Genomic DNA, 56,092 nt, shown 5'->3' with positions numbered 1-56,092 from the left:
GCCGCACGTTTCGTCACTGCGTGGAACACGCGTGACGAGGATGCGGCAGCCCTTGCGAAGGCGATTGCCGACTTATGAAGGTGCCGGCCGAGGCGGAAAGTCTGTTCACACCGCGCAATTTCGCCGCCTTTCTGCTTGTCAGCCTGATCTGGGGCGGGACCTGGCTGGTGATCCGGGACCAGATCGCCAGCGTCCCGGCAAGCTGGTCGATTTCCTATCGCTTCATGGTCGCCGCGCTTGGCATGTTCGCGCTCGCCGTGCTGCGCCGGGAGCCGCTGCATCTGGGGCGGGGCGGATTGCGCTGGGCGGTGCTGCTCGGCCTGTTCCAATTCACGCTCAATTTCGGCTTCGTCTACAATGCCGAAGGTTACATTACCTCGGGTCTGGTCGCGGTGATGTTCGCACTGCTCGTCGTGCCCAATGCAATCTTTGGGCGGATTTTCCTTGGCCAGCCGATCACCGGCGCCTTCGTGCTCGGCTCTGCGATCGCGGCGCTCGGCGTCGCTTTGCTTTTCGCGCATGAATGGCGTTCCTCGCCCGCGACTTTAGAGGACGTCCTGCTCGGTGCGGCGCTGACCGTCGGCGGCATACTGTCGGCCAGCGCGGCCAATATCACGCAGGCGATGGACGGCGCGAAGAAGCAGCCTTTCCTGGCGCTGCTGGCCTGGTCGATGACCGTGGGTGTGGCGATCAATACCGGCTATGCCCTGGCGATAGACGGACCCCCGCAATTCGATCCCCGGCCATCCTATACGCTTGGTATCCTCTATCTGGGGCTCGCCGGTTCGGTCATCACCTTTCCGCTCTATTACGGCCTCGTACGCAAGGTGGGGGCGGGGCAGGCAGCCTATAGCTCGGTCATCGTGCCGATCGTGGCAATGGTGCTCTCGACCCTGTTCGAAGGCTTCGAATGGGGGCCGCTGCCCGCTTCGGGTGCGGTCATCACGCTGGTCGGCATGGTCGTTGCCATGCGCGGCCGCGCAAGTGCCCCGCCACGGCGCGCTACGCCCGAGCCTTAAGCGCGGCGAGCCCTTCGCGATATGTGGGAAAGCTCGGCGCCCAGCCGAGGACGCGCTTTGCCTTGCCGTTCGCGACGCGGCGGTTCTCCGCATAGAAACCGCGCGCCATCGGCGAAAGGTTGGCTTCCTCGATGGACTGCAGCGGCGGCGGCGCGATGCCGAGCAGGCGGCAGGCCTCCTCGATCACGGCGTTCTGGCTGGTCGGGAGATCGTCGGATAGATTGTAGGGCCCCTGCGGCGCATCGGTCTCGATCGCTGCCACGACGCCCGCGACGATATCATCGACATGCACGCGGCTGAAGACCTGCCCCGGCAGATCGATCCGGTGCGCCTTGTCCGCCTCGACCCGCTCCAGCGCGCTGCGACCCGGGCCGTATATGCCGGGCAGGCGGAACACGCGCGCGCCCACGTCGAGCCAGCGCGCATCGCACTGCGCTCGGGCCGTGCGCCTGCCGCCTCCAATGGGCGATGATTCGTCGACCCACGCGCCTTGCGCGTCGCCATAGACACCGGTGGAAGAGAGGTAGCCGAGCCATTTGTGGCCAAGCGCGTCGCCGTATTCATCCAATACCGCATCGCTGCCGTCCGATGGCGGGACCGAGCTTAGCACGTGGCTCGCGTCGACCAGTGCTGCGCCCACCGCGCCCGCGTCGGAAAAGTCGAGATTGCCCGCGCTACCAGTCGCATCCACATGCCAGCCGCGATCACGCATCTCTTGCGCAAAACGCCCCGCCGTGTAGCCGAGACCGAAGATGAACAATCGGGCCATCGGAGCGTATTAGCCGGTGATCCCGCAATTGACAGGAAAACCATGGATATCGCGCGCACGCCTTCCAATCCCGACGGCAACCCGGAAATGGCCGATGCAGCAATGCAGCCCAAGGATCCGCCCGAAATCAGGCGCGAGGATTATAAGCCCTTTCCCTGGATCGTGTCGGAAACAAGGCTCGACTTCGAACTCGGGATCGATTGCACGCGCGTGCGCTCGACACTGACGGTTGCGCGCAATGCCAAGGCCGAGCCCTCGCCGACGATCCGTCTCAACGGTGACGGGATCGCGGCGATCGTGGTCACGGTCGATGGCGAGCCGTCGCAGAGCTGGGTCATGGACGGTGACGATCTGGTGCTGACACTGCCGGGCGAGGCGCACGAGATCGGCATCGAGACCGAAATCGACCCGAGCGCCAACTCGCAGCTCATGGGCCTCTATGCGTCGGGCGGCATGCTGTGCACGCAGTGCGAGGCCGAGGGCTTCCGCCGGATCACCTTCTTCCCCGACCGGCCGGATGTGCTGAGCACCTATACCGTGCGGATGAGCGGTCCCAGGGCGCAGTTTCCGGTGCTGCTGTGCAATGGTAACAAGACCGGCGAGGGCGGGGACGGCGATACGCATTGGGCCGAATGGCACGATCCCTGGCCCAAGCCGTCTTACCTCTTCGCGCTGGTGGCGGGCGACCTGGTCGCACGCAGCGACAGCTTTACCACCATGGGCGGGCGCGAGGTCGAACTCAACGTCTGGGTGCGCGAGGGCGACCTCGACCGCACCGAACACGCCATGGAAAGCCTCAAACGCTCGATGAAGTGGGACGAGGAGGTTTTCGGCCGCGAATACGATCTCGACCTGTTCAACATCGTCGCCGTCAGCGATTTCAACATGGGCGCGATGGAGAACAAGGGACTCAACGTCTTCAACACGAAGTATGTGCTCGCCGACCCCGAAACCGCCACCGATGGCGATTACGACGGTGTGGAAGGCGTTATCGGGCACGAGTATTTCCACAACTGGTCGGGCAATCGCATCACCTGCCGCGACTGGTTCCAGCTGAGCCTCAAGGAAGGCTTCACCGTGCTGCGCGACCAGCTGTTCAGCGCCGACATGGGCAGCGAGCCGGTCAAGCGGATCGAGGACGTGCGCGTGCTTCGCGGTATTCAGTTCCCCGAGGATTCGGGTCCGCTGGCGCATCCGATCCGCCCCGATTCCTATCGCGAGATCAGCAATTTCTATACTGCGACCGTCTACAACAAGGGCGCCGAAGTGATCCGCATGATGCGCACCATGGCGGGTGAGGAGGCCTTCCGGAAGGGCACCGATCTCTATTTCGAACGCCATGACGGCGAGGCGGCGACCTGCGAGGATTTCGTCAAGGCGATCGAAGACGGTGCGGGCCTCGACCTTGCCCAATTCCGGCGCTGGTATTCGCAGGCCGGAACGCCGAAGGTGGCCGTGGAACTCGATCACGAAGGCGACACCGCCAGGCTCGCACTTACGCAGACCGTCCCCCCTACACCCGGCCAGCCGGACAAGGCGCCCATGCCGATCCCGCTCAAGCTCGCGCTGATCGACCGCAAAAGCGGCACGCACTCCGGCGAACGATTGGTCGTATTGGACAAGGACACCGCCGAATTCACTTTCGATGGCTTTGCCGACAAGCCTGCCCTTTCGATCAATCGAACCTTCTCCGCGCCGGTCTCGATCGATCGCGAGGTCTCGCGCGAGGAGCTCGTGTTCCTCGCGGCGAAGGACGACGATCCCTTCGCCCGCTACGAGGCCATGCAGGAGCTGATGACCGGGCATCTGGTGGCCGCCGTCTCGGGCGATCTCGGCGACAATGATCGCCAGGCCGCGCGTTCCGATATCGCGCAGGCGATGCAATCCGTGATCGAGGACGACCAGCTCGACGATCTGATGCGCGGCGAACTCATGGCCATGCCGGGCCAGACCTATATCGCAGAGCGGATGCTGGTTGCCGATCCGGGCCTGATCCATGCGGAACGCGAGGCGTTGAAGGCCGATCTGGGCAAGCGCCTCTCGGAACAGTTTCACGCGCTATACGACCGGGCGGAGAAGGTGCCCTTCTCTCTCGATGCCGAGGCGAAGGGTGCCCGCAAGGTCAAGACGCTGGTGCTCGCCTACGCCGCCGCCGGCGATCCGGCCAAGGCGGCCGAGCTTGCCGCGCACCAGTATGAACGCGCGGACAATATGACCGACCGGCAGGGCGCGCTGATGGTGCTCGCGGGCCTCGACAGCGCCGAGCGCACCGGCAAGCTGATCGATTTCTACAATCGCTATCAGGGCAATGCTCTGGTGATCGACAAGTGGTTCGCGCTGCAGGCCAGCTCGCTCCATCCACAGGCGATCGAGCATGTGAAGGCGCTGCGCGACCATCCCGATTTCACGCTCAAAAACCCCAACCGCGTGCGCTCGCTCTACATGGCCTTTGCGGCCAATCCGGCCGCGTTCCATGCGGCCGATGGCGAGGGCTACCGGATGATTGCCGATCTGATCCTCGAGCTCGATCCGATCAATGCCCAAACCGCCGCGCGCTTCGTTCCGCCACTGGGTCGCTGGCGGCGGATCGAGGAAGGGCGCGCCAAGCTGATGCGCGAAGCGCTCGAACGCATTGCCCAGGCCCCCAAACTCTCGCGCGATACCTTCGAACAGGTCACGCGCTCGCTCGGGTAAGGTCGCGATGGAGGCTTCCCTTCAGGCGGACGTGCTGGATGGCGTGCCGCATGGTTTCTCGACCGCGGCGGGGCGCGAGGGCGGGGATATCCTGCCCGGCGCGCCCCGCGTGCGGTTGAAACAGGTGCATTCGAACAAAGCGCTCATCGCGACGGGGCCATGGCAGGACCCGCCCGAGGGCGATGCTCTGGTCACCGACCGGCGCGGCGTTGTGCTGACGATAGTCACCGCCGATTGCGCTCCGGTCCTGCTTGCCGATCCGATCGCTGCGGTGATCGGTTCAGCGCATGCAGGGTGGCGTGGAGCGCATGCCGGCATACTCGAGAATACGGTCGCGGCGATGATTTCGCTCGGTGCACGGCCCGAGCGTATCCGCGCAGCGATCGGGCCGACGATCGCGCAGGCGAGCTACGAGGTCGATGAGCTCTTTCGCAAGCAGTTCGACGTCGAGGACGCGCATTTCTTCGCGCCCGGGCGCGAAGGTCATTACCAGTTCGACCTGCCAGCCTATGTTGCGCAACGCCTGCGCGACGCAGGGGTCGAGCAGGTCCAGGATCTTGAAGAAGATACATATACGCGGCCCGACCGCTTCTTCTCCTATCGGCGGGCGACCCATCGCGGTGAGAATACGACGGGACGTCAGTCGAGCCTGATCGGACTTGCGGCCTGATCCGGGCGCCTCGACCGCGTGCTGATTGCATCGGAGTGCACAAGGCTTGCCAAAATGGCGGTTGGCAACCTGTCGCATAGCCGCTAGAGGCGCCTCCAAACCGGGCACACCGGGGGCTTTCGTGCAGCTTTCGTCGAACGCGCGCATCGGCTTTCCAGAATGTCCGGCCATGATTTGGCTCATCGTGCCGATATGCCCTTGCGGGTTGAGGCGCAGGTACAAGGCAGGCAAGGCAAAGCGCTGATGGCAGAGACCGCTGCAACCGCAACACCCGAAACGGCAGGCGAGACCGACGACGGTATCCGCCGCCGCGACTTCCTCGACATCGCTGCAGTCAGCGCCGCCGGTATCGGCGGCCTCGCGGTTCTCTATCCGCTGGTCAGCCAGATGGCTCCATCGGCAGACGTGCTTGCCGCCAGCACGACCGAAGTCGACGTCTCGGCGGTCGAGCCCGGACAGGCGATCAAGGCCGTGTTCCGCAAGCAGCCGCTGTTCATCCGCCGCCTGACGGCCGAAGAGATCGCTGCCGCCAATGCACGCCCGGTCAGCACGCTGCGCGATCCCGAAACGCTCGCCGACCGAACCAAGGAAGGCCGCGAGGACATGCTCGTTACCATGGGCGTCTGCACCCATCTCGGTTGCGTGCCGCTGGGCGCTGCCGAAGGCGAGGTAAAGGGCGAATTCGGCGGCTATTTCTGCCCCTGCCACGGCTCGCATTACGACACCGCCGGACGCATCATCAAGGGCCCGGCGCCGACCAATCTCGAAGTGCCGGAATACGAGTTCACCTCGGACACCGTCATCCGCGTCGGCTGAGCTTAGAGAGAAGAGACGATACGATGAGCTTTCCCTGGGCCAAGGAATACACCCCGACCACTCCGGTCATGAAGTTCCTCGACGAGAAACTGCCGCTGCCGCGCCTCGTCTACAACGCCATCGGTGCCGGCTATCCGGTGCCGCGCAACCTGTCCTACTTCTGGAATTTCGGCGTTCTCGCCGGATTCTTCCTGGTGTTGCAGATCATTACCGGCGTCGTGCTGGCGATGCATTACGCGGCCAACGCCCAGGTCGCGTTCGCTACGACCGAGCACATCATGCGCAACGTAAACTGGGGCTGGCTGATGCGCTACGCTCACGCCAACGGCGCGAGCTTCTTCTTCATCGTCGTCTATCTGCACATCTTCCGCGGCCTCTTCTACAGCTCGTACAAGGCCCCGCGCGAGATGATCTGGCTATTGGGCGTCGTTATCTTCCTGCTCATGATGGCCACCGCCTTCATGGGTTACGTCCTGCCCTGGGGGCAGATGAGCTTCTGGGGTGCCAAGGTCATCACCGGCCTGTTCGGTGCGATTCCGCTCGTGGGTGAGCCGATCCAGATCTGGCTGCTCGGCGGCTTCGCTCCCGACAACGCTGCGCTGAACCGCTTCTTCAGCCTGCACTTCCTGCTGCCCTTCGTGATTGCGGGCGTCGTGATCCTGCACATCTGGGCGCTGCACATTCCGGGGTCCTCGAACCCGACCGGTGTCGAAGTGAAGCAGGAAAGCGATACGCTGCCCTTCCACCCCTATTACACGGCGAAGGACGGCTTCGGCCTCGGCATCGCGCTGCTGTTCTTCTTCGCCATGGTGTTCTTCCTGCCCAACGCGCTGGGGCACCCGGACAATTATATCGAAGCGAACCCGCTTTCGACCCCGGCGCACATCGTTCCGGAATGGTATTTCTGGCCGTTCTACGCGATCCTGCGCGCCTTTACCGTCGACTTCCTGTTCATCCCTGCCAAGCTGCTCGGCGTGATCGCGATGTTCGGCTCCATCCTGATCTGGTTCTTCCTGCCCTGGCTCGACAAGTCGCCCGTGCGCAGCGGCCATTACCGCCCGCTGTTCCGCAAGTTCTTCTGGTTCGGCCTGATCCCGGCGATGATCGTTCTGTTCATCTGCGGCGGCGCGCCGGCGGAAGAGCCCTATGTGATGCTCAGCCAGATCGCGACGGCCTACTACTTCCTTCACTTCCTGGTGATCCTGCCGATCGTCGGCCAGGTGGAGAAGCCCGAACCGCTACCCTATTCGATTACCGAAGCCGTGCTTGGCGAAGACAAGCAGGCGGTGCTCGGCGAAAACGTAAAGCCGGCCGTCTAAGCGAGAACGAGACAGAAAATGACCAAACTTCTCAGCGTTCGCCTTGTCGCCATCCTGATCGGCCTCGGCTTCGCCCTTATCGCGCTCTATTCCTTTGTCATCGGCGCCTATGCCGCCGCGACCGAGGAACCGGCCGGGCATCTGCCCTACGAAAAGCCGCGTGACTTCGAGTTTTCCTTCGAAGGCCCGTTCGGCAAGTGGGACATCCAGCAGCTGCAGCGCGGCTTCAAGGTCTACGACGAAGTCTGCGCGGCCTGCCACAGCCTGAAATACGTCGCGTTCCGAAATCTCGAGCAGATCGGCTATGACGAAGGCCAGGTGAAAGCCTTCGCCGCGTCGAAGCAGGTTCCGGGTATCGATCCGAACACGGGCGAAGCGACAACGCGCCCGGGCCTCCCGACCGATTACTTCCCGTCGCCCTATCCCAACAATGTCGCGGCCGCAGCGGCGAACAACAACGCCATTCCGCCGGATCTTTCTCTGATGACCAAGGCGCGCGGCGATGGCGTGAACTACGTCGCCTCGCTGCTGGCAGGTTACCAGGAGCCGTCGGCCGAATTGCTCGCAGAGCATCCGGAAGCAGCACCGGGACCGGGCCTTTATCACAACCCGTATTTCCCCAACCTCAACCTCGCCATGGCCCCCCCGATTTCGATCGACGGTCAGGTTACCTATGACGACGGGACCGAAGCCACGATCGAACAGATGTCGATCGACGTAGCTGCCTTCCTGGCCTGGACTGCCGAACCGACCATGATCGAGCGCAAGCAGACGGGCTGGCCGGTCCTGATATTCGTGCTGTTCGCGACTGTCCTTGCCTATCTGTCCAAGAAGCAGATCTGGGCTGCGGCGAAACGCAAGAAAGACTGAACCGGTCTCGTGATTAGATGATACGCGCCCCTTGCATCCCCCGCGATGCAAGGGGCGTTTCGATTCGGAAGGGGGAGTGACGATGACGCCCGAGGAGCTCAAGGCGCTGGTCAGGACGATTCCCGACTTTCCCAAGACGGGTATCCAGTTTCGCGATATCACCACGCTGCTCGGCCACGGCCGGGGATTCGCCGCCTCGGTCGAGTGGCTGGCCGGCGAAGTCGAGGGCGCCGACGCGATTGCCGGAATGGAAGCGCGCGGTTTCATCTTCGGCGCGGCAGTGGCGGCTCGGCTCTGCCTTCCCTTTCTGCCGATCCGCAAGGAGGGCAAATTGCCCTGCACGGTCATCGGGGTCGATTACGAACTGGAATACGGTCTCGACCGGCTGGAGATGGACCCGGCAGCGGTTTCCGACGGCCAGAAGGTCGCCATCGTGGACGACCTGCTCGCCACGGGCGGCACGGCCCTGGCTGCGACCAAGTTGCTCCGCAAAGCGGGCGCCAGGGTAGACCGTGCGGCCTTCGCAATCGACCTGCCCGATCTCGGCGGCAACGAGAAACTGGCCGGGCAATCGGTCGAGGTTCGGGCGCTGATGGCGTTCGAGGGCGAGTGACGGCACCCCCCGGGGCTGGATATATTCGCAGTCTCGGGCATTTATAGGAGTCGCGTCCGGGGTGGCGCGCTGACTTGCGAGCGATCGCGCAGCCAGAGAGGGGCATGGAACAGACACTAGTCATCGCGATGGTCGGCATGCTGGGCATCGGCGCCCAGTGGCTGGCCTGGCGAACGGGCTGGCCGGCCATCGTGCTGATGCTGGCCGCGGGTTTCCTTGCCGGACCCGTACTCGGCCTGTTCGATCCCGAACACGCCTTCGGCGAATTGCTCGATCCGATGATTGCCATCGGCGTGGCGCTGATCCTTTTCGAAGGCGGTCTTAGCCTCGACTTTCGCGAATTGCGGCATGCGGGCGACGGAGTGTGGCGGCTCGTCTTGCTCGGCGGGCCCATCGCCTGGGTGCTGGGTGCCTTTGCGGCGCATTCGATCGGCGGGCTCGAATGGCCCGTGGCGATCCTGTTCGCAGGCATCCTGGTGGTGACGGGTCCTACCGTCGTCATGCCGCTGTTGCGCCAGTCATCCGTCAAGACGCGTCCGGCCGCGATCCTGAAGTGGGAAGCGATCGTCAACGACCCGATCGGTGCGCTGTTCGCGGTCGTTTCCTACGAATACTTCCGCAAAGTGGCCGAAGCACCGGGTTCGGGCTTGATCGAAGTGGTTCCGCCGCTGGTCATCGCCGCCATTGTCGCCGGCCTGATCGGCTATGTCGCGGCTGCCGCGATCGCATGGGCCTTTCCGCGCGGCGCCATTCCCGAATATCTCAAGGTCCCGGTGCTGCTGACCTCGGTGATCGTCGTCTTCGTGCTGTCGAACCAGATCGAGCACGAGGCCGGACTGGTGGCCGTCACCGTCATGGGCGTGGCGCTGGCCAATATGAACATCACCTCGCTCAGGAGCATCCACCCCTTCAAGCAGAACATTGCGGTTTTGCTCATCGCCGGCATCTTTATTCTGCTGTCGGCCAGCCTCGAATTCGAGGAACTCGCTTATCTCAACTGGAATTTCGGCCTGTTCCTGCTCGCGCTGCTCTTCCTCGTGCGACCAGCGACGATCCTTCTCAGCCTCCTCGGGAGTTCGGTGCCGTGGAACGAACGCCTGTTCCTCGCATGGATCGCGCCGCGCGGGATCGTGCTGGTGGCGATTTCGGGCCTGTTCGCGCTGCGGCTCGAGGATATCGGCTATGACGGCACGGCCCTGATCGGGCTGAGTTTCGCCGTGGTCGTCGTCACGATAGTCGCGCACGGTTTCACGATCGATCTCGTCGCGCGTTTGCTGAATCTCAAAGGCAGCAACCGCCCCGGCGTGCTCATCGTCGGCAGCACCCCCTGGACGATCTCGCTCGCGCTGATGATGAAAGAACTCAAGTCGCCGGTCATGGTGGTGGATTCGAGCTGGCAGCGGCTCGCGCTCGCGCGCCAGAAGGGACTGCCCTTCTATCATGGCGAGATCCTCAACGAAGCGACCGAACACAATCTCGATCTGACGCCCTATTCCGTCCTCGTCGCCGCGACCGAAAACGAGGCCTATAACGCACTAGTCTGCAATGAATTCGCCTATGAAATCGGGCGTGACACGGTCTTCCAGCTGGGCGATGCGGTCGACGACGACGATCGACACGCGCTGCCCAGCAGCATCCGCGGCCGTGCACTGTTCGATTCGGGCTTCGGCGTGGAAGACGTGAACGAGCGGCTCGCGCGCGGCTGGGTATTCCGCAAGACCAAGCTGTCGGAGGAATTCGACTTCGAAGCAGCGCAAGAGCGGCTTCCGGATGCGGCATCGATGTTGCTGCTCGTGCGCGAAAACGGCACGCTTCGCTTCTTCACGCATGCGGCCCGGCCCGAACCGAGGGCGGGAGATATCGTCGTCAGCTTCGCCCCGCCACAGGAACGCACCGCGCAGGACGCGGCGGCCAAGCGCGATCGCAAGCGCAATAAGACCTCGGAACAGGGGGCATGACATGACGCAACGCACAATTTTCACTCTCGCGCTCGCTGGCACCACGCTCTTGCTGGGCGCGTGCGAAGACACCCGCGGTCCGACACCGGCGGAGGACGCGCCCGGAGAAACACGGTCGATTTTCCGCCCCGAATTCCAGGTCGAGCCGATCGAGGAACTGACGGAGCTCGGCACACTTGAAACGCGGATTCTCTTTCCCGAGGGCACCGAGCTTACCGAAGAGGCGCTGGCCGAACTGGCGACGGTCCTGGCCTCTCCGCAGATCGAGGAGGCCGGGGCCATAATCCTGCGCGGTCATACCGACAGCGGTGGCAGCGATCAGGGAAATTTGCGGGCCTCGCAGGCGCGCGCGGAGGCGGTTCGCGACTGGCTCGTCGAGAACGGTGTCGCCGAAAATCGCATCCGGGTCATCGCTTTCGGCGAGCAGAATCCGGTCGCGCCCAATGCCCTGCCCGACGGATCGCCCAATGAGGAGGGCAGGGCCGCCAACCGCCGTGTAGAGATCGAAGTCCGCAGTGAGGCGAGGCCGGCACCGCCCGAACAGCCGACCCTTGCCGAAAGCTTGGCCTCGTCCGCGGAAGGGGGTTCGAAGGAAGATGAAGAACCCGACGAATAGCGTGTTGACGCCCGGGCGCCTTCGATGGCATTGGCGCAACTCCCGGGCGGGTATAGCATAGTGGTAATGCTCCAGCCTTCCAAGCTGGCTAGAGGGGTTCGATTCCCCTTACCCGCTCCAGACCTCCGGCGCGCCTGAATGCTTCCACGCGGCTGTGCCGCCGCGTTTTTTGTGATTCATTGGAGAGCTTTCGGGAAGTCGGGTCCACGGCGCTGCCTGCGCCATGCACCCGACCCTTGCGAACCGAAGGGCAGGTGCCGACCGGCACCGTTCGCGACGGTCCTCCGCAATAGGATAAGTTGCAGTTTGATGACAGTCCCCCATGCGGGGGACCGTGCCTTCCCTCAGCCGAGCGGCATGTTGTCGATCAGCCGCGTGCGACCGATCCGCGCGGCCACGAACAGGCGGCTGTCCTGTTCCGCAACGCCAACGGGAGCCAGATCGCCGCCACGCCTAAGTTCGGCATAATCCACGCTGTCGAAGCCGGTCTCCACCAGTTCGGAGGAGAGTTCGGCAAGGACCGGCCCTGCCGCCTCGCCGCCGCCCAGCCGCGCGATCGCCCGGCGCATTGCCTCGGGTAGCGCGGCCGCCACTGCGCGCTGGTCTGGCGAGAGATAGGCATTGCGGCTCGACATCGCGAGTCCATCGGCCTCGCGGACGATCGGCACGCCATGGATCGCATCGACATGCGGCCGGGTCAGGTCGAGATCGCGTGCCATGCGGCGAATGACCGCGAGTTGTTGCCAATCCTTCTCGCCGAAGAATGCCATGTCGGGCCGGACCTGGTTGAAGAGCTTGCACACCACGGTCGCGACACCATCGAAATGGCCCGGTCGGTCCGCCCCGCAAAGGCCCTCGCTGACCTTCGCGACCGAGATATTGGTGGCATACCCTTCGGGATAGACTTCGCTTGGGGGCGGCGCCCACAACAGCGTAACGCCCTCGGTTTCGAGCAAATCCGAATCGCGCGCCAACTGCCTGGGATAGGCATCGAGATCTTCGTTCGCGCCAAACTGGCGCGGGTTGACGAATATCGAGACGGCGACATGGCCGGCCGCCTCGCGCGCCGCGCGGACGAGGGTCAAATGCCCTTCATGCAGGGCCCCCATGGTCGGAACCAGTGCCAGCGATCCCTTGCTGCGGATGGCGGCGGTGACGCGGCGTAGCTCGTCCAGTGTCGTGATCGTCTTCAGCGCTTCCACTCCGCTCGCAAGAAAAGGCGGGGCGATCTGTGCCGCCCCGCCCGTGTTCATGCAAGGTGTCCGGTGTCAGCGCGCTTCGGGCGCCGCCGCGGCTGCATCGAGGGGCAGGCCGCCAAGCTGCGTCACGAGGTCGGTATAGGCATTGAGATAGGCGAGCACGATGATCTGGCCGATCGCCGTGTTCTCGTAGCTGCCGAAGCCACCGGCAGCTCCGCCCCCGCCGCCGAACAAGCCCCCGCCGGCGGCCCAGCCGAGATCCTTCTTGCGGAAGTATCCCTCGACCAGCGCCTCCTCGACCGTCGTGCGCGCATTGACGAGTGAGAGAACGACGTTCGCTTCGCCCTTCTTTACGCGGATGCCGCCAGCCAGCGCGCCTGCCGTGCGGCCGAACAATCCGCCGACCACTCCGCCCAGCACGCCGCCTCCGCCGCCCGAATTGCTGTTGGCGCTGACGATATCGGGCTGGAGGAAGTAATCGGCCGTGCGGACCTGTCCGAGACCGACGTTCTGCCCCTCCTGCAGCTCGCCCTGTTCCTGCAGCGCGCGCTCCATTGCCCGGCTGCGCATCGCGCGGCCCCGGCTGACCATGGTGAAGCAGCCCGAACGCTGCACGAAGACACGGATGATCTGCTCGGGGCTGCCGAGATTGAGTTCGCGCCACCATTTGTCGTCGGGTTCGACCACCGCGATCGTGCCGAGATTCTGCGTGCAGCGCGGAATCTCCATCGTCGCCCGATCCTGCGCCTTGCGTCCGGAGGACCGGCCCTGCGCCACAATCGGTTCGGCGGCCATGCCGGTCATGGATAGAATGGCGAGCGTGGTGAAGAGTGCTTTTTTCATGTCCTGGGATCCCCTCGAATGATCTGTTCGCGGCTGCCGGCTTGCTGCCGGTTCTCGCCGGTCGCACGCGACCCAGGTGGCGCGCAGGATACCAAATGATGCGTCTCGCGCTAGTATACATCCGCCATTGTGGGAAAAAGCGCATAGCTTCCCGCCGCGCTGCGTTGCCGCCGGGCGACGGGTTGGATAGGGACAGGGCATCATGAAACTCACTGCCGATTGCCGATGACGTCGCACCCCCACCGCATTGTTTTCGCCAATGAGAAAGGCGGCACCGGGAAGTCGACCACGGCCGTGCATGTCGCGGTTGCGTTGGCCCATCGCGGCGCCAGGGTCGTCGCGTTCGATCTCGATCACCGCCAGCAGACGATGTGCCGTTATTTCGAGAACCGCGCCGAAACCATGCGCCGGCGCGGGATCGAACTGCCCACGGCCCACTGCCACGTTGTCGAGGGCATGGACGAGCCCGCGATGGATGCCTTCCTCGCCGAAAACTCGGCAGTGGCGGATTTCGTCATCATCGACACGCCCGGACGCGACGATCCGCTGGCGCGCCATGCGGCGACAACCGCCGACACGCTCGTGACGCCAATGAACGACAGTTTCGTCGATTTCGACCTCATCGGCCAGGTCGAGGGCGAAAGCTTCAAAGTAAAGAAGCTATCCTTCTACGCCGAGTTGATCTGGGAAGCGCGGCTTAAGCGCAGCCGCACCTCGATCGAACAGAATCGCGCGCAGATGGACTGGGTCGTCGTGCGCAACCGCACCGGCTATACCGAAGCGCGCAATATGGCACGTATCGAACAGGCCTTGACCGAAATGGCCAAGCGGGTCGGTTTCCGGGTGGCGAAGGGCCTGTCGGAGCGCGTGATCTATCGCGAACTCTTTCCCTCGGGCCTTACCCTGCTCGACAAGGGACATCTGGGCGATCTCGGTACCAGCCACCTGGTCGCGCGGCAGGAATTGCGCGGGCTGGTCGCCAATCTGCGCCTGCCCGATCGGCTAGCCGAGCGGATCCCGGAGCCGGCGCAATGATCCGCCTGCTCGCCCTTGCCATCCTGCTTTGCGTGGCCTGCCGCTGGATTTTCGGCAAATGGCCGTGGGAATATCTGCGGGCGCAAAGCCCCGCGGATCGCTCGCTCGCTCGTGCCCGAGCCATCCTCGATGTCTCGCCGCGCGCCACGCCGGACGAAATCCGTGCGGCGCACCGTCGCATAGCTACAATAAATCACCCCGACAGAGGGGGTAGCGCTACCGCTTTGCAAGAGGCCAATGCCGCGCGCGATCTCTTGCTCGATCATCTATCCCGGACCCGAACGGAGCCTCCCGAATGAGCCACGATTTCCATCCCACCGTGCTGCGCGAATACGATATTCGCGGGATCATCGGAGAAACGCTCGGTCCCGACGACGCCCGGGCGATCGGACGCGGCTTCGGATCGATGCTTGCCGAGGCCGGCGGCACCAAGGTCGCGGTCGGCTACGATGGCCGCGTCAGCTCGCCGATGCTCGAACACGCGCTGGTGGAAGGTCTGACCGCGGCGGGCATGGATGTCGTGCGGATCGGCATGGGGCCGACGCCGATGCTCTATTATGCCGAGGCATCAGCCGAGGATGTGGATGGCGGCATTCAGATAACCGGCAGTCACAATCCCGCCAATTACAACGGCTTCAAGATGGTGTTTCAGGGCCGGCCGTTCTTCGGTGCGGACATTCAGGAGCTGGGACGCCGGGGTGCCACGGGTGAATGGGTCGACGGTGCCGGTGAGGTCGAAGAGCGCGAAGTTCTCGATGCGTATATCGACCGCATGCTCGGAGCGCTCGAGGGTATCGACACCGCGCAACTCGCAAACCTCAAGGTCGGATGGGATGCGGGCAACGGGGCTGCGGGCCCGGCGCTCGAGAAGCTGGCCGCGCGCCTGCCGGGCGAACACCATCTGCTGTATACGGAAGTCGACGGCAATTTTCCCAATCATCATCCCGACCCGACTGTCGAGGAGAATCTGGAAGATCTGCGTGCCCTCGTCGCCGAGAAGTCGCTCGATTTCGGAGTCGCCTTCGACGGCGATGGAGACCGCATCGGTGCGATCGATGGGGACGGCCGGGTCATCTGGGGCGATCAGTTGCTGATGATCTATGCCGAGGACCTGCTCTCACGGCGCCCGGGCGTAACGATCATCGCCGATGTGAAGGCCAGCCGCGCCTTGTTCGATCATGTGGCGACGCATGGGGGCGAGCCTTTGATGTGGAAGACGGGCCACTCGCTGATTAAGTCCAAAATGAAGGAAACCGGTTCGCCGCTCGCGGGCGAGATGAGCGGGCATGTGTTCTTCGCCGACGAATATTACGGCTACGACGATGCGCTTTACGCGGGCGTGCGGCTGATCGCCGCGGCGGCGCGGCTGGGCAAATCGGTGACCGAGCTGCGGGGCGCCATGCCACCGATGGTCAACACGCCCGAAATGCGCTTCCAGGTCGACGAGAGCCGCAAGTTCGCCGCCATCGGCGAAATCGCAGAGCGTATCGCGAACAGCGATGCGGTAGCGGACACGACCGACGGCGTGCGCGTCACCACCGACGATGGCTGGTGGCTGCTGCGCGCCTCGAACACGCAGGACGTCCTCGTCGCGCGGGCCGAAAGCGAAAGCCGGGAAGGGCTCAAGAAATTGGTCGCACAGATCGACGAGCAGCTCGCTGCCTCGGGCCTCGAGCGCGGTCCGCAGGCCGGTCACTGAACGGCACGACCAGAGGGGAGTAGGGCATGCGCCGAACACTGATCAGCACCATGGTGGCAGCGACCATGAGCATCGCCGGCCCTGCACTGGCGCAGGATGCGCCCAAGGATGCCAATGGAGAAGAATCCGCGGCGAAGCTGGATCGGTTTTCCGGGATGATGGCGGGCCTGTTCCAGACCGACCCCCTGACCGCCGAGCAGGAAGCCCGGCTCCCGGCGGCGACGGCGGTGGTCGGCACCATGATGCCCGAAGGCTTCTATGGCGAGATGATGGCCGACATGATGGACAAGATGATTCGTCCGATGATGTCGATGTTCACCGCCCCCGAATTCGTGCTGGGGAGCCGGCTCGACATCGAGCAGGAGGCAATCGAGGCGCTGGACGAAGGCGAACAGGCCGAGCTCATGGCAATGCTCGATCCGGCCTACGACCGGCGCGTGGATGCCATCGTCACTGTCCTGACCGCAAATATGGGCGACATGTACGCGGCGATGGAAGGCCCCATGCGCGACGGGTTGTCGAAGGCCTATGCAGTCCGTTTCGATGAAAGGCAGCTGGCCGACATCGCTGCCTTCTTCGCGACCCCCACGGGTAGCGTCTACGCCAGGGAATCGATGGCGCTGTTCGCCGATCCGCAGGTCATCCAGGCCAGTATGGAGGCGGTGCCCGCGATGATGGGCAGCTTCGGCGATTTCGAAAGCTCGATGGTGGAGGCGATGGCCACCTTGCCGGCGGAACGGGCCTATGCCGACTTGAGCCGGTCCGAACGCGCGCGGATGGCGCAGTTGCTGGGCGTGCAGCCGGCAGCGCTGGGGAAAATCGTCAAGCCGCCCAGCCCGATGGATGGATCGGGCGACGAAAGCGGGATGTAGGGCGGATTTGCGCATGCGAAGCAGCGGGACCCAAACCGGGGCTCCATCGCTGTCTCGATGATGCGTCCCGATATTCCTTCCGAAATCACCGACTGGTTCTCGGCACGCGGCTGGCGCGTGCGGCGCCATCAGGCGGACATGCTCGCCGCGAGCGATGCCGGGCGGCATGCGCTGCTGGTGGCCGATACCGGTGCCGGCAAAACGCTCGCGGGCTTCCTGCCGACACTTGCCGATTTCACATCCTCGCGACTGGCGGAGGGGGCGCCGCCCGAGGGGCTCCATACGCTCTATGTATCGCCTCTGAAGGCGCTGGCGCACGACGTGCAGCGCAACCTGCTGACCCCGATCGAGGAGCTGGGGCTGTCGATCCGGGTGGAGACGCGCAGCGGCGATACCCCGTCGGACCGCAAGAAACGCCAGCGCACGCGGCCGCCGCATGTTCTGCTGACCACGCCCGAAAGCCTCTCATTGCTGCTGTCCTATCCCGAGAGTTTCGAGCTGTTCCGCGGCCTCAAGCGCATCGTCATCGACGAGGTGCACGCTTTCGCCACCGGCAAGCGGGGCGACCTGCTGGCGCTGGCGCTGACCCGGCTGCAGGCAATCGCGCCGGACATGCAGCGCGCGGCGCTGTCGGCCACGCTCGCCAACCCGGAAGGCTTTCGCGAATGGCTGGCGCCCTGGGGCGAGATCGATGCGGTCGAGCTGGTCGCGGGCGAGGCGGGCGCCCCGGCCGAAGTCGAAATCCTGCTGCCCGACGAGGAGCGCGTGCCCTGGGGCGGCCATGCGGCGACCTGGGCGATCCCGCAGCTTTACGAGCAGATCAGGACCAATCGCACCACGCTGATCTTCACCAACACCCGCTTTCTTGCGGAATATATCTTCCAAAACCTGTGGGACGTGAACGACGACAACCTGCCGATTGGCGTCCATCACGGGAGCTTGAGCAAGGAAGCGCGGCGCAAGGTCGAGGGCGCAATGGCGCGGGGCGAGCTGCGCGCGCTGGTGGCGACCGCCAGCCTAGACCTCGGTGTCGACTGGGGCGATATCGACCTGGTCGTGCAGATGGGGGCGCCCAAGGGGTCCTCGCGGCTACTGCAGCGTATCGGGCGCGCCAACCACCGGCTCGACCAGCCCAGCCGCGCCCTGCTGGTCCCGGGGAATCGATTCGAATTCCTCGAGGCGACCGCGGCACGCGACGCGGTCGACGAAGGCCAGCGCGACGGCGAGGAGTTCCGCCCGGGCGGGCTCGACGTGCTAGCGCAGCACGTGATGGCCTGCGCCTGCGCGGCTCCGTTTCAGGAGGCTGAGCTGCTCGCCGAGATTCGCGCCAGCCTCTCCTATTCCTGGGTCGACGAGGCAGTGTGGCAGCGCGTGCTCTCCTTCGTCGAAACCGGCGGCTATGCGCTCAAGGCCTATGACAAGTTCAAGCGCATCCTGCGTGACAGGGAAGGCGTGTGGCGGCTGACCCATCCCGAACAGGCGCAGCGCCACCGGATGAATGCCGGGATCATCATCGATTCCGAAATGCTCGACGTGCGGATCAATGCCGGACGCGGGCGCGGTGGGCGTTCGCTCGGCAAGGTCGAGGAACGCTTTGCCGCCTCGCTCAGTCCGGGCGATACCTTCGCCTTCGCCGGGATGAGTCTCGAGGTGGTCAAGCTGCAGGACATGGAAGTCGTGGTGAAGGCCGCCAAGGCCAGCGCCATGATCCCCAGCTATGGCGGTGCGCGAATGCCGCTGACCACGCATCTGGCCGAACGGGTGCGTGAAATGCTGGTCGATCGGGCCGGTTGGGCGCGCTTTCCCGACGATGTGCGCGAGTGGCTCGAGGTGCAGGACTGGCGCAGCCGGATGCCGGGGCCGGGTCAATTGCTGGTCGAGAGCTTTCCGCACGCCAAGCGCCAATACAGCGTCTATTATACCTTCGAGGGCTGGAATGCGAACCAGAGCCTGGGCATGCTGATCACCAGGCGGATGGAAGATCGCGGGCTGATGCCAGGCGGGTTCGTCGCCAACGACTACTCGCTGGCCGTCTGGGGTCTGAAACCGGTGACCGATCCCACCCCGCTCCTGTCACCCGATATATTGCAGGATGAGTTCATCGAGTGGGTGCAGAACTCTCATCTGTTGCGCCGGGCGTTTCGCGAGGTGGCGGTTATCGGCGGGCTGGTAGAACGCCAGCATCCCGGCAAGCGCAAGACCGGCAAGCAGGTCACCTTCTCGACCGACCTGATCTACGACGTGCTGCGCAAATACGAGCCCGACCACGTGCTGCTCGAAGCGGCCTGGGCCGATGCGAGGACGCGGCTGACCGACGTTGGGCGTCTCGGCGATTTGCTCGACCGGTCCGCGGAGCAATTGGTGCATGTCGAACTCGACCGAGTCAGCCCGTTGGCGGTGCCGGTCATGGTGACGATCGGCCGCGAAGCGACGCCCCAGGGATCGGTCGACGACGAACTCTTGCTCGAAGCGGAAAGCCTCGCGGGCACGGCGATGCGAGTCGATGGGGAGGCGGGCGAACCCTAGGCGAAAAGAAAGGGGCGGATCGCTCCGCCCCTTTCGTGTGTCGCTTGGTGGCCCGATCCGGCTTAACCGGCCTTGCCGAAAGTCCGGTAACGCTCGTTGCCGACGAAGCCGAACTTGGTAACGCCGCTGGCCTTGATCAGCTGCAGGACCTTGGCTGCAAGATCGTAGCTTGCCTGTGCTTCCGGTTCGAACTGGAGTTCGGGTTCCGGATTGATCGTCCGCGACTGCTCCAGCAGCGTGCGTAGCTGGCCCATGTCGACCGCATTGCCGTTCCACAGGATCTGGTCGTCGGTGGTCAGCACCAGCTTGTTCTTTTCCGGTTCCACAGTGATGTCCTGCGGAACATTGCTGGGGGCCGGCAGGTCGATATTGACCGCGTGGGTCGCGACCGGGATCGTGATGATGAACATGATGAGGAGAACGAGCAGGACGTCGATCAACGGCGTCATGTTCATTTCCATCATCGGCGAACCATCGTCCGTGCCGCCTGACATTGCCATAGTGGGTTACTCCCTAATCTGCGTTGCCGAACCGCGCGATCACGCGTTGGGATCGACCGGGTTCGAAATGAAGCCGACGGTCGGGTAGCCCGCCGCCTGGACGTTGTAGATCGCACCGGCCACGCAGGACCACGGTGCGTTCACGTCGCCGCGGATGTGTACCTGCGGGATCTTCTCCGGATCGTTCATGATGGCTTCCGGGCCCCCGGCACGCTGCACGATGGCATCGAGGCGTTCGAATGCCTGGTCGTAGAGCTCTTCGGAAGTGACCGGTGCGATATTGTTGAAATAGACCCGGCATTCGCCGTTGCGCGAGGCACCTTCGAAGCCCGGCTCATCGGCGCTTACGCCATTGTCGTCGGTGGTGCTGACGGTCAGGAGGAGGTTTTCGACCTTGTCCTTGGATTCGACCGATTCGAAGACCGGGACCTCCAGCTTTTCGATGGTCTGGATCGCGACCGGAACCGCGATGAGGAAGATGATCAGAAGCACCAGCATCACGTCCACGAGTGGCGTGGTGTTGATGTCCGACATGGGCGTCTCGCCGCTACCTCCTGTCGAAATCGCCATGGTTCAGTTCCTAACGTTCGAAATTCTTGGGATCGATGCGGGGGCGATACCAGACCGCCCCCGGTTTCGATCGATTACTTCTTGACCGTGGTGGTCGCGGCGGCCGGCTTGGCGGCCGGAGCGGTGCGGGCGGCCTTGCCGGCAGCCTGCGTCGACGTGGCGGTCATGTAGGTCGGCTTGACCGAACCGTTCGAGCTGATGTTCGCCAGCAGGTCGGTCGTGAACGCATGCATCAGTTCGGCAATGCGCTTGTTGCGGCTCTGCAGCCAGTTGTAGGCGAACACGGCCGGAACCGCGACCAGCAGACCGATGGCGGTCATGATGAGCGCCTCACCGACCGGGCCCGCGACCTTGTCGATCGAGGCCGAACCGGCGATGCCGATGTTGATCAGCGCGCGGTAGATACCGATAACCGTGCCGAGCAGGCCGACGAAGGGCGCGGTCGCGCCGACCGTGGCGAGAAACGGCAGGCCGCCGGCGAGCTTCGAATTGATCGTGTCTTCCGAACGCTGGAGCGAACCGTGCATCCAGTCGTGCGCTTCGAGCTTGTCGGTCATCTTCGAGTGCTGGTCTTCGGCGATCAGCGCATCGTCGACGAGCTGGCGCCATGCGCTGTTCTTTTCGAGCTTGGCGGCGCCGTCCTTGAGCGAACCGGCCTTCCAGAACTGGGTGCGCACGGCCTTGTACTGGGCCAGAACCTTGCGCTGTTCGAGCAGCTTGGTGAACAGGATGTAGAACGAACCGACCGACATGATCACCATCACGCCGAGAATGAACCAGGCGACGAAACCGCCCTGTTCCATGGCTTCCATGAAACCGAAGGAGTTCTGCGGGGCTGCATCCGTGGCAGCTGCAAGAAGTTCGAAGGTCATAACGAGTGGTCCTTTTGAGTATTCCGTTGTCCGCCTGCCGCAGCAGGCCCTGGATGGTTAATTGAGCTGGTAAACGATGGTGGTCGACCAGCTGTCAGAGATTTCATTGCCTGCGGCGTCCAGGGCAGGGTTGAACCGCGCATAGCGGGTCATCCCGTCACAGGCGGCGGAGTCGAGATCGCTCGACCCGCTCGACCGCGTCACACGGCACGAGGAAACGCGGCCATTGGGTCCGATCTGGACCGTCACACCGACATTGCCTTCGATACCCTCGCGTTCCGCGCGGCGGGGGTAATTGGCCTGAATACGACGCGACCAGCCACTAAGGCCCCTGGGCGTCGCACCCTGCGCCTTCGATGGCGGCGGCGGCGGAGCCGGAGGTGCGGGCGGCGGGATAACCAGCCGCGGCGGCGCAGGCGGCGGAATCGTCGTCTGCGTGCGGATCGGAGGCGGTGCCGGCGCGATATTGATCGGCGGCGGCGGCGCGACCGGCGGCGGCGGTGTGTCGGGCACCTGTTCCGGCGGCGGCGGCGGCGGCTCTTCTTCAGGCGGCGGGGGTTCCTCGATATCGATCGTCGTCACGCGCTCGACCACCTGCTGCACCGCGTTGTATGCGAGGCCGGTGATGAGAGCATAACCGAGAGCGATATGGATGAGGGCAACAATGATGATCGCGACGATGCGATTGCCGCTCATCTCTTGGTCAGCATAAGCCATTCGGTTGCATCACTCCATCGGTCGCCCCGGCAAACCCCGGGGCAGATTGACACCCATTTGCGACCCGCCCGATTGGCGTGACTGTGGGCATCGTTAACGCATTCGCGCCGCTCGGGCCCCTAAAAGGCTCAGCGGCGAAGGCGCACCAAAGTTCCCAATTAGAACCCGGACACCTCTCCCCAAGCAATATTGTATCGTCCACTCGGGTCCGGCCCGACCCTTTAGCTATGATGCCGTTTCACCGCAAATCCTTTATCGGTTAACCGCGAATTCAGTAGCTTGGCTGGAGGAACCTCGGATACCGACCACGGGTCGACCGATTCGCACCACCCGGCTCACCCTAGCGAAAAGATTCTCCAGCCATGCCGTTTCATCACCATCCCGGAAAGTTGCTCCTCCTCTGTGCCGCGCTGGCGGGCGCGCCGGTTTCCGGCCTGGCGCAGGAGCAGGACGGTGCGCCCGCACTGACCTACGCCGACATGGTCGACCTTGCCGATGGTACGCCGCTCGTACTGCGGGCGCAGATCCGCCGCCAGGCGACCGTCGAGCCGGAACGTTCGCCCGGTCTCGCGCCCGGTCATGTGCGGCTATATATCGAAGCGCGCACCACAGCCCTGATTGCCGGTACCGTGCCGGTCGGAGAAGATCTTCGCTATCTCGTCGACGTCCCGCTCGACGAGAAGGGAAAGGCGCCCAAGCTCAGGAAACAGGAAGTCATCCTGTTCGCGCGACCGGTGAGCGGGCGCCCCGATGAATTGCAGCTGGTCGATCCGCAAGCCCAGTTTCCCCATTCCGAGGCGCTCGAGGCCAGGTTGCGGCCCATCCTTTCCAGCCTCCTTGCGCGGGACGCGCCGCCGCGGGTCACGGGGATTCGCGACGCGCTGGCGGTCGAGGGCACGCTGGTCGGGGAATCGGAAACCCAGCTGTTCTTGGACACGGAGGACGACGGCCCGGTTTCGGTGACGATCGTCCGCCGCCCCGGACAGGCGCCGCGCTGGGGCGTATCCTGGACCGAGATCGTCGATCAGTCGGCGCGCGCGCCGCAACCCAACACACTGGAGTGGTACCGGCTCGCCTGTTCGCTGCCCGATAGCCTGCCGGGCAACGCGAACCTGTCGCGCGATCCTCGGGCGCGGGCGCTCGCGGCGGCCGACTATGCTCTGGTCCGCGACGCGCTTGGTCCCTGCACGCGCACGCGCGACTAACTAAAGGCCGCGCTTCACCCGGTTCAAGACAAACTGGTTCCAATCCTGGGGGGCGCTGCGCTAGGCGACCGCCATGGCTGAACCCCTCCGCATTGCCCTCGCCGGGCTCGGCACCGTCGGAACCGGCGTGATCGAGCTGCTCGAAACCAATCGTACCACCATCGAACGCCGCGCCGGTCGCGCGCTGGAAATCGTCGCGGTGAACGCGCGTGACCGGATGCGCGACCGCGGGGTCGATCTGTCGCCCTACGCCTGGGTCGACGACATGCAGGCGATGGCCGAGCGCAGCGATGTCGATGTCGTACTCGAACTGGTCGGCGGCTCCGACGGGCCCGCGCTCACACTCGCCCGCGCAGCACTCGATGCGGGCAAGGGTTTCGTCACCGCGAACAAGGCGATGATTGCGCATCACGGGCTGGCGCTGGCCGAACAGGCGGCGCTGCGCGGCGTGCCGCTCAAGTTCGAAGCCGCCGTCGCGGGTGGAATTCCCGTGGTGAAAGGCCTGCGCGAAGGCGCGGCGGCCAACCGGATCGAACGAATCTACGGCATTCTCAACGGCACCTGCAATTATATCCTTTCCGAAATGGAGCGCACCGGTGCCGATTTCGGCGATATGCTGAGCGCAGCACAGGACAAGGGCTACGCCGAAGCCGATCCGACCTTCGATATCGAAGGGGTCGACGCGGCGCACAAGCTCGCGATCCTCGCCGGGATCGGTTTCGGCGCGCGAGTCGATTTCGAACATGTCGCGGCCACGGGCATCGGCGAGGTTCGGGCCGCCGATATCACCCAGGCGGGTTCACTCGGCTATGTCATCCGGCTGGTCGGGATCGCCTCGCTCGACGAAAGCGGCGGCCATCCCACACTTTTGCAGCGCGTGCGTCCCTGCCTGGTGGCTCGCGGCCATCCGCTCGCGGCGGTTACCGGACCGACCAATGCCGTAGTGGCCGAGGGTAATTTTTCCGGTCGCCTGCTGTTTCAGGGCGCGGGAGCCGGCGCCGGTCCGACCGCCAGCGCCGTCGTCGCCGATCTGATCGACATAGCCCGCGGCGACAGCGGCGCGCCGTTCTCTGTGCCGGTGGAAGAACTCGAACAGTTCGCGCCTGCCGATCCCGGCAATCGCATCGGGCGCGATTATCTCCGTTTCACGGTCAACGACCGGCCGGGCGTGCTGGCCGAGATTACCGCCGCGATGCGCGATGCCGGGGTGTCGATCGAGAGCCTGATCCAGCGCGGACGCGACCACGACGGGGGCGAAGTGCTCGTGGCCATGGTCACCCACGAAGGGCCCGAACGCTGCGTGACCAAGGCGCTCGAACTCCTGGACGGGTCTTCTAGCCTGACGGCTCCGCCTCTGGTGATGCCGATTCTGAAGGACTGATGCTATCCGCGAGCCCGCCCCCAAGCGGAGGTGGAAGGCCCAGTTCGCTTTCGTTCGATCTCGAGGGAGCCGGGGCTGTGCCAGCTAGCGGCGCCAGGCCTCGCCCAACGCGGTCTGCATCCGATCCGGGCGGCGTATCCGGCAGCGCCTCGAAATCGACGATATAGGCTTCGGGCGGCGGACAAGGCGGGATGAAACAGCCGCGGGCGACGACCACGCCGGGATAGACCGGGGCAAGGTCCGGAGCGCGCGGATCGCCTTTGTTCATCGTCTCTTCTGCGTAGCGCTCGAGCGCCCGGTCGGAATCGTAACCGTACTCGCCCCCGTCACCTCGGCGGCGGCACACGATGATTTCGCCCGAGATGATCGCGGCTTCCTGTTCGGCGCTGCAATCCTCCAGCGGCCCCTCGTATTCGTCCTGCGGAACAAGGATGTCGATGCGTTCCGGTGGCTCTGCCGCCTCCTGTCCCGCGAGCTGCCCGGGAGAGGTGCTTGCGGACATGATTGCGAAAGCGACCCACCAGCGTCTCGACAATGCAAGGCTCCCTGTCTATCCGCGCCCCGCATACGAATTCACGCGTCGGCAATCTGTCGCGCCAAACTCACGTGAGGGACTGAACGCATTATGAACTCGCCCGCCGACAATCCGCTCGACCGCGTCCTGGTACTCGAAATGGTCCGCGTGACCGAGGCCGCGGCGGTCGCCGCATCCAAACTGATCGGCCGCGGCGACGAGAAGGCCGCCGATGCCGCGGCGGTCGAAGCCATGCGCAAGGCCTTCGACACGCTCTATATGGACGGCACCGTGGTGATCGGCGAGGGTGAGCGCGACGAGGCGCCGATGCTGTTTATCGGCGAAAAGGTCGGTGGTGCGCCGGGAAGGGGGCCCAAGATCGACATCGCGCTCGACCCGCTCGAAGGCACTACCATCACCGCCAAAGCGGGGCCCAATGCTCTGGCCGTACTCGCGGCGGCGGCCGAAGGCTGCCTGCTCAACGCACCCGACGTCTACATGGACAAGCTGGCGGTCGGCCCTGGATATCCGCAGGGCGTCATCGATCTGGCCAGGACCCCGACCGAAAACGTCAAGGCGGTGGCCGAGGCCAAGGGTGTCGAGCCTTCGGACATCATCGTCTGCGTGCTGGATCGCCCGCGCCACGCCGAGCTCATCGCCGAGCTCCGCAGCCTGGGCTGCGGCGTCGTGTTGATCGGCGACGGCGACGTCGCCGGCGTGATCGCGGTGACCGACGAGGACACCACCATCGACATGTATATGGGCCAGGGTGGCGCGCCCGAAGGCGTGCTTGCCGCAGCCGCGCTGCGCTGCGTCGGCGGGCAGTTCAACGGACGCCTTGTGTTCCGCAACGACGACGAAAAGGCGCGTGCTGCCAAGTGGGGTATCGAGGACCTCGACCGGATTTACACCCGCGACGACCTGGTCAAGGGCGACTGCATCTTCGCTGCGACGGGCGTAACCTCCGGTTCGCTGCTCGACGGGGTCAAATACCTGCGCGGAGGACGGATGACGACCGAAAGCGTGGTGATGCGGGCGAGCTCGGGCACGGTGCGCTGGATCAAGGGCGAGCACCAGACTTCGTGACGGTTCGGGCAGACGCGACCGGCAGGGCGCGCCGTATTCCTGCCCAAAAACGACTCCTCGTGTTGCAATCCCATGACGCTCGGCTAGGCGGGGCGCAGCTCATCTACTCCCGGGGATTCGCCGCATGAAGATCATGGCCGCCAATTCGAACCTGCCGCTCGCCCGCGCGATTGCAGGTTATCTCGAAATGCCCCTCGTCGACGCGCAGGTGCGCCGCTTCGCCGATGAGGAAATCTTCGTCGAGATCCACGAAAACGTGCGCGGCGAGGATGTCTTCGTGGTCCAGTCGACCAGCTATCCGGCGAACGACAACCTCATGGAGCTGCTGATCTGCATCGATGCCCTCAAACGTGCATCGGCGCGGCGGATCACCGCGGTTGTCCCCTATTTCGGCTATGCCCGACAGGACCGCAAGCCCGGCCCGCGCACGCCGATCTCGGCCAAGCTGGTGGCCAATCTGATTACCGAGGCGGGCGCCGACCGCGTGCTGGCGGTGGACCTGCACGCCGGGCAGATCCAGGGCTTTTTCGACATTCCGACCGACAACCTCTTCGCTGCACCGGTGATGGCGGCGGATATCCAGGCGCGTTACGGCGACCAAGACCTGATGGTCGTTTCGCCCGATGTCGGCGGCGTGGTGCGCGCGCGAGCACTCGCAAAGCGGCTCGACAACGCCCCGCTGGCGATCGTCGACAAGCGCCGCGACCGCCCCGGCGAGAGCGAGGTGATGAATATCATCGGTGAAGTGAAAGGCCGCCACTGCATCATGATCGACGACATCGTCGATTCGGGCGGAACGCTTTGCAATGCCGCGCAGGCCTTGCTCGACCAGGGGGCCGCTTCGGTCGCCGCTTACATCACGCACGGCGTGCTCTCGGGCGGCGCCGTGGCGCGGGTCGATGGGTCGGCGCTCAAGGAGCTGGTCATCACCGATTCGATCCGCCCGACCGACGATGCCAAGGATTCGGACAAGCTCCGCATTCTCACCATCGCCCCGCTCATCGGCGAGGCGGTGCGACGCATCGCCGACGAAAGCTCGGTCAGCTCGCTGTTCGATTGATCATGGCGACCGCGGCCGATCTCGCTCTTGCCAACCGCCTCGCCGACGCAGCAGGCGAAACCATCCGTCCGTTGTTCCGCGGCGAATGGTCGCAGGAACAGAAGGCCGATCGCAGCTTCGTGACCGAGGCCGACCGTGCTGCCGAGGCCGCGATGCGCGCGATTCTCGAGAGCGAACGCGCCGACGACGGTATCATCGGCGAGGAGTACGGCACCCGCAACGAAGGCGCGGGCCGGCAATGGGTGCTCGACCCGATCGACGGCACGACCAGCTTCATCGCGGGGCGGCCGATTTTCGGCACGTTGATTGCGCTCATGCAGGATGGCTGGCCGGTGCTCGGCGTCATCGACCAGCCTATCGCGCGCGAACGCTGGGTCGGGCGGATCGGCGAAGGCACGACCTTCAACGGCAAGCAGACGCACGCCGTCGCGTGCAGGGAGCTCTCCGAAGCGGTGCTCGGTACGACCACGCCGCACCAGTTCGAGGGCGACGATGTCGATGCCTTCATGGGCGTCGCCAAGGCGGTGGCCGAGCGCAAGATCATCTATGGCGGCGATTGCTACAATTACGGCCTCGTTGCTTCCGGCCACATCGACGTGGTGATCGAGGCGGGGCTCAAACTGCACGACTTCGCCGCGCTCGTTCCGGTCGTCGAAGGGGCCGGCGGAGTGATGAGCGACTGGCAGGGCAATCCGCTCGATGCCGACAGCGACGGACGCGTGATCGCGCTGGGCGACGCAGCTCGGCTCGAGGACGTACTCGAGGCGATGGGATGAGCGGACAGCTCGACGGTCGCATCGCGCTGGTCACAGGCGCGGCGCGCGGGCTGGGCTACGAGATCGCGCGGCGGTTGGCCGAGGATGGCGCGACCGTATGGCTCAACGGGCGCGACCGGGCAGCTCTCGAAGTCGCGGCAAGACGAATCGGCGGCGGGGCGCGCGTGCTGGCTTTCGATATCGCCGATGACGCTGCGACCGAAGCGGCCTTTGCGACGCTTACCGATGGCGGCCTCGATATCCTCGTCAACAATGTCGGCCAGCGCGACCGGCGTCCGCTCGTCCAATTGCGACGGGAGGACATGGCCGCCATGCTCGCCACCAATCTTGTCGCGCCCTTCGATCTCGCGCGCCGGGCGCTGCCGCTGATGCAGGCGCGAAAATATGGGCGGATCGTCAACATCACTTCGATCGCTGCCGATATCGCGCGCGGCGATGTGCTCTACACGGCGAGCAAAGGCGGATTGGCCGCGCTCACCCGCGCCCTCGCTGCCGAACTCGGCATCACCGGCATCACCGTGAATGCCGTGGCCCCGGGCTACTTCGCTACCGAGGCGAACGGCGAGATGACCGCCGATCCCGACATTGCCGAGCATCTCTCGCGGCGCACTTCGCTCGGCCGCTGGGGCGAGCCCGACGAAATCGCCGGCGCGGTCGCCTTCCTCGCCTCGCCCGAGGCGAGCTATATCACCGGCCACACTCTCGCAGTCGACGGCGGCTATCTGACCCACTTCTGACTTGCTTTTGTGCGCAGAATCGCTAAGTGCGCGGCCTTCACCGACACGTGAATCACCGCCGGTCTGGCCGTAAGGGCTGCCAGGGCTGGCGCGACGTGTCTCTCACAAGGAGATGAAAATGCCCAAGCTGAAGACCAAGAGCGGTGTGAAGAAACGCTTCAAGATCACCGCAACCGGCAAGGTCAAGCACGGTGTGGCCGGCAAGCGCCACCGCCTGATCAGCCACAATGCGAAGTATATTCGCCAGAACCGCGGCACCACCGTCCTGTCGGAAGCCGACAGCAAGACGGTGAAGAAGTGGGCGCCCTACGGCCTCGACTGAGCGCGAACTAAGGAGAATACGAAATGCCTCGCATCAAACGCGGCGTCACGACGCGCCAGAAGCACAAGCGTCTATTGGATCAGGCGAAGGGCTATCGCGGCCGTCGCAAGAACACGATCCGCATCGCCCGCCAGGCGGTCGAGAAGGCCGGCCAGTACGCCTACCGCGATCGCAAGATCAAGAAGCGCAACTTCCGCGCTCTGTGGATCCAGCGCATCAACGCGGCGGTCCGCGCCGAAGGCCTGACCTATTCGCAGTTCATGCACGGTACCAAGCTCGCCGGCATCGAACTCGACCGCAAGGTCATGGCCGATCTGGCAATGAACGAAGCCGCGGCTTTCAAAGCGATCATCGAGCAGGCCAAGAAGGCGCTTCCCGCCTAACTGCCCGACCCGTACCTCGCTAAGAAGGGCACTCCCTACGCGGAGTGCCCTTTTTCTTTCGGGGGCGCTTGTCGCCAACCCACAACTAGGTATAATCACCTAGCTAGTTGGGGGAGGCGACTGATCGGCCAGGATTTTATCGATGTGCGCTTCTTTGCGCCACCAGCCGATCTCGCACCCTGCTTCTCGACCATTTACCGGCTCGAAGTGGACCTGCCCGAAGGCGAGGTCCTGAAGGATTCACTCCAGCCCGAATGGTGCAATCTGCGGTTCTTCAGCGAGAATCCGCCTTCTGCCGAAATTCCCGATGGACCGCGGATCAGCGGGGCGCGGTTTCAGGCGACCGGCCCCAGCTCTTGTCCTACGCATTTCACGCTCGGGCGGACCCGTATGTGGGGCGCCGGGCTGTTTCCGCTCGGCTGGGCACGCTTTGTCGGTGTCGATGCCAGCGAACATACCAATACGGCCGTCGACGGAGAAAAGTCGCCCCTGTTCTCCCGTTTCGCTCCGCTATGCGACACGCTGTGTTCTCGCGACTATTCGGACGAAGCGCAATTCGCCCACTTGATCGATTTCTTCCGCCAATTGGCCGATCCTCCGCGCGACAGCCGTCGCATCCAGAAGATCCACGAAGTGATGGTCGATCCGCGCCTGCTGCAGGTTGACGATTTCGCGCGACGGTGCGGTCTGTCCAAGCGCACGCTCGAACGCGCCTGCGCGCGGCATTTCGGCTTCTCGCCGCGGCTCTTGCTGCGAAGACAGCGCCTCATGCGTAGCCTTGCCGCCTTCATGCTCGAGCCGCGGGCAAGCTGGTCGGAAGTGATCGACCGCCATTATCACGACCAGTCGCACTTCGTGCACGAGTTCCATGCCTTCATGCGTTGCACGCCAAGCGAATATGCGGCCCAGCCGCATCCCGTCCTGTCCGCCTTCATGGCCGAGCGCAAGCGGATCTGGGGGTCTCCCGCCCAGACGCTCGAACTTCCTTGATCCTCGTGACGGAAGCGACGAAATCTGCTAGCCGGGCCAAGAGGGACGTGATTCCAATGGGTTCGAACAGGCTTGAATTGCGCGCCTGCCATAGGGCGAAGCGATAGTGACCGTCGGGGGCGCAACTTCCGCAGTGGCTTTGCGCTTCTTCCTGCCGCCGGAGGAGCTGCGGCCTTTCGTCACGACTCTTTACCACCTTGAAATCTCGGGGGCCGAGGACGAGCCGGTGGAAGACTGGCTGCATCCCGAATGGGCGAACCTCCGGCTCATTCCCGATCGGACCGTCGAAGCGGGAATGGGGGGCAAGCCGCTCGAGCGGGTTCCGCGCGCCGTCATCGCGGGGCCGACCAGTATCACCACGCATTTCCGGGCGCACAAAGGCAGATCGTGGGGGATCGGAATCCTGCCGCTCGGCTGGGCCAGGATGACCGCCGCACGGGCCAGCGAGTACGCCGATCGTTACGCCGATGTCGAGGTGGACGCCGCTTTCGAAAGATTGCGGCCGCTGTGTGCCTGCGTTCCCGACGCAAACGACGATATCATCGCGGAACGCGATGCGATGCTACGCGAGCTGAAAATTCTGTTCGCTACGCCCGCCGCGCGCGAGGCGGAGATGCAGCGCGTCGGAGCTGCATTCACCGACCAACGCTATCACAGCGTGACCGAACTGGCGCAGTGCCTTGGCATGAGCACGCGCACGATGGAACGATTCTGCAACAGGATGTTCGGATTCGGACCGCAACTGCTGCTTCGCCGGCAGCGATTCGTTCGCAGCCTTGCCAAGTTCATGCTCGACCCGTCTCTGAAATGGATCGACACGCTCGATAGCCATTATCACGATCAGGCCCATTTCGTGCGGGATTTCAAACGCTTCATGGCCATGTCGCCAACGGACTATGCGCGGCTGCCGCACCCGGTCCTGATGGCCGCCGCGCATGCGCGTACGGCCATTGCGGGGGAGGCGATGCAGGTCCTGCACAAACCTGCTGCGCCGCCGACTGAATGACGGGCGCCCATGGCTTTCGCACCGGCCTGTCGCCCGTCGCGGCAAAGGGCCGGAAGACTTGGTAGGAAAGGGCGCATTGCAGAAATCTTCGCTGGAGGTAACCGACTACGAATCAGGTGGTTTGAAGCTGCGGCTCATCGGCCCGCCACCCGATCTCGCTCCCTATCTTTCGGCCTACTACCGAACCGAAATAGCCGACGGGGTAATCGTGGAAGATTGGCTGCCGCCTGAAGAGGGCAACCTCAGGACTGGGCGAGCGGAAGTCTACGAGGCTGCGATCGGGGACGATCCGGTCGTCCGAGTGGTCCCTTCGGTTATCTCGGGCCCGACCGACCGCGTTACCTATTTGCGCATTGGTGGCGGGAAATTCTGGGGCATCGGCCTCACGCCCGCCGGTTGGGTCCGCTTCATCGGCACACCCGCAAGCCAGATGACGAACCGCTTTGGCGACATCGGCGGCTCGGCCGAGCTTGAACCGCTCCAGACGATGCTCGATCAGCTACGCGAAGACGGCGACGATGTCGAACGTGCGGCGACACTCATCAATACGACCTTTCGCGCCTTGCTCGGCGAGCGGCCGGAAGTCGACAAAACAGTTCGCGCCGTCCACCTCGATTTCCTCTCGGAAGACGCGTCCTCGGTCGCCCCAATCGCCTCCGGGGCGGGAATGAACCCGCGCACTTTCGAACGCTTTTGCAAGCGCCACTTCGGATTTCCGCCGCGCACGCTGCTGAAGCGCCAGCGGTTTCTGCGCAGCCTTGGCCAATACATGCTCGATCCGTCCATGCGCTGGATCGGCTCGCTCGACACGCATTACTGGGACCAAGCCCATTTCATCCGCGATTTCCGTGCGACGATGGGCATGACGCCCAGCGAGTTTGCATCCCGGCCACATCCGATCATCACCGCTGCGGTCAGCGTCACGAATGCAAAAGCCGGCGTCACCATGCAGGCGCTGTATCACCCTGCACGAGCCGGCGATTCCGAAACTGGGCTTTAGCAATCGCGCTCTTGCCGCTAGGGGGCGCGGGCACCTTTCCCCGATTGTTCCAAGCCAGACAGAATGACCGACCTCGACCAACTCAAGACCGATGCGCTGACGCGGATCGAAAATGCGCCCGATGCCGCCGCCCTCGAAGCGTTGCGGATCGAATTCCTCGGTAAGCAGGGATCGATCTCGGGCCTGATGAAGACGCTTGGCAAGATGACGCCGGAAGAGCGGCAGGTACAGGGTCCGCTGCTCAACGGCCTGCGCAGCGAAACCGCCGATGCCATCGCTGCGCGAAAGGCAGTGCTCGAGAACGCCGAACTGGAGGCGCGGCTTGCAACCGAAAGCCTCGACCTCACCCTGCCGGCGCACGAATCGCCGAAGGGAAGTGTCCACCCGGTCAGCCAGGTGATGGACGAGCTGGCCGAAATCTTCGCCGACCTCGGCTTCTCGGTCGCGACCGGTCCCGAGATCGAGGACGACTGGCACAATTTCACTGCGCTCAACATGGCCGAAACGCACCCCGCGCGCGCCATGCACGACACGTTCTATTTCCCGGACGTCGACAGCGACGGGCGGCGCATGCTGCTCAGGACGCACACCTCGCCGGTGCAAATTCGTTCGATGGTCAAGCAGGGCGCACCGATCCGCATCATCGCGCCGGGCCGCGTCTATCGCAGCGACAGCGACGCCACGCACACGCCGATGTTCCATCAGGTCGAAGGCCTCGTCATCGACAAGGATATCCACCTCGGCCATCTCAAATGGACGCTCGAGACCTTCCTCAAGGCCTTCTTCGAGCGCGACGATATCGTGCTCCGCCTGCGCCCTTCCTACTTCCCCTTCACCGAGCCTTCGGTCGAGGTCGATGTCGGCTGGCAGGACGTGAAGGGACGCCGGGTTCTCGGCGGTGACGGCGATGCGCCCGGTCATGGCTGGATGGAATTGCTCGGCAGTGGCATGGTCAACGCCCGCGTGATCGAGTTTGCCGGGCTCGATCCCGAGGAATGGCAGGGGTTCGCCTTCGGCGTGGGTGTCGATCGCCTCGCCATGCTCAAATACGGGATGGACGATTTGCGCGCCTTCTTCGACGGCGACCAGCGCTGGCTCGACCACTACGGCTTCTCGCCCTTCGACCAGCCGACCCTTTCCGCAGGCGTGGGAGCGAAAGCATGAAGTTCTCGCTCGAATGGCTGAAATACTTCCTCGACACCGATGCAGGCGTGGCGGACATCGCTGCCGCGCTCAACCGGATCGGTCACGAGGTCGAAGGCATCGAGGATCCGGCGGACAGGCTGGCCGGTTTCCGCGTTGCCAAGGTGCTGACCGCCGACAAGCACCCCGATGCCGACAAACTGCAGGTACTGACCGTCGATACGGGCGAGGGCGACCCGCTGCAGGTGGTGTGCGGAGCGCCCAATGCCCGTGCGGGCATGAAGGGCGTGCTGGGCCTGCCTGGTGCGGTGGTCCCGGCCAATGGCATGGAACTGCGCAAGAGCGCGATCCGCGGTGTCGAATCGAACGGCATGATGTGCTCGGTGCGCGAGCTCGAACTGGGCGAGGAGCACGATGGCATCATCGAGCTGCCCGAGGACGCGCCGGTCGGCCAGACCTTCGCCGACTATCACGATGCCTCGCCGGTGTTCGATGTAGCGATCACGCCGAACCGCCCCGATTGCATGGGCGTTCAAGGCATCGCGCGCGACCTCGCGGCGGCGGGCCTCGGTACATTCAAGCCGGTCGAGGTGACCGCGATGGAGGGCGAGGGCGCCTGCCCTGTCGAAATCCGTACCGACGATCCGGAAGGCTGCCCCGCGTTCTACGGCCGGGTCATCCGCGGTGTCGACAACAACAAGCCTTCGCCCGAATGGATGCAGCGCCGCCTGATCGCGGCGGGTCAGCGACCGATTTCGGCGCTGGTCGATGCGACCAACTACCTCATGCTCGCCTTCGGGCGTCCGGCGCATGTCTATGACCTCGCCAAGCTGTCGGGTCCCGTAGTGGCGCGGCGCGCGAAAAACGGCGAGAGGGTCGAGGCGCTCAACGAGAAGACCTACGCGCTCGACGACACCATGACCGTGATCGCCGACGATAACGACGTACACGATATTGCCGGGATCATGGGTGGCGAGCATTCGGGTGCGACCGAAGCGACGACCGACGTGCTGCTCGAGATCGCCTATTTCGATCCCGAGCGGATCGGCGTGACGGGTCGCAAGCTCGGCCTCGCCTCGGACGCACGCACGCGCTTCGAGCGCGGCGTCGACCCGGCCTTCCTCGACGACGGCCTTGCGATCCTGACGTCGCTGATCCTCAAGACCTGCGGCGGCACGCCCACAAAGGTCGCGCGGGCGGGCGAGGCCCCGGCCGAGCCGAAGGTCATCGCCTTCGACCCGCACCTCACCTCGCACCTCGGCGGGATCGATGTGGCGCAGGACGAGCAGCGCGCGATCCTCGGATCGCTCGACTTCGTCGTCGCCGATGACTGGCAGGTGACCTGCCCGCCGCGCCGCCACGATATCGAAGGTCCGGCGGACCTGGTCGAAGAAGTCGTGCGCATCCACGGTCTCGACCATGTGACAAGCGTCGCACTTCCGCGCGCGGAAGGCGTTGCGAAGCCGACCGCCAGCCCGCTGCAGAAGCAGGAGCGCAAGCTTCGCCGTGCGGCGGCTGCGCGCGGTCTCAACGAGGCTGTGACCTGGTCATTCCTGCCGACCGCCGACGCCGAGCACTTTGCCGACGGCGCCGAGCTGTGGGTGCTGGACAACCCTATCAGCGAGGACATGAAGGCGATGCGCCCCTCGCTTATCCCGGGGCTGCTCGCTGCGGCCAAGCGCAACGCCGACCGCGGCGCGTATGGCAGCCGCCTGTTCGAGATCGGCCGACGCTACTTCCGCGGGAAAGGCGGCGCGAGCGACGAGAAACCGACGCTCGGCGTGGTGCTCGCGGGCAACAAGACTTCGCGCGGCTGGGCGGAGGGCAAGTCTGAGGGCTTCGATGCCTATGACGCCAAGGCCGAGGCCATGGCGCTGCTGGAGGCGGCTGGCGCACCGGTCGGCAATCTGATGGTGATGGGCGAGGCGGGCGACCAGTTCCACCCCGGCCAGTCGGCCACGCTGCGTTTGGGGCCCAAGAACGTGCTCGCCCGCTTCGGCGCACTGCATCCCAAGACGCTCAAGACCTTCGACATCGACGGTCCGGTAATGGCGGTCGAGATCTTCCTCGATTCGATCCCGGCGAAGAAGGGGGCTGGCTTCGCGCGTGCGCATTACGCGCCGCCCGCGCTTCAGTCGCTCACGCGCGATTTCGCCTTCCTCGTCCCGGCCGATCTTGCGGCGGGCGACCTCGTGAAGGCGGTGCGTGGCGCAGACAAGAAGGCAATCGTCGAAGCGCGCGTGTTCGACGTGTTCGAAGGACAGGGCGTGCCCGAAGGCAAGAAGTCGGTCGCGGTCGAAGTCACGCTCCAGCCGGGCGAGAAGAGCTTCACCGATGCCGAGATCAAGGCGATCTCGGACAAGGTGGTCGCGAGCGCCGGCAAGCAGGGTGCGGAGTTGCGCGGATGAGCCGGACCGCATTCGTCACCGGAGCAACCGCCGGGATCGGCGAAGCGACCGTGCGCACCCTCGTTGCCAGCGGCTGGCGCTGCGTGGCGACCGGGCGGCGCAAGGAACGGCTCGACGCGCTGGTGGAGGACCTTGGCGCGGACAAGGTCCATGCCGCTTGTTTCGATGTCCGCGACACCGAAGCCATGGACGCGGCGATTGCGGCATTGCCCGAAGCGTTCGCGGATATCGATCTGCTGGTGAACAATGCCGGTCTCGCGCAGGGACTGTCGCCCGCGCAGGAAGCCAGCCTCGACGACTGGCAGACCATGATCGACACCAATGTGACGGCCATGGTGGTGCTCACCCGCAAGCTGCTGCCCACGCTGATCGAGCGCAAGGGCGCGATCATCACCATCGGTTCGGTCGCGGGCAGCTACATCTATCCGGGCGGCAATGTCTATGCGGGCTCCAAGGCTTTCGTGAACCACTTCACGCTCGCTTTGCGCGCCGATCTCCACGGCACGGGCGTGCGGGTGACCAGCATCGAGCCGGGCATGGTCGAGACCGAGTTCACGCTGGTGCGCACCGGCAGCCAGGAGGCGAGCGACGATCTCTATCGCGGTGCCGACCCGATGACCGGGCAGGACATCGCCGATACGATCCGCTGGATCGCCGAGCTGCCGCCGCACCTCAACATCAACCGGCTCGAACTGATGCCGGTAAACCAGGATTTCGCCGGCTTCCGCGTCGCGCGCGAACACCACTAACCCATCAACGCCCGTCTCCGTTCGTGTCGAGCGAAGTCGAGACACGGTTGACCTGGACGCATCTCGACTTCGCTCGATGCGAACGGGAGGGTAGGAAAAGAGAATATGTCAGACCGCCGCACATTCGCGATCATCTCGCACCCCGACGCGGGTAAGACCACTCTGACCGAGAAGCTGCTGCTGACCGGCGGCGCGATCCACTTGGCGGGCGAGGTCAAGGCACGCGGGCAGGCGCGCCGGGCGCGCTCGGACTGGATGAAGATCGAGCAGCAGCGCGGCATCTCGGTCACCTCCAGCGTGATGACATTCGAGCGCGAGGGCATCACTTTCAACCTGCTCGACACGCCGGGGCACGAGGACTTCTCCGAAGATACCTATCGCACGCTGACTGCGGTCGATTCCGCCATCATGGTGATCGATGCGGCCAAGGGTATCGAGCCGCAGACGCGCAAGCTGTTCGAGGTCTGCCGCTTGCGCAGCGTGCCGATCATCACCTTCGTCAACAAGGTCGACCGCGAGGGGCGGCCCGTATTCGAGCTGCTCGACGAGATCGCCGACATGCTGGCGCTCGACGTGAGCCCGCAAGCCTATCCGGTGGGCATGGGCGGCGAGTTCGAAGGCGTGCTCGACTTCGACACCGGCTGCGTCGCGCGGCCCGAAGGCCCGTCGAAAGAATTTACCGGCACGCGCGATTGCGATCCGGCTATCCCCGAACGGTTCGCCGAGAACATCGAGCTGGCGAAGATCGGCTATCCGGAATTCGATCTCGAGGCCTACCGCAATGGCGACCTCACGCCAGTCTACTTCGGCTCGGCGCTCAAGAATTTCGGGGTCACCGAACTGATCGAGGCGATCGCGAAATACGCCCCGCCGCCGCGCCCGCAGCCCGCCGGCGAAGACGAGATCGCGCCGGATCATGGCGAGGTCACGGGCTTCATCTTCAAGGTGCAGGCCAATATGGACCCGAACCATCGCGACCGCATCGCCTTCATGCGGCAGGTCTCGGGCACCTTCAAGCGCGGGATGAAGCTGACGCCATCGGGTCTGGGCAAGCCGGTCGCGATCCATTCTCCGATCCTGTTCTTCGCGCAGGACCGCGAGGTCGCGGACACGGCCGAACCGGGCGACATTATCGGCATTCCCAACCACGGCACGCTGCGCGTGGGCGATACGCTGTCCGAAAAGAACGCGATCCGCTTCACCGGCCTGCCCAATTTTGCGCCCGAAATCCTGCGCCGCGTTGCGCTGGTCGATCCGACCAAGACCAAGCAGCTGCGCAAGGCACTCGACGATTTGTCCGAAGAGGGCGTGATCCAGGTCTTCTATCCCGAGATCGGCGGCCAGTGGATCATCGGCGTGGTGGGTCAGCTTCAGCTCGACGTTCTGATTTCGCGCCTCTCGGCCGAATATAAGGTCGAGGCAAAGCTCGAAGCCTCGCCCTTCGCCACCGCGCGTTGGATCAAGGGTGACGACAAGGCCCTGGCGGAATTCGAGAAATTCAATCTCTCCAACCTCGCCAAGGACCGCGACGGGGATCTCGTATTCATGGCCAAGAGCCCCTGGGACGTGAACTACCAGGAAGAGAAGAACCCGGACCTCACCTTCTCCGCCACGAAGGAGCGCTGAGGTTGAATTGCCCGCGGGCTTGGCGCAAAGCCCGCGCATGACGCTTCACGCCGGACCGACTTCGCAGACCTTCATCTCGCAGCGGCTGCGGCTGCATTATCTCGACTGGGGCAATCGCGGAAAGCCGCCGCTGGTGCTCGTCCATGGCGGGCGCGATCATGCGCGCAGCTGGGACTGGGTCGCCGAACAATTGCGTGACGACTGGCATGTCGTGGCGATGGACCACCGCGGCCATGGCGACAGCGACTGGGTTTCCGACGGCAATTATTCCGCCAACGACATGGTCTACGATCTCGCCCAGCTGGTCCATCAGCTCGGCGTGGGACCGGTGACCATCGTATCGCATTCGATGGGCGGCAATGTCTCGCTGCGCTATGCCGGGACCTTTCCCGATATGGTCAGCAAGATCGTCGCGATCGAGGGGTTGGGGCCAAGCCCCAAGCGCCAGGCGGAGATGCGCGAAAAGACCTATCCCGAACGGCTCAACGAATGGATCGGCAAGAAGCGCGCCGCCTCGGGCCGATCCCCGCGCAAATACGAGAGCATCGAGGCCGCTTTTGCGCGTATGATCGAGGAGAACAGCTACCTTACGGAGGAGCAGGCGCGGCATCTCACGATCCATGGGGTCAACCGCAACGAGGACGGCACCTATAGCTGGAAATTCGATCCGCATCTCAACGTCTGGGCGGTCGAGGACATTGCCGATCAGTTCCTCCATCAGACCTGGGCCGCGATCACCGCCCCCACGCTGCTGCTCTACGGCGCCGACAGCTGGGCCTCGAACCCGGAAGGCGATGGGCGGCTCGACCATTTCGCCAATGCCGAAGTGATCGAGTTCGAAAATGCCGGCCACTGGCTCCATCACGACCAGTTCGACCGCTTCATGACGACGATAAGGGACTTTCTCTGATGGCCGATTTCTTCGACGCGCTGGACGACAAGCATATCGCGATGATCGGCAAGCAGCCGGTCTTCTTCGTTGCCACCGCCGCCGAAGATGCCCGCATCAATTTGAGCCCCAAGGGCTACGACGCCTTTCGCGTAATCGCGCCCGACAGGGTCGCCTATCTCGATCTTGGGGGTTCGGGCAACGAAACGCACGCGCATCTCGCCGCTGACGGGCGGATAACCCTGATGTTCTGCAATTTCGACCGGCCTGCGCTGATCCTGCGGATCTACGGAAGGGGGCGGGCGGTGTTGCCGCAGGACGATGGCTGGGATGAACTGGTCGGACATTTCGACCTGATGCCGGGAACGCGGCAGATCTTCGATATCGCAGTCGAAAGCGTCCAGACCAGCTGCGGTTGGGGTGTGCCCTTCATGGACTATCGCGACGAGCGCCATACGCTGAAGAAAGCGCACGCCCAGTCCGATCCGCAGGAATGGCTTGCCAAGACGCAGGGGCGCACGAAGAGCATCGACGGCCTGCCCACGCGGCCGACCGACCGCTATTTCGCAGGCGAATAGCGCGTACGTGCAGCTGACCTTCGCCAGCTACAACATCCACAAGGGTGTAGGGCTCGACCGCAAGCGCGATCCCGAGCGCATCCTGACCGTGCTGCACGAGATCGATGCGGACATCGTCGCGCTGCAGGAGGCCGACCGCCGGATCGGTCAGCGGGCGAGCGTGCTTCCACGCGCCGAAATCGACGACACCGATTGGCGCGTGGTCGAGGTGGCCAAGCGCCCGCGCAGCATCGGCTGGCACGGCAATGCATTGCTGGTGCGCAGAGGCATCGAAATCCTGGGGGGTGAGGCGCTCGACCTTCCCACGCTCGAACCGCGTGGTGCCGTCTGCGGCGAGATCGTGGTCGAGGGACACCGCCTGCGAGTGATCGGCACCCATCTCGATCTGTCAGGGCTCCGCCGCCGAGACCAGATTCGCGCGTTGCTTGCATTCGCCGATCGCTGCGCCGGCGATTGGCCCACGGTCATCATGGGCGATTTCAACCAGTGGGGCAGACGTACCGGCGCGATGCGCGAGTTCACTGGTGGATGGCAGATCCTCACGCCCGGACGCAGCTATCCCAGCCGCCAACCGGTCGCCACGCTCGACCGGATCGTTGCGAGCAGCCATTGGGGCTGCAAGTCGGCGGAAGTGCACCACACCGGGCTTTCGGCCGTGGCGTCCGACCACCTGCCCGTCGTGGCGACGCTCCAGCTGATGAAAAAATAGGCACGCGCTTAAGGATTGGGCAATATATTTGCGTATCGGTCGCGATGCGTGGCCGATTCTTACCCTGAACGCGTTTGGCACGCACTTTGCTGCATGTGCGAACGCCGGTGACTGGGCCGGCGGATCACATCAGGGGGTGAAGGCGTGAAGTTCATCATCGCAGTCATCAAGCCATTCAAGCTCGACGAAGTCCGTGAGGCTTTGGGGGGCATCGGGGTGGCCGGAATGACCGTTACCGAAGTCAAGGGGTTCGGCCGCCAGAAAGGGCAGACCGAAATTTACCGCGGCGCGGAATATTCGACCAACATGCTGCCCAAGGTGAAGCTCGAGATCGCCGCCAGCGACGACCTGGCTCCACAGGTGGTCGAGACGATCCAGCAAACCGCCAGCACCGAAGCCATCGGCGATGGCAAGATCTTCGTATTCGACCTCGCCACCGCCACGCGCATTCGCACCGGCGAGACCGGCGACACCGCGCTTTGAGGGGGCCCCGACCAATGACCCGACTGTTTTCCCGTGCCGCGCCGCTCACGCTCGCGGCTCTCGTCCTTGCCGAACCGGCGCTTGCCCAGGAGGTGGCCGAACCGGCTGCCGACGCGGTCGGCGGCGGCACCGGCTACATCCTCAACACTCTGTTGTTCCTGATCGGCGGCTTCCTCGTCATGTGGATGGCCGCCGGCTTCGCCATGCTCGAAGCCGGGCTGGTTCGCGCGAAGAACACGTCGACCCAGTGCCTGAAGAACATCGGGCTCTATTCGATCGCCGGGCTGATGTTCTGGGTGATCGGCTACAACATCGCCTATCCGCATGGCGAGGCCTCGAGCGCGCTGTTCGGCATCGCCGGCGGGCCCTACGGCATGCAGGGTGTGGGCGAGGCCGATCTCGAGACCGGCTATTCGGTCGCCTCCGACTGGTTCTTCCAGATGGTGTTCTGCGCCACCACCGCCTCGATCGTGTCGGGCACGGTTGCCGAGCGGATCAAGATCGTGCCGTTCTTCATCTTCGTGACCTTGCTCACCGCCGTGATCTATCCGGTGGTGGTCAGCTGGGAATGGGGCGCGGGCTATCTCGACACCGAGTGGGGCTTCTCCGACTTCGCCGGTTCGACGCTGGTGCACTCGACCGGCGGCTGGGCCGCACTGGTCGGCGCGCTGATCATCGGGCCGCGGCTCGGGCGCTATGGACCGGGCGGACAGGTCAATGTCTTCCCCGGCACCAACATCCCGCTGGCCACGCTCGGCACCTTCATCCTGTGGCTCGGCTGGTTCGGCTTCAACGGCGCCTCGCAGCTCGCGATGGGCACGGTGGGCGACGTTTCCGACGTGTCGAAGATCTTCGTCAACACCAACATGGCCGCCGCGGCAGGCGTGGTGGTGGCGATCATCGCGACGCAGCTGCGCTACAAGAAGGCCGACGTCACCATGGCGCTCAACGGCGCGCTGGCGGGCCTCGTGGCGATCACCGCCGAACCGCTCGCACCCACGGTCGGTCAGGCGATCCTGATCGGCGGCATCGGCGGATTGCTGCCGGTGATCTTCGTGCCGATCCTCGACAAGCTCAAGATCGACGACGTGGTCGGCGCGATCCCGGTCCACCTGGTCGCCGGCATCTGGGGCACGATGATCGTGCCGTGGACGGGCGATGCGACCTTCGCCGGCCAGGCCGTCGGCGTGCTGCTGACCGCCGTGTGGGTCTCCGCCGCCTCCGCCATCGTCTGGTTCGCGCTCAAGGTCACCATCGGTGTCCGCCCGAGCGAAGACGAAGAGATGACGGGCCTCGATATCGGCGAAACCGGGATCGAAGCCTACCCGGAATTCGCCCGGGCCAACTGATCGCAAGCTCGGCGGGGGCGCCGTTCTCTCCTCTCTCTTCCGGTGCCCCCGCCCAACCGTGTTCCTCCTGCGAACACCGACTTACTCGGGCCGGAGATTCGTTCTCCGGCCCTTTTTTTGCCTTGTGAGGACGGCCGTTACGCGGCCAGCGCATCCTTGACGAAATCGGCGCAGCGTTCGCCGATCATGATGCTCGGGGCATTGGTATTGCCCGAGACCAGCCGCGGCATCACGCTGGCATCGGCGACATAGAGCCCCTCGATGCCGCGCGCCTTGAGCGTCGGGTCGACCACGGCATCCGCGTCGGAACCCATGCGGCAGGTGCCGACCGGGTGATAGACCGTGTCCGCGCGGCTGCGGATGAGCTCGTCGAGCTGCGTGTCGTCGTCGAGATCGATCGGATAGCGATCCTGTGGCTGGTACTTCGCCAGGCTGGGTGAGGACGCGATGCGGTGCGACAGCCTGACCCCCTCGCGCAGGGTCGCAATGTCGCGCTCGTCGTCGAGGAAATTGGGATCGATCCGCGGGGCCTGACGCGCATCGCGCCCGTCGAGGCGCACCGTCCCGCGGCTTTCGGGACGCAGCACGCACGCATGGAGCGAGAAGCCGTGGCCCTTGACCTTGGTGCGGCCGTGATCCTCGAGCATGGCGGGGACGAAATGCCACTGCACATCGGGCGCCGGTGCGCCGGGCATGACCTTCCAGAATCCGCCTGCCTCGGCATAGGGCGTGGTCATGATGCCGGTGCGTTTGCGCCGGTGCTCGACGATTGCCTTGGCCATGCGGACGGTCCCGGCAAGGCTGCTGCCGATGAAGTCCTTGCTCTCGGTCTCCCAGCTCGAAACATAGTCGATATGGTCCTGCAGATCGTCGCCGACCGCCGGCTTGTCGAGAACGACGTCGATGCCATGTTCCTTCAGATGCGTCGCCGGGCCGATGCCCGAAAGCATCAGGATTTGCGGCGAATTGAACGCGCCTGCCGAGAGCACGACCGCGCCGCGTGCCTTTACCGTGCGCTGCTTGTCGCCGACGCTATAGGTGACACCGGATACGCGTCCGTCCTCGATCTCGAGTCGCTGGACGCTCACCCCGATCCGCACGTCGAGGTTCTTCGAGCCTCGCCTGGGTTCGACATAGGCGCGCGCGGCTGACCAGCGTTCGCCGTCCTTTTGCGTCACCTGGTAGATGCCGAAGCCTTCCTGCTTAGCGCCGTTGAAGTCCGGATTGCGCGGCAATTGCAGCTGGGCAGCCGCCTCGACGAAGGCGAGGCTGCCAGGGTTGGGCCATTTCTGGTCGCTGACCCATAACGGACCCGATGCGCCGTGGAACTCGTCGGCCCCGCGCACATTGTGTTCGGCGCGCTTGAAATAGGGCAATACGTCGTCGTAGCTCCAGCCGCTACAGCCGAGCTCGGCCCAATTGTCGTAATCCCATTGGTGGCCGCGAATGTAGATCATCGCGTTGATTGCCGACGATCCGCCCAGCCCGCGACCGCGCGGCTGGTAGCCGGTCCGCCCATTGAGCCCCTTTTGCGGCACCGTCTCGAAACGATAGTTCGAGGAATCGCGCAGGAAGGGCATGAAGCCCGGCGTCTTCACCAGCATGGTGTCGTTGCGCGGCCCCGCCTCGAGCAGGCATACGCTCTTGCCGGCCTCTGCCAGCCGTCCGGATACGGCGCTGCCCGCGCTGCCGCCACCGATCACGATGACATCGAATTCGTCCATGATTTCTCCTCTCTTGCGCGAGAGGTTAGGCAGCCTCGGCTTCGTCTGCAATCCGGTTTTCGAATGAAACGGATTTTTCCGCCTGTCCCCGCCGTTCGAGCCAGCGCTCGCGGATCTGGTCGGAGGTTTCGCGGCTGCCGTCATGCGTCCAGCCGGGTTCCCGCAGGAGGTAGGACATTTTGTGTTTCCAGGGGCTGCGCCACATGTCCTGCACGATGCCGATCCATTCGTGGAACACCGCCCACACCAGGTTGAAGCTGCCCAGCTGTTTGACGATCCCGTAGCGGATTTTCTCGTCGAGGGTTTCCGGCTCGAACGTGCCGAACATCTTGTCCCAGACGATGAACACGCCCGCATAATTGCGATCGAGATAGCGCGGGTTGGTCGCATGGTGGACGCGGTGGTGACTCGGCGTATTCATCACCGCCTCGAACCAGCGCGGCATGCGGTCGATCGCCTCGGTATGGATCCAGAACTGGTAGATCAGGTTGAAGCCCGCGCAGATGGCGATCATCCCCGGATGGAAGCCGAGCAATACCAGCGGCAGCGCAAAGACGAATCCCAATGTGAGAAACCCCGTCCAGGTCTGCCGGAGCGCGGTGCTGAGATTGTAATGCTGGCTCGAATGGTGGTTCACATGGCTGGCCCAGAACCAGCGCACGCGGTGGCCGAAGCGATGGACCCAGTAGTATTTGAGATCGTCGAGCACGAAGCACAGCGCGAAGGCCCACCAGCTCCACGGAATATCGAACAGTCGGAACTGCCAGACCCACAGGAACAGCGCGAAGAACGCGCCCCCGAACAGCAGGCCCGACACCGTGCTGCCCAGGCCGAAGGCAAGGCTGGTGAGTGTGTCCCTGGGTTCGTAGGCCGTGGGGCGCTTGCGCCAGGCCCAGATCATCTCGATCAGGACCAGCGCAACGAAGCCGGGCACCGCGTATTCGGTAGGGGAGAAATCGGGCATTGCGATCAGCCTTCTAGCGCCTCTATCGCTTTCGCCCAAGACGCGGGATCATCGAGCAGCAGGCGGGCCGCGCCATACCGCTTCTCCGCCGTGTCGACTACCAGCGCTTCGCCTTGCGCGCGTGCGCGGGCCGCAGGCGTCAGAAGGCGTCCGGCAAAATGTACGCCGTGCCGGCGCAGCAGCAGAACGCGCCCCGCCGCATCGCGCATTACCGCCCCCCGGCCTTCGCGATCGAGGCCGATCGCGACCGGTTCGTATCCGCTGACCGCTTCGTCGGCAGCAAGGCGCGCGGCATCTTCGCTATCGAGGCGCGGGGCGGGGCCGAGCTTGAGCCAATAGGCCAAACCGGCAAGCGCAAGAATGGCCACGAGCGAGCCGAGGAACTGGAGAAGGGCGGGCGGCAAATCCATCTTGCCAAAGGATTGGCACGCTGCCCGCTTTGCGGCAAGCAGGACATAACAGGGAGATGCCGATGAAGTCTTTTGTCATGCTTGCTGCCGGAGCTGCTGCGTTTGCCACGCCGACATTCGCGAACGACGCCGAACCGATCGCCAAGGTCGAAGCGCAGCAGGAGCGCACCGAGCGCGTCGCGCAGCAGATCTGGGACTTCGCCGAACTGGGCTATCTCGAGACGCAATCGAGCGGGCTGCTGATCGACGAATTGAAGCGCGAGGGCTTTTCGATCCGCGCCGGCGTGGCGGACATCCCGACCGCCTTCGTCGCCGAGTGGGGCGAGGGCGGCCCGGTGATCGGGCTGCTCGCGGAATTCGATGCCTTGCCCGGCATCAACCAGTCGACCGCCCCGACGCGCGACCCGATCGAGGGCAAGCATGCGGGCCATGCCTGCGGGCACAATCTGTTCGGCGCGGGATCGCTGAGCGCTGCGATCGCGATCCGCAACTGGCTCGAGGCGACCGGCACGCCGGGCCGCGTCCGCCTTTACGGCACGCCTGCCGAAGAAGGCGGTTCGGGCAAGGTCTACATGGCGCGTGCGGGCCTGTTCGACGATGCCGATTTCGTGATCGACTGGCACCCGGCGGATCGCAATTCTGCCGCCTCGCGCAAGAGCCTCGCCAACCGCTCGGGCAAGTTCCGTTTCCGCGGCGTTTCCGCGCATGCCGCCGGTGCGCCCGAACGCGGTCGCTCGGCGCTCGACGGGGTCGAGGCGATGAACATGATGGTCAATATGATGCGCGAGCACACTACGATGGACACGCGCATCCATTACGTGATCACCAGCGGCGGCGCGGCGCCCAACGTCGTCCCCGATTTCGCCGAGGTCTTCTATTACGTGCGCCATTCGGATGCCGACGAGGTGCGCGCATTGTGGCCGCGGATCGAGGCGGCGGCCAAGGGCGCGGCAATGGGTACGGGAACGCAGGTCGATTGGGAGATCATCCACGGCAACAACCCGACATTGCCGCTCGAATCGCTCCAGCTGATGATGGACAGGAAGCTGCGCCAACTCGAACCGATCGTCTATACGGCCGAAGAACTCGAATGGGCCGCGACCATCAGCGAAAGCTTTGGCGAGGATGCACCCGAGCTGACCCAGGCGCAGGCGGTCGAGGATTATGCCGTACTCACCGGCTATGGCTCGACCGATGTCGGCGACGTCAGCCGGGCGGTACCGACGGTCAGCGTGCGCACCGCCGCCTGGGTCCCGGGCACTGCGGCGCATAGCTGGCAGGCCGTCGCCGCGAGCGGGCACAGCTATGGCGTCAAGGGCACGCAGCACGCGGCCAAGGCAATGGTGCTCGCAGCGGTCGAACTCTACACCAACCCGCAATTGCGCGAGACGGCCAAGGCCGAATTCGTTGCGGCCCGCGGCGAGGATTACGTTTACGAGTCGCTGCTTGGCGACCGCGAGCCGCCGCTCGACTATCGCCGCTGATCACTCACGTGCGCGGGCGGCGAACATGTCCATCGCCGGGCGCACCGGGCTGACGTCGTAACCGGCCGAGGCGGCCGCCTCGCTGATCGCCTCCGGGTCCTCGCCCGTGCGAGCGCGGGCAAGAGACCAGAGCAGCGTCGAACGCGTGCCCGACCGACAGAAGCCGAGGACCGGTCCCTCGGCGCCGGCGAGCGCGTCCTGCAGTTTCTCGACCTGCGGTTCGCTGAAACCCGCGCTGCCGATCGGGATGGCGAGATAGTCCATGCCCGCTGCGCGCGTGGCGGCCTCGATATCCGCGCCCGGCGGCTGGTCGGGTGCCTCGCCGTCGGGCCGGTTGTTGACCACCAGCGCAACGCCCATCGCCGCCGCTTCGGAGATTTCCTGCGGGGTGACCTGCGGGCTGGCGTAGAAATCGTCGGACAGTTTGCGAAATTCGCTCATCGGGCCTCTCCCTGCGCGCTGGCCAGCTTCGCTGCTGCCCGGCGATTGCGTTGCATGATATTGAGAATTTCGACGCCGACCGAAAAGCCCATTGCGGCGTAGATATAGCCCTTGGGCACATGGAAGCCGAAGCCGTCGGCGATCAGGACCAGCCCGATCATCACGAGGAAGGCGAGGGCGAGCATCACCAGCGTGGGGTTCTTTTCGATGAACCTGGCCAGCGGATCGGCGGCGACCATCATGATGCCGACGGTGATGACGACAGCCGTGACCATGATCGGGATTTCGTTGGTCATCCCCACCGCGGTCAGGATCGAATCGACCGAGAAGACGATGTCGATGGCGACGATCTGCGCGATCACCGTGCCGAAGGTTGCCTTTGCGGCATCGGCAACGCCCGGAGTCTTGTCGAGCAGGTCGCCCGAATCGTCTTCCGGTTCCATCGAGTGATGGATTTCCTTGGTCGCTTTCCACAGCAGGAACAGGCCGCCGACCAGCAGGATCAGGTCGCGGCCCGAGAAGGCGGTCTCGAAACTCACCTTGTTCGTGCCTTCCACCGGAGGGCCGGTGATGCCGAGATCGAACAGCGGGGTCTGCAGCGTCACCAGCCAGCCGATAAGCATCAGCAGCCCGATGCGCATGACCAGCGCCAGCGCCAGCCCGATCCGGCGCGCCCGCTGCTGCTGGTGTACGGGAAGCTTGTTCGACAGAATCGCAATGAAAATGAGATTGTCGACTCCGAGGACGACTTCGAGCGCGATCAAAGTGAGCAGGGCCAACCAGGCGGCCGGGTCGGAAAGCAGGGCCAGATATTCCATCGATGACCCTCTGCCGAACCCTTCCGCTGCGTTCAAGCCATCATACGCGCAACCTGCTCTATGCGAAAATGTCACATTTTTGCGGTTTGCTGGCCATAACAGCTAAATCATTCGCGCATGGCCTTCTTTCACGCTATGACGAATGCACAGGGAGGGTTTCGTGCCCGCCCGCACCGGTGCGGAAGCAGTCCTTTGTGCCGGTGAGGTTTGGATGACGGGCTGCACGACAAGGTATTGTTCGAGTTATGGGTTACGACAGAGGGCGCCGCCGCGGAAAGGACAAGCGCGACGGATTCGGCGAAGACGGTTTCGACAATTTCGGTGGCCCGCCAGCCGATTTCGCACCCCACGAAGCATTCCAGAACGATCGCTTCGGCGGCGGTGACCGGGGTGGCGACCGTGGCGGTGGCTATGGTGGCGGAAACCGCGGCGGCGGTTTCGGCGGTGGCAATCGCGGCGGCGGTGGCGGCGGTTTCAATCGCATGCCCGCGCAGGTCGTCGGTACCGGCAAGGGTGCGGTGAAGTTCTTCAACAGCCAGAAGGGCTTCGGCTTCATTCAGCAGGAAGGCGGCGGAGAGGACGTTTTCGTCCACATCAGCGCCGTCGAGCGTGCGGGCCTGGAAGGCCTGGCCGAAGGACAAGAGCTGGAATTCAATCTCGTCGATCGCGGCGGCAAGGTCTCCGCACAGGATCTGCAGGTCGTCGGCGACGTGATTCCGGTGCAGTCGCGTGGGGGCGATGCGGGCGGCGGTGCGCCGCGCCGCGAACTCACCGGCGAGAAAGCGACCGGGACGGTCAAGTTCTTCAACTCGATGAAGGGCTTCGGATTCCTTACCCGCGACGATGGCCAGCCCGATGCCTTCGTGCACATCAGTGCGGTCGAACGCTCCGGTCTTGCCGGCATCAACGAGGGCGAGCGCTACGAATTCGATCTCGAAGTCGACCGACGCGGCAAGTATTCGGCGGTCAACCTCGTTCCCGTTCAGGACTGAGGGGCGCCCGCGCGATCCGGTTTGACCCGGCGCACGAGACACAATAGATCGCTGGCAAACACGCAGATGGCGGTTCCCGCAAGGGACCGCCATTTGTCTTTCAATCGCAAATGCACCCACGAAAGAGGTGCCGCTGGAGGACCCATGTCGATTTCGCCGCTGATGCCTGTCTACCCGCGCTGCGGAGTCCGCCCCGTCAAGGGCGAACATTGCCACCTGATCGACGAGGACGGCACGCGCTATCTCGATTTTGCCAGCGGGATCGCAGTCAACCTGCTGGGGCACAGTCACTCCGGGCTGATCGGCGCGATCCAGAAGCAGGCCGAAACGCTGATGCACGTTTCGAACCTCTATGGAAGCCCTCAGGGTGAGGAACTGGCGCAGCGGCTCGTCGACAAGACCTTTGCCGACACAGTCTTCTTCACCAATTCCGGGGCCGAGGCGGTCGAAGCGGCGATCAAGGCCGCGCGCGCTTATCATCAGCACGAAGATGGCGATGCCGACCGCACCGAGTTGATCACCTTCACCAACGCTTTCCACGGCCGCACTATGGCGACGATCAGCGCCTCCAACCAGGAGAAGATGCACAAGGGCTTCCTGCCTCTGCTGGCCGGGTTCCAATATGCCGAGTTCGACAATCTCGAGCATGCCAAGTCGCTGGTGAGCGAGAAGACCGCCGGTTTCCTCGTCGAGCCGATCCAGGGCGAAGGCGGCATCCGTCCGGGCAGCGAAGAGTTCATCCGCGGCCTGCGCCAGCTCGCCGACGAGAATGACCTGATGCTCGTTTTCGACGAGGTCCAGTCCGGCGTCGCGCGTACCGGCAAGCTCTACGCCTACGAACATTACGGCATCGAGCCCGACATCATGGCCACCGCCAAGGGCATCGGCGGCGGCTTTCCGCTCGGCGCCTGCCTCGCGACCGAGAAGGCGGCGCGTGGCATGGGATTCGGCGCGCATGGTTCGACCTATGGCGGCAACCCGCTTGCGATGGCGGCCGGCATGGCGGTGATGGACGCCGTCGCCAATGACGAATTCCTTGCCGAAGTGACCGAGAAGGGCGAGCGCCTGCGCACACGGCTCGAGCAGTTCATCGGCAATTACCCCGAACTGTTCGAACTGGTTCGCGGAAAGGGGCTGATGCTGGGCATCAAGATGAAGGTCGAGAGCCGGCCCTTCTTCGTCCACCTGCGTGACAACCACCAATTGCTGACCGTGGCCGCTGGCGACAATACGCTGCGTGTGCTTCCGCCGCTGGTGGCGGGCGATGCCGAATTCGACGAGTTTTTCGAAAAGCTGTCGGACGGCGCGGCAAGTTACATTCCGACAAGCTGAGTGGAGGCGAAGTGATGCGGCATTTCCTCGACCTTTCGGATGCGGGCGGGGATGCGCTCGCCGCCATGATCAACGACGCGCAGGACCGCAAGACGGCGAGGGTCGGCTGGCCCAAGGGCAAGCCCGATGCCGACGCGCCGCTGGCGGGCCATGTGCTCGCCATGATCTTCGAGAAGAATTCGACCCGGACGCGGGTCAGCTTCGACATGGCCATGCGCCAGCTCGGCGGCTCCGCGCTGATCCTCGAATCGGGGACCAGCCAACTGGGCCGCGGCGAAAGCATCGCCGATACCGCACGCGTCCTCAGTCGCATGGTCGATGCGATCATGCTGCGCACCGACGATCACGAAAAGGCGCTGGAGATGGCGCGCCATGCCAGCGTGCCCGTGATCAATGGCCTGACCGATCGCTCGCATCCCTGCCAGATCGTCGCGGATCTTCTGACCGTGATCGAACAGGGCAAGGCTTTGCCCGGTCTCGAACTTGCCTGGCTGGGCGATGGCAACAATGTCCTGCACTCGATCCTCGAGGCTGCCGGGCTGATGAAGTTCAATGTGCGGATCGGCACGCCGCAGAGCTACGAACCCGAGATGGAATTCGTGGACATGGCGCGCTCGGCAGGGGCCACGGTGACGCTTACCAACGATGCGCGGGAAGCGGCCGCGGGCGCCGACATCGTCGTGACCGACACATGGGTTTCGATGGGGCAGGAGCATGCGCACGACAAGCTCGCGGCAATGGCGCCATTCCAGGTTTCGGGTGAGCTCATGCGTGCTGCCAAGCCCGATGCGAAATTTCTCCACTGCCTCCCGGCCCATGTCGGCGAGGAGGTTACCGCAGACGTGTTCGAGAGCGACCAGTCGGTGGTCTTCGACGAAGCCGAGAATCGCATCCACGCGCAAAAATCGGTGCTGCTGTGGTGCTTGGAGAAAATTTGAGCGGAGTGAACGCACTCTAACATTTCGACCGGGTCTGCCCCATATGGCGGCGATGGACGCTACTCCCGACAAAACCGAAGAGACCTATTCGGGTCGCCTGCTCGCATTCACCATCCCGGCGCGTCATGCGCGCGGCCGTCTCGTGCGCCTCGACAGCACGCTCGACGAAATCCTTGCCGCGCACGATTATCCGCCGCCGATCAAGCATTTGCTGGCCGAGGCGCTGGTGCTTGCGGTGCTGATGGGCGGACTGGTCAAAGACGATGGATCGCAGGTGACCATGCAGGCCCAGACCGAAGCCGGTGCGGTCGGACTGCTGGTATGCGATTACAAGGGCGGCGAGCTGCGCGGCTATGTCGAATTCGACGAAGCCCGGCTTGCGGAACTGGGCGCGAACCCTTCGCTCTTTGCGCTGTTCGGAAAGGGCTATCTTGCCATCACCTTCGACCTTGCCAGGGGCAAGGGGCGTTACCAGGGCATCGTACCGCTGGAGGGTGATAGCCTGGCCGAAGCCTGCGAGCGATATTTCTACCAATCCGAACAGGTGCCCACGCTGATCCGCTGTGCAGTGCGCTCGGATGCGGATGGTGTGCGTGCCGCCGGGCTACTCATCCAGCACCTGCCAGAGGGCGAGGAAGGTCGCGAACGCCTCCATGCCAAGCTCGATCATCCCGAATGGGAGCATGTCGCGATCCTTGCTGGCTCGCTGCGCCATGACGAGCTGCTCGATCCGGCACTGTCGCTGGAAGCGATCGCATGGCGTTTGTTCCACGAAGAGGAAGAGGTTCGTGTCCAGCAGGGTGCAACCATTGCCCGCGGATGCCGTTGTTCGGTTGAGCACTATCGCGATGTCCTCGCGCGCTTTCCCGAGGAACAGCGAGTCGAAATGCGCGACGAAAACGGGATCGTGCTGGTCGATTGTGCATTCTGCTCGAAGCAGTTCGGGATCGAAATCTGAACGGCGTGTCGTTGTTATACAACAGTTCATCGCGCTTGTGGTGTATTGAATACGAATCACGGGCGCGTCTGGACTCGCGGACGAAAGGTGAATTTCGCTATGGCTCGCATTCGAGCACTCCACATCGCGGCATTGGCTGCACCGCTGGCGGCTCTCGCAGCACCGGCGCTTGCGCAGGCTTCTCTGGCGATGCTCGACAGTCTTGACCGCGGCGGATGGGAAGTGCGTTATCGTGATGGCAGTTCCGCGCAAAAGGTTTGCGTTCGCACGGGGCGCGAATTGATCCAGCTGCGGCACAAGGACAGCGGCTGCAATCGCTTCGTTGTCGAAGACGAAGCGCGCGATGTCACGGTCCAGTATACCTGCCGCGGCAACGGTTACGGACGCACGCATATCCGCAAGGAATCCAGCGGACTGGTCCAGATCGACAGTCAGGGGATCGCCGGTGGCAAGCCGTTTCAGTTTACGGCCGAAGCGCGCCAGACGGGCAGTTGCGGCTGATCGCGATACTTGCGGGCCTTCACCTTCGCGCTTAGCGGACCCCAATGACCACATCCGACAATTCCGGTCCCGCCGTCGTCCTCCTATCGGGCGGCCTCGATTCGATGGTTACTGCCGCAATCGCCCGCGAGCGTGGTCACGCGATCCATGCGCTGACGATCGATTACGGCCAGAGACATGTGCGCGAGCTGCAATCCGCCCGGGCGATAGGCGAAAAGCTTGCCGTCGAGCGTCATGTCGAACTCCCGCTGGACCTGCGGCGCTTCGGCGGGTCGGCCTTGACCGACGATATCGATGTTCCCAAAGGCGGGGTCGGCGATGATATCCCGGTTACCTATGTTCCCGCGCGCAATCTCGTCTTCCTCGCCCTGACTACCGCCTTTGCCGAAACAACCGGATCACGGGACATTTTCATAGGCGTCAACGCGCTCGATTATTCGGGCTATCCCGATTGCCGTCCAGAATTCATCGCCAGCTTTGCCGAAACCGCCCGGCTGGGCACCAAACAGGGTGTCGAGGGTGCTCCCTTCGCGATCCATGCGCCGCTGCAGCATATGTCGAAAGCAGACATCGCGCGCGAATGCGACCGGCTGGGCCTGGACCCGGCATGGAGCTGGTCCTGCTACGATCCGACAGCGGATGGACTGGCCTGCGGGACCTGCGATTCCTGCCGCTTGCGCCGAAAAGGCTTTGCCGAGGCTGGGCTTGTCGATACCACCCCCTACGCAGAGAAAAAATCGGACCCAGGGGAGTAGGGAATTGGACCAAATCAAGGATGCCGCACCGCCAAGCGAATCGAAAGCAGGCGGCAGCACCGAGAAGGTCCCCGCCTACAGCTGGTATGCGCTTGGCGTCCTGGTGGTCGTCTATGTCCTCAATTTCGTCGACCGAAACATCATCTCGATCCTTGCCGAGGACATCAAGGCGGATCTCGGCTTGCGCGACGATCAGATCGGATTTCTCTACGGCACCGCCTTCGGCGTTTTCTATGCGCTGTTCGGCATTCCGCTGGGAAAGCTCGCGGACAATTGGCACCGCGTCAGATTGATGACCGCAGGCCTTGCCATCTGGTCGGCTTTCACGGCGCTTTCGGGATTTGCGAAGAATTTTGCCATGCTGAGCGCTGCCCGTATCGGAGTCGGGATTGGCGAAGCAACGGCCAGTCCGAGCGCTTACTCGCTGATCTCCGACTGGTTTCCGAAGAAGATGCGTGCCACGGCGCTCGCCATCTATTCTTCCGGGCTCTACATCGGCGGCGGCGTCTCGCTGCTGATCGGCGGAGCGATCGTCGAGAACTGGAACGAGTCCTTCCCGACCGACCCGCCGCTCGGGCTTGCCGGCTGGCAGGCAGCCTTCATTATCGTCGGCCTTCCCGGACTGCTCCTCGCGCTGCTCGTTTTCACCCTGCGCGAACCGGTTCGTGGGCAAAGCGACGGGATCGTGACCCCGCCTGTGAAAGACCCGTTTCGCGGCTTCTTCCAGGAATTGGTCGCGGTCATCCCGCCCTTCACCCTGATCGGGGCGGCCCGGGGCGGCGCGCGCGGAATTGTGATAAATCTCACCGGTGCGCTGGTTATCGGCGGCATCGCCTATCTGATGGCCGACCTGACCGGAAATGCGCAGCAATGGGGCGCCGTGGGGATCGGCTATTATGCCATCTTCTCCTGGGCCTCCACTCTCAAGAGACGCGACGAGCCCACCTTTACCCTGATCTGGGGCACTCCCGCATTTATCTCGACCATTCTCGGATACGGCATGGTCGCATTCATGTCCTATGCCGCAGCATTCTGGGCCGCTCCCTATGCGATCCGGATACTCGAAGAGGCACCCTCGACGGCAGGCTGGTGGATCGGCGGACCGGGGGCCGCTGCAGGTTTCCTTGGCGTGATTATCGGTGGCCGGGTTGCCGACTGGCTGCGCGAGCGCATGCCGACCGGCCGCCTGTTCGTGGTGGCGTTCGGCCTGACTGCCGCGGCGCCGTTTCTCTACATCATGTTTACGACGCTCGATCCCACCGTCTTCTACATCGCCGCGTTCATGCAATCGCTATTCGGCAGCTCGGCGCTCGGCGCGGCGGCGGCTACGTCGCAGGATCTTGTCCTGCCCCGAATGCGCGGCACGGCTACGGCGACCTTCTTCCTTGCAACCACCCTCGTGGGGCTCGCCCTCGGACCCTACATGGCCGGGCAGGTATCCACGATGACCGGCAGCCTTTCGACCGGTGGCCTTAGCCTCCTGATCGCGGTGCCGATCGGCCTGCTGCTGCTACTGGTAGCCTATCGGACGGTGCCCAAGGCTGAGCAGACTCTGCTGGAGCGCGCCCGCGGCGCAGGCGAAGCGGTCTAGATCCGCTCCAGGACTCCGCAGGCGATCCGCGATCCGGCATTTCCCGCCGGGTCGGTTCGGTAATCGTCTGGTCCGGCGTGGACGACGACCGCCGTTCCGTCCTCGTCGAAAATCGAGTCGAGTACGCTCGTTGCATTGCCCTCGAGTGCGAATTCCGCACTGCCGCTACCGTTGGGACCGATAGTCAGATTGGGCATGTCGCCCAGGTGTTTGCCGCCGGGAGATAGGGAGCCGTGACTGGCATTGCCGGGATTGAGGTGGCCGCCGGCGCTCTTGAAATCGGGTGCATTGCATTTCCCGGTCGTATGCAGGTGAAACCCGTGCTCACCTGGCGACATGCCGACAGCTGCAACCGCCACGGAGACCGTTTGGCCGTTGCTCAAAAGCTGGACCGTGCCTGCCGGCAATCCATTGGCGAAGCGCAATGTCGTCTCCGCAACGCGGTCGGTCGGCAGCTCGCTAATTGTGGAGCACGCTGCAACGGCCGGGATGGCGAGAGCGGTGAACAGGAGGCGTCGGCTCATGGTTTCTCTTCCCCTCGGGTAATCAGTCTCGTTCAGCCAACGAAAAAGGGGCCGGATTGCTCCGGCCCCTTCGGTGATTTTGGCGTATG

At 64.3% G+C, this 56,092-nt stretch carries 57 protein-coding genes and 1 tRNA gene (1 of these 58 cut by a window edge); 44 read left to right on the top strand and 14 right to left on the bottom strand.

Annotated elements, in window-relative coordinates:
- Both ASS64_RS06995 and ASS64_RS06990 read left to right on the top strand, forming a co-directional pair.
- On the top strand, window positions 1-78 hold the 3' portion of the coding sequence (locus ASS64_RS06995) for a low specificity L-threonine aldolase (protein WP_067691892.1). The gene continues 918 nt to the left of window position 1, outside the view; the window shows 78 of its 996 coding nt (coding positions 919-996); the start codon falls outside the window, past its left edge; the stop codon is at window positions 76-78.
- Window positions 75-1,019 carry a DMT family transporter gene (locus ASS64_RS06990; protein ID WP_067691889.1) on the top strand — a complete coding sequence of 315 codons (945 nt, stop codon included), beginning with the start codon at window positions 75-77 and terminating at the stop codon, window positions 1,017-1,019. The genes ASS64_RS06995 and ASS64_RS06990 overlap by 4 nt, the downstream gene beginning before the upstream one ends.
- On the opposite strand, the gene ASS64_RS06985 is transcribed toward ASS64_RS06990, so the two are convergent.
- Complete coding sequence (locus ASS64_RS06985; protein WP_067691886.1) at window positions 1,003-1,788, bottom strand: NAD(P)-dependent oxidoreductase; 786 nt, start codon at window positions 1,786-1,788, stop codon at window positions 1,003-1,005. The two genes, ASS64_RS06990 and ASS64_RS06985, sit on opposite strands and share 17 nt — an antisense overlap.
- A 42-nt stretch (window positions 1,789-1,830) precedes the next feature.
- Here ASS64_RS06985 and pepN point away from each other — a divergent pair, with 42 nt between their 5' ends.
- The 9 genes from pepN (at window position 1,831) to ASS64_RS06940 (ending at window position 11,464) form a co-directional block, all read left to right on the top strand.
- Entirely contained in the window at window positions 1,831-4,482 is a 2,652-nt protein-coding gene (pepN, locus tag ASS64_RS06980; protein WP_067691883.1) for an aminopeptidase N, read from the top strand.
- 7 nt (window positions 4,483-4,489) lie between these two features.
- Window positions 4,490-5,152: a peptidoglycan editing factor PgeF gene (gene pgeF / locus ASS64_RS06975; RefSeq protein WP_067691881.1), complete on the top strand. Its 663-nt coding sequence runs from the start codon at window positions 4,490-4,492 to the stop codon at window positions 5,150-5,152.
- A gap of 243 nt (window positions 5,153-5,395) precedes the next feature.
- Window positions 5,396-5,968, top strand: coding sequence for a ubiquinol-cytochrome c reductase iron-sulfur subunit (petA, locus tag ASS64_RS06970; RefSeq protein ID WP_067693027.1), 573 nt, complete (start codon window positions 5,396-5,398; stop codon window positions 5,966-5,968).
- 23 nt (window positions 5,969-5,991) lie between these two features.
- Window positions 5,992-7,287 carry a cytochrome b/b6 gene (locus ASS64_RS06965; RefSeq protein WP_067691879.1) on the top strand — a complete coding sequence of 432 codons (1,296 nt, stop codon included), beginning with the start codon at window positions 5,992-5,994 and terminating at the stop codon, window positions 7,285-7,287.
- An 18-nt stretch (window positions 7,288-7,305) separates the two neighbouring features.
- On the top strand, window positions 7,306-8,157 hold the full coding sequence (locus ASS64_RS06960) for a cytochrome c1 (RefSeq protein ID WP_067691877.1): 852 nt from the start codon (window positions 7,306-7,308) through the stop codon (window positions 8,155-8,157).
- Window positions 8,158-8,239: 82 nt separating this feature from the next.
- Window positions 8,240-8,770 carry an adenine phosphoribosyltransferase gene (locus tag ASS64_RS06955; protein ID WP_067691874.1) on the top strand — a complete coding sequence of 177 codons (531 nt, stop codon included), beginning with the start codon at window positions 8,240-8,242 and terminating at the stop codon, window positions 8,768-8,770.
- A gap of 104 nt (window positions 8,771-8,874) precedes the next feature.
- Window positions 8,875-10,728 carry a sodium:proton antiporter gene (locus tag ASS64_RS06950; RefSeq protein ID WP_067691871.1) on the top strand — a complete coding sequence of 618 codons (1,854 nt, stop codon included), beginning with the start codon at window positions 8,875-8,877 and terminating at the stop codon, window positions 10,726-10,728.
- A 1-nt stretch (window position 10,729) separates the two neighbouring features.
- Window positions 10,730-11,344, top strand: a complete 615-nt coding sequence (locus tag ASS64_RS06945; protein ID WP_067691868.1) for an OmpA family protein — start codon at window positions 10,730-10,732, stop codon at window positions 11,342-11,344.
- 46 nt (window positions 11,345-11,390) lie between these two features.
- Window positions 11,391-11,464 (top strand) — tRNA-Gly (locus ASS64_RS06940).
- A 224-nt stretch (window positions 11,465-11,688) separates the two neighbouring features.
- On the opposite strand, the gene panC is transcribed toward ASS64_RS06940, so the two are convergent.
- Both panC and ASS64_RS06930 read right to left on the bottom strand, forming a co-directional pair.
- The gene (gene panC / locus ASS64_RS06935; RefSeq protein ID WP_067693024.1) at window positions 11,689-12,537 is read right to left on the bottom strand and encodes a pantoate--beta-alanine ligase; all 849 of its coding nucleotides are present in this window, start codon (window positions 12,535-12,537) and stop codon (window positions 11,689-11,691) included.
- 75 nt (window positions 12,538-12,612) lie between these two features.
- Entirely contained in the window at window positions 12,613-13,386 is a 774-nt protein-coding gene (locus ASS64_RS06930; protein WP_067691865.1) for a CsgG/HfaB family protein, read from the bottom strand.
- Window positions 13,387-13,611: 225 nt separating this feature from the next.
- Between ASS64_RS06930 and ASS64_RS06925 the strand changes: the two genes are divergently transcribed.
- Genes ASS64_RS06925 through ASS64_RS06905 form a run of 5 tightly spaced genes read left to right on the top strand, consistent with a single transcriptional unit; the run spans window position 13,612 to window position 19,518 of the window.
- Window positions 13,612-14,421 carry a division plane positioning ATPase MipZ gene (locus ASS64_RS06925; RefSeq protein ID WP_067691862.1) on the top strand — a complete coding sequence of 270 codons (810 nt, stop codon included), beginning with the start codon at window positions 13,612-13,614 and terminating at the stop codon, window positions 14,419-14,421.
- Entirely contained in the window at window positions 14,418-14,720 is a 303-nt protein-coding gene (locus tag ASS64_RS06920) for a DnaJ domain-containing protein (RefSeq protein ID WP_067691859.1), read from the top strand. Before ASS64_RS06925 ends, ASS64_RS06920 begins: the two co-directional genes overlap by 4 nt.
- Entirely contained in the window at window positions 14,717-16,120 is a 1,404-nt protein-coding gene (gene pgmG, locus ASS64_RS06915) for a phosphoglucomutase/phosphomannomutase PgmG (protein ID WP_067691856.1), read from the top strand. Before ASS64_RS06920 ends, pgmG begins: the two co-directional genes overlap by 4 nt.
- 26 nt (window positions 16,121-16,146) lie before the next feature.
- On the top strand, window positions 16,147-16,992 hold the full coding sequence (locus ASS64_RS06910) for a DUF2059 domain-containing protein (protein ID WP_157075107.1): 846 nt from the start codon (window positions 16,147-16,149) through the stop codon (window positions 16,990-16,992).
- A gap of 60 nt (window positions 16,993-17,052) precedes the next feature.
- Window positions 17,053-19,518 carry a ligase-associated DNA damage response DEXH box helicase gene (locus ASS64_RS06905; protein WP_157075128.1) on the top strand — a complete coding sequence of 822 codons (2,466 nt, stop codon included), beginning with the start codon at window positions 17,053-17,055 and terminating at the stop codon, window positions 19,516-19,518.
- Window positions 19,519-19,580: 62 nt separating this feature from the next.
- Here ASS64_RS06905 and ASS64_RS06900 read toward each other — a convergent pair whose 3' ends face one another.
- The 4 genes from ASS64_RS06900 to ASS64_RS06885 all read right to left on the bottom strand — a co-directional run bounded on the left by ASS64_RS06900 (window position 19,581) and on the right by ASS64_RS06885 (window position 22,177).
- The gene (locus ASS64_RS06900; protein WP_067691847.1) at window positions 19,581-20,018 is read right to left on the bottom strand and encodes a biopolymer transporter ExbD; all 438 of its coding nucleotides are present in this window, start codon (window positions 20,016-20,018) and stop codon (window positions 19,581-19,583) included.
- Window positions 20,019-20,057: 39 nt separating this feature from the next.
- Window positions 20,058-20,588 (bottom strand): biopolymer transporter ExbD, encoded by a 531-nt coding sequence (locus ASS64_RS06895; RefSeq protein ID WP_198147674.1) that lies wholly within the window; start codon window positions 20,586-20,588, stop codon window positions 20,058-20,060.
- A gap of 74 nt (window positions 20,589-20,662) precedes the next feature.
- On the bottom strand, window positions 20,663-21,460 hold the full coding sequence (locus ASS64_RS06890) for a MotA/TolQ/ExbB proton channel family protein (RefSeq protein WP_067691841.1): 798 nt from the start codon (window positions 21,458-21,460) through the stop codon (window positions 20,663-20,665).
- 57 nt (window positions 21,461-21,517) lie between these two features.
- Entirely contained in the window at window positions 21,518-22,177 is a 660-nt protein-coding gene (locus tag ASS64_RS06885; protein WP_067691839.1) for an energy transducer TonB, read from the bottom strand.
- 389 nt (window positions 22,178-22,566) lie between these two features.
- Between ASS64_RS06885 and ASS64_RS06880 the strand changes: the two genes are divergently transcribed.
- Window positions 22,567-23,382: a hypothetical protein gene (locus ASS64_RS06880; RefSeq protein ID WP_083508227.1), complete on the top strand. Its 816-nt coding sequence runs from the start codon at window positions 22,567-22,569 to the stop codon at window positions 23,380-23,382.
- A gap of 73 nt (window positions 23,383-23,455) precedes the next feature.
- Window positions 23,456-24,763 (top strand): homoserine dehydrogenase, encoded by a 1,308-nt coding sequence (locus tag ASS64_RS06875; protein ID WP_067691833.1) that lies wholly within the window; start codon window positions 23,456-23,458, stop codon window positions 24,761-24,763.
- Here ASS64_RS06875 and ASS64_RS06870 read toward each other — a convergent pair.
- On the bottom strand, window positions 24,717-25,265 hold the full coding sequence (locus ASS64_RS06870; protein WP_067691830.1) for a hypothetical protein: 549 nt from the start codon (window positions 25,263-25,265) through the stop codon (window positions 24,717-24,719). The genes ASS64_RS06875 and ASS64_RS06870 overlap by 47 nt on opposite strands.
- Before the next feature lie 123 nt (window positions 25,266-25,388).
- Between ASS64_RS06870 and glpX the strand changes: the two genes are divergently transcribed.
- From glpX to ASS64_RS06780, 18 genes are all read left to right on the top strand, one after another.
- Window positions 25,389-26,363: a class II fructose-bisphosphatase gene (gene glpX, locus ASS64_RS06865; protein WP_067691828.1), complete on the top strand. Its 975-nt coding sequence runs from the start codon at window positions 25,389-25,391 to the stop codon at window positions 26,361-26,363.
- Between the two features lie 124 nt (window positions 26,364-26,487).
- Window positions 26,488-27,423, top strand: a complete 936-nt coding sequence (locus tag ASS64_RS06860; RefSeq protein ID WP_067691826.1) for a ribose-phosphate pyrophosphokinase — start codon at window positions 26,488-26,490, stop codon at window positions 27,421-27,423.
- Between the two features lie 2 nt (window positions 27,424-27,425).
- On the top strand, window positions 27,426-28,199 hold the full coding sequence (locus ASS64_RS06855) for an inositol monophosphatase family protein (RefSeq protein WP_067691823.1): 774 nt from the start codon (window positions 27,426-27,428) through the stop codon (window positions 28,197-28,199).
- A complete protein-coding gene (locus tag ASS64_RS06850; protein ID WP_067691820.1) occupies window positions 28,196-28,936 on the top strand; it encodes an SDR family oxidoreductase in 741 nt (246 codons plus the stop codon). The genes ASS64_RS06855 and ASS64_RS06850 overlap by 4 nt, the downstream gene beginning before the upstream one ends.
- A gap of 118 nt (window positions 28,937-29,054) precedes the next feature.
- A complete protein-coding gene (rpmI, locus tag ASS64_RS06845; protein WP_067693021.1) occupies window positions 29,055-29,258 on the top strand; it encodes a 50S ribosomal protein L35 in 204 nt (67 codons plus the stop codon).
- Between the two features lie 23 nt (window positions 29,259-29,281).
- A complete protein-coding gene (gene rplT / locus ASS64_RS06840) occupies window positions 29,282-29,641 on the top strand; it encodes a 50S ribosomal protein L20 (RefSeq protein ID WP_067691817.1) in 360 nt (119 codons plus the stop codon).
- Window positions 29,642-29,785: 144 nt separating this feature from the next.
- Window positions 29,786-30,631 (top strand): AraC family transcriptional regulator, encoded by an 846-nt coding sequence (locus ASS64_RS06835; protein ID WP_234002351.1) that lies wholly within the window; start codon window positions 29,786-29,788, stop codon window positions 30,629-30,631.
- A gap of 106 nt (window positions 30,632-30,737) precedes the next feature.
- Complete coding sequence (locus ASS64_RS06830; protein ID WP_067691810.1) at window positions 30,738-31,637, top strand: AraC family transcriptional regulator; 900 nt, start codon at window positions 30,738-30,740, stop codon at window positions 31,635-31,637.
- Window positions 31,638-31,713: 76 nt separating this feature from the next.
- Complete coding sequence (locus ASS64_RS06825; RefSeq protein ID WP_198147673.1) at window positions 31,714-32,637, top strand: AraC family transcriptional regulator; 924 nt, start codon at window positions 31,714-31,716, stop codon at window positions 32,635-32,637.
- A 63-nt stretch (window positions 32,638-32,700) separates the two neighbouring features.
- Window positions 32,701-33,801 (top strand): phenylalanine--tRNA ligase subunit alpha, encoded by a 1,101-nt coding sequence (pheS, locus tag ASS64_RS06820; RefSeq protein WP_067691805.1) that lies wholly within the window; start codon window positions 32,701-32,703, stop codon window positions 33,799-33,801.
- The gene (gene pheT, locus ASS64_RS06815) at window positions 33,798-36,188 is read left to right on the top strand and encodes a phenylalanine--tRNA ligase subunit beta (protein WP_067691803.1); all 2,391 of its coding nucleotides are present in this window, start codon (window positions 33,798-33,800) and stop codon (window positions 36,186-36,188) included. The genes pheS and pheT overlap by 4 nt, the downstream gene beginning before the upstream one ends.
- Window positions 36,185-36,937 (top strand): SDR family NAD(P)-dependent oxidoreductase, encoded by a 753-nt coding sequence (locus ASS64_RS06810; RefSeq protein WP_067691801.1) that lies wholly within the window; start codon window positions 36,185-36,187, stop codon window positions 36,935-36,937. Before pheT ends, ASS64_RS06810 begins: the two co-directional genes overlap by 4 nt.
- 105 nt (window positions 36,938-37,042) lie before the next feature.
- Window positions 37,043-38,563 (top strand): peptide chain release factor 3, encoded by a 1,521-nt coding sequence (locus ASS64_RS06805; protein ID WP_067691797.1) that lies wholly within the window; start codon window positions 37,043-37,045, stop codon window positions 38,561-38,563.
- Window positions 38,564-38,600: 37 nt separating this feature from the next.
- On the top strand, window positions 38,601-39,473 hold the full coding sequence (locus tag ASS64_RS06800; RefSeq protein WP_067691794.1) for an alpha/beta fold hydrolase: 873 nt from the start codon (window positions 38,601-38,603) through the stop codon (window positions 39,471-39,473).
- On the top strand, window positions 39,473-40,030 hold the full coding sequence (locus ASS64_RS06795; protein ID WP_067691791.1) for a pyridoxamine 5'-phosphate oxidase family protein: 558 nt from the start codon (window positions 39,473-39,475) through the stop codon (window positions 40,028-40,030). The genes ASS64_RS06800 and ASS64_RS06795 overlap by 1 nt, the downstream gene beginning before the upstream one ends.
- Before the next feature lie 7 nt (window positions 40,031-40,037).
- Complete coding sequence (locus ASS64_RS06790) at window positions 40,038-40,739, top strand: endonuclease/exonuclease/phosphatase family protein (RefSeq protein WP_067691788.1); 702 nt, start codon at window positions 40,038-40,040, stop codon at window positions 40,737-40,739.
- Between the two features lie 144 nt (window positions 40,740-40,883).
- Window positions 40,884-41,222, top strand: a complete 339-nt coding sequence (locus ASS64_RS06785) for a P-II family nitrogen regulator (protein WP_067691785.1) — start codon at window positions 40,884-40,886, stop codon at window positions 41,220-41,222.
- Window positions 41,223-41,236: 14 nt separating this feature from the next.
- Window positions 41,237-42,571, top strand: coding sequence for an ammonium transporter (locus ASS64_RS06780; protein ID WP_067691782.1), 1,335 nt, complete (start codon window positions 41,237-41,239; stop codon window positions 42,569-42,571).
- Between the two features lie 137 nt (window positions 42,572-42,708).
- On the opposite strand, the gene ASS64_RS06775 is transcribed toward ASS64_RS06780, so the two are convergent.
- From ASS64_RS06775 to ASS64_RS06765, 3 genes are read right to left on the bottom strand one after another with little or no spacing between them, the layout of a single operon-like run.
- Window positions 42,709-44,295 carry a GMC family oxidoreductase gene (locus tag ASS64_RS06775; protein ID WP_067691779.1) on the bottom strand — a complete coding sequence of 529 codons (1,587 nt, stop codon included), beginning with the start codon at window positions 44,293-44,295 and terminating at the stop codon, window positions 42,709-42,711.
- Between the two features lie 25 nt (window positions 44,296-44,320).
- Window positions 44,321-45,259 (bottom strand): sterol desaturase family protein, encoded by a 939-nt coding sequence (locus tag ASS64_RS06770; protein ID WP_067691773.1) that lies wholly within the window; start codon window positions 45,257-45,259, stop codon window positions 44,321-44,323.
- 5 nt (window positions 45,260-45,264) lie between these two features.
- Window positions 45,265-45,669: a hypothetical protein gene (locus ASS64_RS06765; protein ID WP_067691770.1), complete on the bottom strand. Its 405-nt coding sequence runs from the start codon at window positions 45,667-45,669 to the stop codon at window positions 45,265-45,267.
- Window positions 45,670-45,731: 62 nt separating this feature from the next.
- On the opposite strand from ASS64_RS06765, the gene ASS64_RS06760 reads away from it, so the two are divergent.
- Complete coding sequence (locus ASS64_RS06760) at window positions 45,732-47,153, top strand: amidohydrolase (protein ID WP_067693018.1); 1,422 nt, start codon at window positions 45,732-45,734, stop codon at window positions 47,151-47,153.
- Here the strand turns inward: ASS64_RS06760 and ASS64_RS06755 are convergent, their stop codons facing one another.
- Both ASS64_RS06755 and ASS64_RS06750 read right to left on the bottom strand, forming a co-directional pair.
- On the bottom strand, window positions 47,154-47,594 hold the full coding sequence (locus tag ASS64_RS06755) for a TIGR01244 family sulfur transferase (RefSeq protein ID WP_067691767.1): 441 nt from the start codon (window positions 47,592-47,594) through the stop codon (window positions 47,154-47,156).
- Window positions 47,591-48,412, bottom strand: a complete 822-nt coding sequence (locus ASS64_RS06750; RefSeq protein WP_067691764.1) for a TerC family protein — start codon at window positions 48,410-48,412, stop codon at window positions 47,591-47,593. The genes ASS64_RS06755 and ASS64_RS06750 overlap by 4 nt, the downstream gene beginning before the upstream one ends.
- Window positions 48,413-48,657: 245 nt before the next feature.
- Here ASS64_RS06750 and ASS64_RS17080 point away from each other — a divergent pair, with 245 nt between their 5' ends.
- From ASS64_RS17080 to ASS64_RS06715, 7 genes are all read left to right on the top strand, one after another.
- Entirely contained in the window at window positions 48,658-49,404 is a 747-nt protein-coding gene (locus ASS64_RS17080) for a cold-shock protein (RefSeq protein WP_067691762.1), read from the top strand.
- A 144-nt stretch (window positions 49,405-49,548) separates the two neighbouring features.
- Window positions 49,549-50,736 (top strand): aspartate aminotransferase family protein, encoded by a 1,188-nt coding sequence (locus tag ASS64_RS06740; protein ID WP_067691760.1) that lies wholly within the window; start codon window positions 49,549-49,551, stop codon window positions 50,734-50,736.
- A gap of 14 nt (window positions 50,737-50,750) precedes the next feature.
- The gene (argF, locus tag ASS64_RS06735; protein WP_198147671.1) at window positions 50,751-51,674 is read left to right on the top strand and encodes an ornithine carbamoyltransferase; all 924 of its coding nucleotides are present in this window, start codon (window positions 50,751-50,753) and stop codon (window positions 51,672-51,674) included.
- 52 nt (window positions 51,675-51,726) lie between these two features.
- A complete protein-coding gene (locus ASS64_RS06730) occupies window positions 51,727-52,632 on the top strand; it encodes an Hsp33 family molecular chaperone HslO (RefSeq protein WP_067693014.1) in 906 nt (301 codons plus the stop codon).
- A gap of 99 nt (window positions 52,633-52,731) precedes the next feature.
- Entirely contained in the window at window positions 52,732-53,133 is a 402-nt protein-coding gene (locus ASS64_RS06725; RefSeq protein ID WP_067691755.1) for a hypothetical protein, read from the top strand.
- Between the two features lie 44 nt (window positions 53,134-53,177).
- The gene (gene queC / locus ASS64_RS06720) at window positions 53,178-53,888 is read left to right on the top strand and encodes a 7-cyano-7-deazaguanine synthase QueC (RefSeq protein ID WP_067691752.1); all 711 of its coding nucleotides are present in this window, start codon (window positions 53,178-53,180) and stop codon (window positions 53,886-53,888) included.
- A 4-nt stretch (window positions 53,889-53,892) separates the two neighbouring features.
- Window positions 53,893-55,479, top strand: coding sequence for an MFS transporter (locus tag ASS64_RS06715; protein WP_369815359.1), 1,587 nt, complete (start codon window positions 53,893-53,895; stop codon window positions 55,477-55,479).
- On the opposite strand, the gene ASS64_RS06710 is transcribed toward ASS64_RS06715, so the two are convergent.
- A complete protein-coding gene (locus ASS64_RS06710) occupies window positions 55,476-56,003 on the bottom strand; it encodes a superoxide dismutase family protein (protein ID WP_067693008.1) in 528 nt (175 codons plus the stop codon). The genes ASS64_RS06715 and ASS64_RS06710 overlap by 4 nt on opposite strands.
- Window positions 56,004-56,092: the final 89 nt, after the last annotated feature.

This window comes from Erythrobacter sp. AP23 (assembly GCF_001542855.1).
In the GTDB taxonomy this organism is placed as follows: Bacteria; Pseudomonadota; Alphaproteobacteria; order Sphingomonadales; family Sphingomonadaceae; genus Qipengyuania.
Note: the sequence above shows the minus strand (reverse complement) of the source record. Positions and strands in the feature narration are given on the sequence as shown.

Bases quoted from the DNA above. Each gene is read 5' to 3' on its own strand.
- ASS64_RS06990 (WP_067691889.1), top strand. From the start codon at position 75: ATGAAGGTGCCGGCCGAGGCGGAAAGTCTGTTCACACCGCGCAATTTC.
- ASS64_RS06985 (WP_067691886.1), bottom strand. From the start codon at position 1,788: ATGGCCCGATTGTTCATCTTCGGTCTCGGCTACACGGCGGGGCGTTTT.
- pepN (WP_067691883.1), top strand. From the start codon at position 1,831: ATGGATATCGCGCGCACGCCTTCCAATCCCGACGGCAACCCGGAAATG.
- pgeF (WP_067691881.1), top strand. From the start codon at position 4,490: ATGGAGGCTTCCCTTCAGGCGGACGTGCTGGATGGCGTGCCGCATGGT.
- petA (WP_067693027.1), top strand. From the start codon at position 5,396: ATGGCAGAGACCGCTGCAACCGCAACACCCGAAACGGCAGGCGAGACC.
- ASS64_RS06965 (WP_067691879.1), top strand. From the start codon at position 5,992: ATGAGCTTTCCCTGGGCCAAGGAATACACCCCGACCACTCCGGTCATG.
- ASS64_RS06960 (WP_067691877.1), top strand. From the start codon at position 7,306: ATGACCAAACTTCTCAGCGTTCGCCTTGTCGCCATCCTGATCGGCCTC.
- ASS64_RS06955 (WP_067691874.1), top strand. From the start codon at position 8,240: ATGACGCCCGAGGAGCTCAAGGCGCTGGTCAGGACGATTCCCGACTTT.
- ASS64_RS06950 (WP_067691871.1), top strand. From the start codon at position 8,875: ATGGAACAGACACTAGTCATCGCGATGGTCGGCATGCTGGGCATCGGC.
- ASS64_RS06945 (WP_067691868.1), top strand. From the start codon at position 10,730: ATGACGCAACGCACAATTTTCACTCTCGCGCTCGCTGGCACCACGCTC.
- ASS64_RS06930 (WP_067691865.1), bottom strand. From the start codon at position 13,386: ATGAAAAAAGCACTCTTCACCACGCTCGCCATTCTATCCATGACCGGC.
- ASS64_RS06925 (WP_067691862.1), top strand. From the start codon at position 13,612: ATGACGTCGCACCCCCACCGCATTGTTTTCGCCAATGAGAAAGGCGGC.
- ASS64_RS06920 (WP_067691859.1), top strand. From the start codon at position 14,418: ATGATCCGCCTGCTCGCCCTTGCCATCCTGCTTTGCGTGGCCTGCCGC.
- pgmG (WP_067691856.1), top strand. From the start codon at position 14,717: ATGAGCCACGATTTCCATCCCACCGTGCTGCGCGAATACGATATTCGC.
- ASS64_RS06910 (WP_157075107.1), top strand. From the start codon at position 16,147: ATGCGCCGAACACTGATCAGCACCATGGTGGCAGCGACCATGAGCATC.
- ASS64_RS06905 (WP_157075128.1), top strand. From the start codon at position 17,053: ATGCGTCCCGATATTCCTTCCGAAATCACCGACTGGTTCTCGGCACGC.
- ASS64_RS06900 (WP_067691847.1), bottom strand. From the start codon at position 20,018: ATGGCAATGTCAGGCGGCACGGACGATGGTTCGCCGATGATGGAAATG.
- ASS64_RS06895 (WP_198147674.1), bottom strand. From the start codon at position 20,588: ATGGCGATTTCGACAGGAGGTAGCGGCGAGACGCCCATGTCGGACATC.
- ASS64_RS06890 (WP_067691841.1), bottom strand. From the start codon at position 21,460: ATGACCTTCGAACTTCTTGCAGCTGCCACGGATGCAGCCCCGCAGAAC.
- ASS64_RS06885 (WP_067691839.1), bottom strand. From the start codon at position 22,177: ATGGCTTATGCTGACCAAGAGATGAGCGGCAATCGCATCGTCGCGATC.
- ASS64_RS06875 (WP_067691833.1), top strand. From the start codon at position 23,456: ATGGCTGAACCCCTCCGCATTGCCCTCGCCGGGCTCGGCACCGTCGGA.
- ASS64_RS06870 (WP_067691830.1), bottom strand. From the start codon at position 25,265: ATGTCCGCAAGCACCTCTCCCGGGCAGCTCGCGGGACAGGAGGCGGCA.
- glpX (WP_067691828.1), top strand. From the start codon at position 25,389: ATGAACTCGCCCGCCGACAATCCGCTCGACCGCGTCCTGGTACTCGAA.
- ASS64_RS06860 (WP_067691826.1), top strand. From the start codon at position 26,488: ATGAAGATCATGGCCGCCAATTCGAACCTGCCGCTCGCCCGCGCGATT.
- ASS64_RS06855 (WP_067691823.1), top strand. From the start codon at position 27,426: ATGGCGACCGCGGCCGATCTCGCTCTTGCCAACCGCCTCGCCGACGCA.
- ASS64_RS06850 (WP_067691820.1), top strand. From the start codon at position 28,196: ATGAGCGGACAGCTCGACGGTCGCATCGCGCTGGTCACAGGCGCGGCG.
- rpmI (WP_067693021.1), top strand. From the start codon at position 29,055: ATGCCCAAGCTGAAGACCAAGAGCGGTGTGAAGAAACGCTTCAAGATC.
- rplT (WP_067691817.1), top strand. From the start codon at position 29,282: ATGCCTCGCATCAAACGCGGCGTCACGACGCGCCAGAAGCACAAGCGT.
- pheS (WP_067691805.1), top strand. From the start codon at position 32,701: ATGACCGACCTCGACCAACTCAAGACCGATGCGCTGACGCGGATCGAA.
- pheT (WP_067691803.1), top strand. From the start codon at position 33,798: ATGAAGTTCTCGCTCGAATGGCTGAAATACTTCCTCGACACCGATGCA.
- ASS64_RS06810 (WP_067691801.1), top strand. From the start codon at position 36,185: ATGAGCCGGACCGCATTCGTCACCGGAGCAACCGCCGGGATCGGCGAA.
- ASS64_RS06805 (WP_067691797.1), top strand. From the start codon at position 37,043: ATGTCAGACCGCCGCACATTCGCGATCATCTCGCACCCCGACGCGGGT.
- ASS64_RS06800 (WP_067691794.1), top strand. From the start codon at position 38,601: ATGACGCTTCACGCCGGACCGACTTCGCAGACCTTCATCTCGCAGCGG.
- ASS64_RS06795 (WP_067691791.1), top strand. From the start codon at position 39,473: ATGGCCGATTTCTTCGACGCGCTGGACGACAAGCATATCGCGATGATC.
- ASS64_RS06780 (WP_067691782.1), top strand. From the start codon at position 41,237: ATGACCCGACTGTTTTCCCGTGCCGCGCCGCTCACGCTCGCGGCTCTC.
- ASS64_RS06775 (WP_067691779.1), bottom strand. From the start codon at position 44,295: ATGGACGAATTCGATGTCATCGTGATCGGTGGCGGCAGCGCGGGCAGC.
- ASS64_RS06770 (WP_067691773.1), bottom strand. From the start codon at position 45,259: ATGCCCGATTTCTCCCCTACCGAATACGCGGTGCCCGGCTTCGTTGCG.
- ASS64_RS06765 (WP_067691770.1), bottom strand. From the start codon at position 45,669: ATGGATTTGCCGCCCGCCCTTCTCCAGTTCCTCGGCTCGCTCGTGGCC.
- ASS64_RS06760 (WP_067693018.1), top strand. From the start codon at position 45,732: ATGAAGTCTTTTGTCATGCTTGCTGCCGGAGCTGCTGCGTTTGCCACG.
- ASS64_RS06755 (WP_067691767.1), bottom strand. From the start codon at position 47,594: ATGAGCGAATTTCGCAAACTGTCCGACGATTTCTACGCCAGCCCGCAG.
- ASS64_RS06750 (WP_067691764.1), bottom strand. From the start codon at position 48,412: ATGGAATATCTGGCCCTGCTTTCCGACCCGGCCGCCTGGTTGGCCCTG.
- ASS64_RS17080 (WP_067691762.1), top strand. From the start codon at position 48,658: ATGGGTTACGACAGAGGGCGCCGCCGCGGAAAGGACAAGCGCGACGGA.
- ASS64_RS06740 (WP_067691760.1), top strand. From the start codon at position 49,549: ATGTCGATTTCGCCGCTGATGCCTGTCTACCCGCGCTGCGGAGTCCGC.
- argF (WP_198147671.1), top strand. From the start codon at position 50,751: ATGCGGCATTTCCTCGACCTTTCGGATGCGGGCGGGGATGCGCTCGCC.
- ASS64_RS06730 (WP_067693014.1), top strand. From the start codon at position 51,727: ATGGACGCTACTCCCGACAAAACCGAAGAGACCTATTCGGGTCGCCTG.
- ASS64_RS06725 (WP_067691755.1), top strand. From the start codon at position 52,732: ATGGCTCGCATTCGAGCACTCCACATCGCGGCATTGGCTGCACCGCTG.
- queC (WP_067691752.1), top strand. From the start codon at position 53,178: ATGACCACATCCGACAATTCCGGTCCCGCCGTCGTCCTCCTATCGGGC.
- ASS64_RS06710 (WP_067693008.1), bottom strand. From the start codon at position 56,003: ATGAGCCGACGCCTCCTGTTCACCGCTCTCGCCATCCCGGCCGTTGCA.